Annotated in this window: 55 protein-coding genes; 39 read left to right on the top strand and 16 right to left on the bottom strand. The window is 75.2% G+C overall.

Annotated features, from left to right (window positions below; genetic code table 11):
• The coding region (locus ACI797_RS23105) for an MFS transporter (protein ID WP_456861809.1) at nucleotides 1-1,006 on the bottom strand (1,006 nt) is incomplete at its 3' end.
• 69 nt (nucleotides 1,007-1,075) lie between these two features.
• Between ACI797_RS23105 and ACI797_RS23100 the strand changes: the two genes are divergently transcribed.
• The 4 genes from ACI797_RS23100 (at nucleotide 1,076) to ACI797_RS23085 (ending at nucleotide 4,948) form a co-directional block, all read left to right on the top strand.
• A complete protein-coding gene (locus ACI797_RS23100; RefSeq protein ID WP_456861807.1) occupies nucleotides 1,076-1,603 on the top strand; it encodes an ArsR/SmtB family transcription factor in 528 nt (175 codons plus the stop codon).
• A gap of 76 nt (nucleotides 1,604-1,679) precedes the next feature.
• The gene (gene hflX, locus ACI797_RS23095) at nucleotides 1,680-3,095 is read left to right on the top strand and encodes a GTPase HflX (RefSeq protein ID WP_456861805.1); all 1,416 of its coding nucleotides are present in this window, start codon (nucleotides 1,680-1,682) and stop codon (nucleotides 3,093-3,095) included.
• A 67-nt stretch (nucleotides 3,096-3,162) separates the two neighbouring features.
• Nucleotides 3,163-3,906, top strand: coding sequence for a phosphatase PAP2 family protein (locus ACI797_RS23090; RefSeq protein ID WP_456861803.1), 744 nt, complete (start codon nucleotides 3,163-3,165; stop codon nucleotides 3,904-3,906).
• Nucleotides 3,907-3,910: 4 nt separating this feature from the next.
• Nucleotides 3,911-4,948, top strand: a complete 1,038-nt coding sequence (locus tag ACI797_RS23085; protein ID WP_456861801.1) for a hypothetical protein — start codon at nucleotides 3,911-3,913, stop codon at nucleotides 4,946-4,948.
• A 13-nt stretch (nucleotides 4,949-4,961) separates the two neighbouring features.
• Here the strand turns inward: ACI797_RS23085 and lexA are convergent, their stop codons facing one another.
• Nucleotides 4,962-5,771 (bottom strand): transcriptional repressor LexA, encoded by an 810-nt coding sequence (gene lexA / locus ACI797_RS23080; protein ID WP_456861799.1) that lies wholly within the window; start codon nucleotides 5,769-5,771, stop codon nucleotides 4,962-4,964.
• Nucleotides 5,772-5,990: 219 nt separating this feature from the next.
• On the opposite strand from lexA, the gene ACI797_RS23075 reads away from it, so the two are divergent.
• From ACI797_RS23075 to ACI797_RS23040, 8 genes are all read left to right on the top strand, one after another.
• Nucleotides 5,991-6,578, top strand: coding sequence for a LysM peptidoglycan-binding domain-containing protein (locus ACI797_RS23075; RefSeq protein ID WP_456861797.1), 588 nt, complete (start codon nucleotides 5,991-5,993; stop codon nucleotides 6,576-6,578).
• 137 nt (nucleotides 6,579-6,715) lie between these two features.
• Nucleotides 6,716-7,489, top strand: a complete 774-nt coding sequence (locus ACI797_RS23070) for a hypothetical protein (RefSeq protein WP_456861794.1) — start codon at nucleotides 6,716-6,718, stop codon at nucleotides 7,487-7,489.
• A 386-nt stretch (nucleotides 7,490-7,875) separates the two neighbouring features.
• On the top strand, nucleotides 7,876-8,394 hold the full coding sequence (nrdR, locus tag ACI797_RS23065; RefSeq protein ID WP_456861792.1) for a transcriptional regulator NrdR: 519 nt from the start codon (nucleotides 7,876-7,878) through the stop codon (nucleotides 8,392-8,394).
• A 146-nt stretch (nucleotides 8,395-8,540) separates the two neighbouring features.
• Nucleotides 8,541-11,402, top strand: a complete 2,862-nt coding sequence (locus ACI797_RS23060; RefSeq protein WP_456861790.1) for a vitamin B12-dependent ribonucleotide reductase — start codon at nucleotides 8,541-8,543, stop codon at nucleotides 11,400-11,402.
• A 258-nt stretch (nucleotides 11,403-11,660) separates the two neighbouring features.
• Entirely contained in the window at nucleotides 11,661-13,232 is a 1,572-nt protein-coding gene (locus ACI797_RS23055) for an MFS transporter (protein ID WP_456861788.1), read from the top strand.
• Nucleotides 13,233-13,452: 220 nt separating this feature from the next.
• Nucleotides 13,453-14,217, top strand: coding sequence for an ABC transporter ATP-binding protein (locus ACI797_RS23050; RefSeq protein WP_456861786.1), 765 nt, complete (start codon nucleotides 13,453-13,455; stop codon nucleotides 14,215-14,217).
• A 6-nt stretch (nucleotides 14,218-14,223) separates the two neighbouring features.
• The gene (locus ACI797_RS23045; RefSeq protein WP_456861784.1) at nucleotides 14,224-16,791 is read left to right on the top strand and encodes an ABC transporter permease; all 2,568 of its coding nucleotides are present in this window, start codon (nucleotides 14,224-14,226) and stop codon (nucleotides 16,789-16,791) included.
• Between the two features lie 87 nt (nucleotides 16,792-16,878).
• Complete coding sequence (locus ACI797_RS23040; RefSeq protein ID WP_456861782.1) at nucleotides 16,879-17,307, top strand: DUF1622 domain-containing protein; 429 nt, start codon at nucleotides 16,879-16,881, stop codon at nucleotides 17,305-17,307.
• Between the two features lie 7 nt (nucleotides 17,308-17,314).
• Here the strand turns inward: ACI797_RS23040 and ACI797_RS23035 are convergent, their stop codons facing one another.
• Both ACI797_RS23035 and ACI797_RS23030 read right to left on the bottom strand, forming a co-directional pair.
• Entirely contained in the window at nucleotides 17,315-19,177 is a 1,863-nt protein-coding gene (locus tag ACI797_RS23035; RefSeq protein WP_456861780.1) for a multicopper oxidase family protein, read from the bottom strand.
• Complete coding sequence (locus ACI797_RS23030; RefSeq protein WP_456861778.1) at nucleotides 19,174-19,626, bottom strand: DUF6220 domain-containing protein; 453 nt, start codon at nucleotides 19,624-19,626, stop codon at nucleotides 19,174-19,176. Before ACI797_RS23030 ends, ACI797_RS23035 begins: the two co-directional genes overlap by 4 nt.
• A 155-nt stretch (nucleotides 19,627-19,781) precedes the next feature.
• Here ACI797_RS23030 and ACI797_RS23025 point away from each other — a divergent pair, with 155 nt between their 5' ends.
• On the top strand, nucleotides 19,782-21,818 hold the full coding sequence (locus ACI797_RS23025; RefSeq protein WP_456861776.1) for a sensor histidine kinase: 2,037 nt from the start codon (nucleotides 19,782-19,784) through the stop codon (nucleotides 21,816-21,818).
• Nucleotides 21,811-22,533 carry a LuxR C-terminal-related transcriptional regulator gene (locus ACI797_RS23020; protein ID WP_456542498.1) on the top strand — a complete coding sequence of 241 codons (723 nt, stop codon included), beginning with the start codon at nucleotides 21,811-21,813 and terminating at the stop codon, nucleotides 22,531-22,533. The genes ACI797_RS23025 and ACI797_RS23020 overlap by 8 nt, the downstream gene beginning before the upstream one ends.
• On the opposite strand, the gene ACI797_RS23015 is transcribed toward ACI797_RS23020, so the two are convergent.
• The gene (locus tag ACI797_RS23015; protein WP_456861774.1) at nucleotides 22,512-23,471 is read right to left on the bottom strand and encodes an AraC family transcriptional regulator; all 960 of its coding nucleotides are present in this window, start codon (nucleotides 23,469-23,471) and stop codon (nucleotides 22,512-22,514) included. The genes ACI797_RS23020 and ACI797_RS23015 overlap by 22 nt on opposite strands.
• 150 nt (nucleotides 23,472-23,621) lie before the next feature.
• Between ACI797_RS23015 and ACI797_RS23010 the strand changes: the two genes are divergently transcribed.
• Nucleotides 23,622-24,296, top strand: a complete 675-nt coding sequence (locus tag ACI797_RS23010; protein ID WP_456861772.1) for an NAD(P)-dependent oxidoreductase — start codon at nucleotides 23,622-23,624, stop codon at nucleotides 24,294-24,296.
• Nucleotides 24,297-24,303: 7 nt separating this feature from the next.
• On the opposite strand, the gene ACI797_RS23005 is transcribed toward ACI797_RS23010, so the two are convergent.
• The 4 genes from ACI797_RS23005 to ACI797_RS22990 are packed head-to-tail and all read right to left on the bottom strand — an operon-like array spanning nucleotide 24,304 to nucleotide 26,162.
• Nucleotides 24,304-25,173 (bottom strand): DUF1206 domain-containing protein, encoded by an 870-nt coding sequence (locus ACI797_RS23005; protein ID WP_456542501.1) that lies wholly within the window; start codon nucleotides 25,171-25,173, stop codon nucleotides 24,304-24,306.
• A gap of 43 nt (nucleotides 25,174-25,216) precedes the next feature.
• Nucleotides 25,217-25,606: a hypothetical protein gene (locus tag ACI797_RS23000; RefSeq protein WP_456861770.1), complete on the bottom strand. Its 390-nt coding sequence runs from the start codon at nucleotides 25,604-25,606 to the stop codon at nucleotides 25,217-25,219.
• A 41-nt stretch (nucleotides 25,607-25,647) separates the two neighbouring features.
• A complete protein-coding gene (locus tag ACI797_RS22995; RefSeq protein WP_456861768.1) occupies nucleotides 25,648-26,010 on the bottom strand; it encodes an SDR family NAD(P)-dependent oxidoreductase in 363 nt (120 codons plus the stop codon).
• On the bottom strand, nucleotides 25,989-26,162 hold the full coding sequence (locus tag ACI797_RS22990) for a hypothetical protein (RefSeq protein WP_456861766.1): 174 nt from the start codon (nucleotides 26,160-26,162) through the stop codon (nucleotides 25,989-25,991). Before ACI797_RS22990 ends, ACI797_RS22995 begins: the two co-directional genes overlap by 22 nt.
• 106 nt (nucleotides 26,163-26,268) lie before the next feature.
• On the opposite strand from ACI797_RS22990, the gene ACI797_RS22985 reads away from it, so the two are divergent.
• The 7 genes from ACI797_RS22985 to ACI797_RS22955 all read left to right on the top strand — a co-directional run bounded on the left by ACI797_RS22985 (nucleotide 26,269) and on the right by ACI797_RS22955 (nucleotide 33,360).
• Nucleotides 26,269-27,351, top strand: a complete 1,083-nt coding sequence (locus tag ACI797_RS22985) for a DUF3616 domain-containing protein (protein WP_456861764.1) — start codon at nucleotides 26,269-26,271, stop codon at nucleotides 27,349-27,351.
• Nucleotides 27,352-27,388: 37 nt separating this feature from the next.
• Nucleotides 27,389-28,357 carry an NADPH:quinone oxidoreductase family protein gene (locus ACI797_RS22980; RefSeq protein ID WP_456861762.1) on the top strand — a complete coding sequence of 323 codons (969 nt, stop codon included), beginning with the start codon at nucleotides 27,389-27,391 and terminating at the stop codon, nucleotides 28,355-28,357.
• A gap of 84 nt (nucleotides 28,358-28,441) precedes the next feature.
• Nucleotides 28,442-29,977 carry an MFS transporter gene (locus tag ACI797_RS22975; RefSeq protein ID WP_456861760.1) on the top strand — a complete coding sequence of 512 codons (1,536 nt, stop codon included), beginning with the start codon at nucleotides 28,442-28,444 and terminating at the stop codon, nucleotides 29,975-29,977.
• Nucleotides 29,978-29,997: 20 nt separating this feature from the next.
• Nucleotides 29,998-30,375: a hypothetical protein gene (locus ACI797_RS22970; protein ID WP_456861758.1), complete on the top strand. Its 378-nt coding sequence runs from the start codon at nucleotides 29,998-30,000 to the stop codon at nucleotides 30,373-30,375.
• A gap of 183 nt (nucleotides 30,376-30,558) precedes the next feature.
• A complete protein-coding gene (locus tag ACI797_RS22965) occupies nucleotides 30,559-31,245 on the top strand; it encodes a class I SAM-dependent methyltransferase (protein ID WP_456861756.1) in 687 nt (228 codons plus the stop codon).
• Between the two features lie 32 nt (nucleotides 31,246-31,277).
• Nucleotides 31,278-32,318, top strand: a complete 1,041-nt coding sequence (gene mgrA, locus ACI797_RS22960; RefSeq protein ID WP_456861754.1) for an L-glyceraldehyde 3-phosphate reductase — start codon at nucleotides 31,278-31,280, stop codon at nucleotides 32,316-32,318.
• Between the two features lie 70 nt (nucleotides 32,319-32,388).
• Nucleotides 32,389-33,360: an aldo/keto reductase gene (locus tag ACI797_RS22955; protein ID WP_456861752.1), complete on the top strand. Its 972-nt coding sequence runs from the start codon at nucleotides 32,389-32,391 to the stop codon at nucleotides 33,358-33,360.
• A gap of 438 nt (nucleotides 33,361-33,798) precedes the next feature.
• Here ACI797_RS22955 and ACI797_RS22950 read toward each other — a convergent pair whose 3' ends face one another.
• Nucleotides 33,799-34,479: a hypothetical protein gene (locus ACI797_RS22950; protein WP_456861750.1), complete on the bottom strand. Its 681-nt coding sequence runs from the start codon at nucleotides 34,477-34,479 to the stop codon at nucleotides 33,799-33,801.
• A gap of 723 nt (nucleotides 34,480-35,202) precedes the next feature.
• Between ACI797_RS22950 and ACI797_RS22945 the strand changes: the two genes are divergently transcribed.
• Both ACI797_RS22945 and ACI797_RS22940 read left to right on the top strand, forming a co-directional pair.
• The gene (locus ACI797_RS22945) at nucleotides 35,203-36,153 is read left to right on the top strand and encodes a hypothetical protein (protein ID WP_456861748.1); all 951 of its coding nucleotides are present in this window, start codon (nucleotides 35,203-35,205) and stop codon (nucleotides 36,151-36,153) included.
• Between the two features lie 68 nt (nucleotides 36,154-36,221).
• Entirely contained in the window at nucleotides 36,222-36,530 is a 309-nt protein-coding gene (locus tag ACI797_RS22940; RefSeq protein ID WP_456861746.1) for a hypothetical protein, read from the top strand.
• 42 nt (nucleotides 36,531-36,572) lie between these two features.
• On the opposite strand, the gene ACI797_RS22935 is transcribed toward ACI797_RS22940, so the two are convergent.
• Entirely contained in the window at nucleotides 36,573-37,496 is a 924-nt protein-coding gene (locus tag ACI797_RS22935) for a LysR family transcriptional regulator (protein WP_456861744.1), read from the bottom strand.
• Nucleotides 37,497-37,612: 116 nt separating this feature from the next.
• Here ACI797_RS22935 and ACI797_RS22930 point away from each other — a divergent pair, with 116 nt between their 5' ends.
• The 7 genes from ACI797_RS22930 (at nucleotide 37,613) to ACI797_RS22900 (ending at nucleotide 44,633) form a co-directional block, all read left to right on the top strand.
• Nucleotides 37,613-38,497: an FAD binding domain-containing protein gene (locus ACI797_RS22930; RefSeq protein WP_456861742.1), complete on the top strand. Its 885-nt coding sequence runs from the start codon at nucleotides 37,613-37,615 to the stop codon at nucleotides 38,495-38,497.
• A gap of 26 nt (nucleotides 38,498-38,523) precedes the next feature.
• On the top strand, nucleotides 38,524-39,015 hold the full coding sequence (locus ACI797_RS22925) for a (2Fe-2S)-binding protein (protein ID WP_456861740.1): 492 nt from the start codon (nucleotides 38,524-38,526) through the stop codon (nucleotides 39,013-39,015).
• Nucleotides 39,012-41,426, top strand: a complete 2,415-nt coding sequence (locus tag ACI797_RS22920; RefSeq protein WP_456861738.1) for an aerobic carbon-monoxide dehydrogenase large subunit — start codon at nucleotides 39,012-39,014, stop codon at nucleotides 41,424-41,426. The genes ACI797_RS22925 and ACI797_RS22920 overlap by 4 nt, the downstream gene beginning before the upstream one ends.
• On the top strand, nucleotides 41,426-42,292 hold the full coding sequence (locus ACI797_RS22915; protein ID WP_456861736.1) for an XdhC family protein: 867 nt from the start codon (nucleotides 41,426-41,428) through the stop codon (nucleotides 42,290-42,292). The genes ACI797_RS22920 and ACI797_RS22915 overlap by 1 nt, the downstream gene beginning before the upstream one ends.
• The gene (locus tag ACI797_RS22910) at nucleotides 42,285-43,172 is read left to right on the top strand and encodes an AAA family ATPase (RefSeq protein WP_456861734.1); all 888 of its coding nucleotides are present in this window, start codon (nucleotides 42,285-42,287) and stop codon (nucleotides 43,170-43,172) included. The genes ACI797_RS22915 and ACI797_RS22910 overlap by 8 nt, the downstream gene beginning before the upstream one ends.
• On the top strand, nucleotides 43,165-44,346 hold the full coding sequence (locus ACI797_RS22905) for a vWA domain-containing protein (protein ID WP_456861732.1): 1,182 nt from the start codon (nucleotides 43,165-43,167) through the stop codon (nucleotides 44,344-44,346). The genes ACI797_RS22910 and ACI797_RS22905 overlap by 8 nt, the downstream gene beginning before the upstream one ends.
• Nucleotides 44,347-44,438: 92 nt before the next feature.
• Nucleotides 44,439-44,633: a hypothetical protein gene (locus ACI797_RS22900; protein WP_456861730.1), complete on the top strand. Its 195-nt coding sequence runs from the start codon at nucleotides 44,439-44,441 to the stop codon at nucleotides 44,631-44,633.
• Between the two features lie 291 nt (nucleotides 44,634-44,924).
• On the opposite strand, the gene ACI797_RS22895 is transcribed toward ACI797_RS22900, so the two are convergent.
• Entirely contained in the window at nucleotides 44,925-45,440 is a 516-nt protein-coding gene (locus tag ACI797_RS22895; protein WP_456861728.1) for a DinB family protein, read from the bottom strand.
• A gap of 93 nt (nucleotides 45,441-45,533) precedes the next feature.
• Between ACI797_RS22895 and ACI797_RS22890 the strand changes: the two genes are divergently transcribed.
• From ACI797_RS22890 to ACI797_RS22855, 8 genes are all read left to right on the top strand, one after another.
• On the top strand, nucleotides 45,534-46,517 hold the full coding sequence (locus tag ACI797_RS22890) for a helix-turn-helix transcriptional regulator (protein WP_456861726.1): 984 nt from the start codon (nucleotides 45,534-45,536) through the stop codon (nucleotides 46,515-46,517).
• Nucleotides 46,518-46,551: 34 nt separating this feature from the next.
• The gene (locus ACI797_RS22885) at nucleotides 46,552-46,734 is read left to right on the top strand and encodes a hypothetical protein (RefSeq protein WP_456542647.1); all 183 of its coding nucleotides are present in this window, start codon (nucleotides 46,552-46,554) and stop codon (nucleotides 46,732-46,734) included.
• 10 nt (nucleotides 46,735-46,744) lie between these two features.
• On the top strand, nucleotides 46,745-46,927 hold the full coding sequence (locus ACI797_RS22880; protein WP_456861723.1) for a hypothetical protein: 183 nt from the start codon (nucleotides 46,745-46,747) through the stop codon (nucleotides 46,925-46,927).
• 41 nt (nucleotides 46,928-46,968) lie between these two features.
• Nucleotides 46,969-47,766 carry an SDR family oxidoreductase gene (locus tag ACI797_RS22875; protein ID WP_456861721.1) on the top strand — a complete coding sequence of 266 codons (798 nt, stop codon included), beginning with the start codon at nucleotides 46,969-46,971 and terminating at the stop codon, nucleotides 47,764-47,766.
• A gap of 125 nt (nucleotides 47,767-47,891) precedes the next feature.
• Nucleotides 47,892-48,908: a BMP family protein gene (locus ACI797_RS22870; RefSeq protein WP_456861719.1), complete on the top strand. Its 1,017-nt coding sequence runs from the start codon at nucleotides 47,892-47,894 to the stop codon at nucleotides 48,906-48,908.
• The gene (locus ACI797_RS22865; RefSeq protein WP_456861717.1) at nucleotides 48,905-50,521 is read left to right on the top strand and encodes an ABC transporter ATP-binding protein; all 1,617 of its coding nucleotides are present in this window, start codon (nucleotides 48,905-48,907) and stop codon (nucleotides 50,519-50,521) included. The genes ACI797_RS22870 and ACI797_RS22865 overlap by 4 nt, the downstream gene beginning before the upstream one ends.
• Entirely contained in the window at nucleotides 50,518-51,603 is a 1,086-nt protein-coding gene (locus ACI797_RS22860; protein ID WP_456861715.1) for an ABC transporter permease, read from the top strand. The genes ACI797_RS22865 and ACI797_RS22860 overlap by 4 nt, the downstream gene beginning before the upstream one ends.
• Nucleotides 51,600-52,529: an ABC transporter permease gene (locus tag ACI797_RS22855; RefSeq protein WP_456542653.1), complete on the top strand. Its 930-nt coding sequence runs from the start codon at nucleotides 51,600-51,602 to the stop codon at nucleotides 52,527-52,529. The genes ACI797_RS22860 and ACI797_RS22855 overlap by 4 nt, the downstream gene beginning before the upstream one ends.
• Nucleotides 52,530-52,589: 60 nt before the next feature.
• On the opposite strand, the gene ACI797_RS22850 is transcribed toward ACI797_RS22855, so the two are convergent.
• The 4 genes from ACI797_RS22850 to ACI797_RS22835 all read right to left on the bottom strand — a co-directional run.
• Nucleotides 52,590-53,513, bottom strand: coding sequence for a GGDEF domain-containing protein (locus ACI797_RS22850; protein ID WP_456861714.1), 924 nt, complete (start codon nucleotides 53,511-53,513; stop codon nucleotides 52,590-52,592).
• 65 nt (nucleotides 53,514-53,578) lie between these two features.
• The gene (locus tag ACI797_RS22845) at nucleotides 53,579-54,508 is read right to left on the bottom strand and encodes a GNAT family N-acetyltransferase (RefSeq protein WP_456861712.1); all 930 of its coding nucleotides are present in this window, start codon (nucleotides 54,506-54,508) and stop codon (nucleotides 53,579-53,581) included.
• Nucleotides 54,509-54,571: 63 nt separating this feature from the next.
• On the bottom strand, nucleotides 54,572-55,045 hold the full coding sequence (locus ACI797_RS22840; RefSeq protein ID WP_456861710.1) for an SRPBCC family protein: 474 nt from the start codon (nucleotides 55,043-55,045) through the stop codon (nucleotides 54,572-54,574).
• Nucleotides 55,046-55,068: 23 nt separating this feature from the next.
• Nucleotides 55,069-55,811: S1C family serine protease (locus tag ACI797_RS22835; RefSeq protein ID WP_456861709.1), on the bottom strand; the 743-nt coding region annotated here is incomplete at its 5' end.

The raw sequence follows: 55,811 nt of genomic DNA, 5'->3' as shown, positions 1-55,811 counted from the left end.
TGTTGTGGGGGAGGCCCGCCCCCCCCCCCCCCCCCCCCCCCCCCCCCCCCCCCCCCCCCCCCCCCCCCCCCCCCCCCCCCCCCCCGGCCAGCGGGGTGAGCGCCGCGAAGGGCAGCAGCAGCAGCGAGGACAGCGGGATCGCCCGGCCCTCGCCCACCAGGCGGGCGAACCGGGCGCCGGTGAACGCCCCGAGCAGCCCGCCGACGGCCCCGGCGGAGAAGACGAACCCGAGCTCGCTCTCCTCCAGCCCGAGGGTCCGGATCGCGAAGAGGACCAGCAGCGCGGTGCTCATCGCCGAGAACAGGTTGGACGTGCCGGTGCAGGCCACGATCCGGCGCAGCAGCGGGTGGCCGACGACGAAGCGGAGCCCCTCGGCGATCTCGACCCGCAGCGGCCGGCGGGCGGCGCGGTCGGGAACCGTGTCGACGTGCCGGATCCGGCCGAGGAACAGCGCCGAGACCAGGAACGACACCGCGTCGACGAGGATCAGCACCGGGGCGCCGAGCACGCGGAGCAGCACGCCGGTGACGCCCGGGCCGGCCACGTGGGCGACGGCGCGGCTGCTCTCCAGCTTGCCGTTGCCGTCGACGATCTGGTCCGGCGCGACCAGCGTGGGCAGGTAGCTCTGGTAGGCGACGTCGAAGAAGACCGTCGCCACACCGGTGACCGCCGCGACGACGAACAGCTGCGCCAGGGACAGCACGTCGAGCCACCAGGCGAGCGGCAGGGTCGCCAGCGCGACCGCGCGGACCAGGTCGTTGACGACGAGCACCCGCTTGCGCCGCCACCGGTCCACCCAGGCGCCGGCCGGCAGGCCGATCACGAGGAACGCCGCCGTCTCCAGCGCGGTGAGCACCCCCATCTCCAGCGGGGTGGCGTCGAGGAGGGTGACGGCCAGGACCGGCAGCGCCACCAGCGTGATCTGGGTGCCGACCTGGCTGACCGTCTCCGCCGCCCACAGCCGGCGGAAGTCGCGGTGCCGCCACAGGCTCTCCGGGGTGCTCACGGCGAGCAGCCTGCGTCGACTGATTGGGAGAAGTCAATCAGTCAGCGGCGTGTCGCCTAGGCTCGGCCCGTGACCGAGCCCGGCCCACCCCTCATCCGCGGGGAGAAGCGGCGGGCCACCGACGCCGAGTACCGGGCCCTCGCCTCCGCCGTCCGGCTGCGCATCCTGCGGCTGTGCCGCGCCGAGGCGCTCACCAACAAGGAGATCGCCGAGCGCCTGGGCCGCAACCCGGCGACGGTGCTGCACCACGTGCGCACGCTGGTCGACACGGGCTTCCTCGCCGCGGAGCCCGTCCGCCGGGGCACCCGCGGCTCTCGGGAGGTGCCCTACCGGGCCACGGGCAAGAGCTGGCTCATGGACGTCGACGACCGGCCGCCCCCGGCGCACGACCCGATCCTCGCCGCCTTCCTCGAGGAGGTGGCCGAGGTGGGGGAGCAGCGGCTGCAGAGCAGCCGCCTCGGCCTGCGGCTGTCGGCCGAGGACCTCGCGCAGTTCCGCCGCCGGCTGCACGCCCTGCTCGACGAGTACGCCCGCCGGCCGGTCGACCCGGAGGGCGAGAAGTGGTCGCTGTACCTCGGGATGCACCCGGAGGCGTGATGCGTTGTACCCGGCGATGACATCTCCCGCACAAACTCAGGTGCCCGCGTCGGACCCCCGTGTCACGCTGGAACCGATGACGACCGCTTCCGAACTCCCCCTCGTCGACGAGCCGGACGACAGCGCCGGCTCCTACGCCCTCGAGGAGCGCAGCGCGCTCCGCCGCGTCGCCGGGCTGTCGACCGAGCTCACCGACGTCACCGAGGTCGAGTACCGCCGGCTGCGCCTCGAGCGCGTCGTGCTGGTCGGGGTCTGGACCGAGGGGACGGCGGCCGACGCCGACCGCTCCCTCGCCGAACTGGCCGCCCTGGCCGAGACCGCCGGCTCCCACGTGCTCGAGGCGGTCAGCCAGCGCCGCTCCACCCCCGACGCCGGCACCTACGTCGGCTCGGGCAAGGCCGCCGAGATCCGCGACATCGTCTCGGCCACCGGCGCCGACACCGTGATCTGCGACGGCGAGCTGACCCCCGGCCAGCTCAACGCCCTGGAGAAGATCCTCAAGGTCAAGGTGGTCGACCGGACCGCGCTGATCCTCGACATCTTCGCCCAGCACGCCACGAGCCGGGAGGGCAAGGCCCAGGTCGAGCTCGCGCAGATGCAGTACATGCTGCCGCGGCTGCGCGGCTGGGGTGAGTCGATGTCCCGGCAGGCCGGTGGCCGGGTCGCCGGCGGTGGCGGCATCGGTACCCGCGGCCCCGGCGAGACCAAGATCGAGACCGACCGGCGGCGGATCCGCGCGCGGATGAGCAAGCTGCGCCGCGAGATAGCCGGCATGTCGACCGCGCGCGCCACGCAGCGGGCCAACCGGGGCCGCAACGCCGTCCCCAGCGTCGCCATCGCGGGCTACACCAACGCCGGCAAGTCCAGCCTGCTCAACCGGCTGACCGGCGCCGGGGTGCTGGTCGAGAACGCGCTGTTCGCCACCCTCGACCCGACGGTCCGCCGGGCCGAGACCGCCGACGGCCGTGAGTACACGCTGACCGACACCGTCGGCTTCGTCCGCCACCTGCCGCACCAGCTCGTCGACGCCTTCCGCTCGACGCTGGAGGAGGTCGCGGCCGCCGACCTGCTCGTGCACGTGGTCGACGGCTCCGACCCCGACCCGCTGGGCCAGATCAACGCCGTGCACACCGTGCTGTCGGAGATCGACGCCTCCGCGGTGCCGGAGCTCATCGTGGTCAACAAGGTCGACGCGATGACCGAGGACGACGTCCTGGCCCTGCGCCAGGCGCTGCCCGGGGCCGTGTGGGTCTCCGCCCGGACCGGGGTGGGCCTCGACCGGCTCCGCGACGAGATCGCGGGGCGGCTGCCGCACCCGGACGTCGACGTCGAGGTGCTGGTGCCCTACGGCCGCGGCGACCTCGTGGCCCGGGTGCACCGCGACGGCGAGGTCCTGTCGGAGCAGCACGAGGCCGGCGGCACACGGCTGACCGCGCGGGTCGACGGCGCCCTCGCCGGCGTCCTCGAGGAGTTCGCGACGCCGATCGCCTGAGCGGCACACGGCACCCGTACGGGTCGATGCAGGTCACGAACGGATCACGGCCCGGTACCGTGAGGCCGTGACGAGCGGCGCGGTGCGGCGGAGGCCCGGGGACGTGTCCGCCGACCCCGGCTCGCCGCCGCAGCCCGTGCGGGTGGTCTCGGTCGGCCGGCCGCCGTGGTGGCTGCTCGGCGTCGCCGCCGTCGTGACGACGGCGGTGACGGTCGACCTGCTCAGCCGCGGCTGGCTGGAGTGGATGGACCTGCGGGTCTCCGAGGTCGTCAGCTCCTGGGGGCTGCGCGACTCCGCCGCCTACTGGCCGGTCTGGGCGGTGACGCAGCTCGGCGGCCGCGGCTTCATCCTGCTCATGCTCGCCGTGCTGGTCGGCTACACGTGCTGGACGCGGCGCACGCTGCTGCCGCTGCTGCGCGTGCTGGTCGCGCTCTTCCTGCTCACCGCGGTCGTCTACAGCTTCAAGTACGGCACCGGCCGGACCGCGCCGGCCTACCCGGGGTCGTTCTTCCACCGGGACGGCGAGTCGTACCCGTCCGGCCACGTGGCCAACGCCGTCCTCATGTGGGGCGTCGCCCGGTGGCAGGCCGTGGAGTTCGGCCTGCCGGCGCCCGTCCAGCGCGCGCTGCGGTGGCTCTCGGTCCTCGGACCGGTCGCCACCGCCGTGGCGATGGTGTCCCTGGACTTCCACTGGGTCACCGACGCCGTCGTCGGGGCGGCCGTGGGCATCCTGCTGCTGGGCGTGGTGCATGCACTCGACGCGACGGTTCTGTCACGCTGGGTTCGTGCCAGAGACGGCCGGCCCGCGTAGTGGCGTGCCCGCGCGCCTGCTGAGGGCCGGCGCGTTCGCCGGCGCGCTCGTGCTCGGCGCCGCCGTCCCGGCCGCGGCCGCCCCCGCCGAGACGCCGCAGGCGGCCACCGACACCGCCGCACCGCAGACGCTGTGCCAGGTGACCGACCCCCGGCTGGCCGAGCTCTCGGGCCTGGTGGTCGTGGGCGACCGCATGGTGGCCCTCGACGACGGCGGCCAGCAGCTCTCCGTCGTCGTCCTCGACACCGCCTGCGCGGTGGTGGAGGTCCGGACCGGTGCGGTGGACCCCTACGACCCCGAGGACCTCGCGGTCGGCGCCGACGGCACCGTCTGGGTGGCCGACATCGGCGACAACCGGCTGGAGCGGCCCTCCGTGGCCGTGCTGGCGCTGCGCCCGGACGGGACCACCGGCGTGTACCGGCTGACCTATCCCGACGGGCCGCACGACGCGGAGTCGCTGCTGCTCGCCCCGGACGGGACGCCGTACCTCGTCACCAAGGAGGTGCTCGGCGCCAGCGGGCTCTACCGGCCCACCGCGCCGCCGGCCGACGGCGGGACCGTGGCGCTGGAGCGGGTGGGCACCGTGACCTTCACGCTGACCGGCACCGAGGGCGGCCCGGTCGGCCGTGCCGGTCAGCTCATGGCGACCGGGGGAGCGGTGTCGCGGGACGGCCGCCTGCTGGCGCTGCGCACCTACACCGACGCCTACGTCTGGCCGCTGAGCGGGTCGGACGTGCCCGGCGCGCTGGCCGGGGAGCCGGTGCGCGTGCCGCTGCCGCCCGCGCCGCAGGGCGAGGCGATCAGCTTCAGCGCGGACGACCGCCAGCTCGTCGTCGCCGGTGAGGGCCTGCCGGGGGACGTGACCGTCGTGCCGACCACGGCCCAGCTCGAGCCGGTGGCCGCCGCGGCGTCGGCGGCGGTCACGGGCGACCCCGCCGGGGGGCCGCCCACGTTCACCGCCGCTCTGGTCGCCGCCGCGGTCGCCACGCTGGTGGTCGGCGTGGGCAGCCTGTTCCGGCGACTCCGGTGGAGCGGGGACTAGCCCCGCCGAGCGGTCAGACCCGGCGCAGGACGGTGACGACCCGGCCGAGGATCGTCGCGTCGTCACCCGGGATGGGCTCGTACGCCGGGTTGTGCGGCAGCAGCCACACGTGCCCGTCGCGGCGCTTGTAGGTCTTGACCGTGGCCTCGCCGTCGATCATGGCCGCGACGATCTCGCCGTTCTCGGCCGTGGGCTGCTGGCGCACGACGACCCAGTCGCCGTCGCAGATCGCGGCCTCGACCATGGAGTCACCGGCGACCTTGAGCATGAACAGCGTGCCGTCGCCGACGAGCTCGCGCGGCAGCGGGAAGACGTCCTCCACGGCCTGCTCGGCGAGCACCGGGCCGCCGGCGGCGATCCGGCCGACGAGGGGGACGTAGGTGGGTGCCGGCACGGCGGTGTCGTCGTTGCCGGTGGCCGCCGCGGCCGGCAGGGACTGCTCGCCGGGCAGCCGCACGTCGAGGGCGCGGGGGCGGTTGGGGTCGCGGCGCAGCCAGCCCTTCTTCTGCAGCACCGAGAGCTGGTGCGCCACGGAGGAGGCCGACGACAGCCCGACCGCCTCGCCGATCTCGCGCACCGAGGGCGGGTAGCCGCGCCGCTCGACGGAGTCGCGGATGACCTCCAGGACGCGGCGCTGCCGCTGGGTGAGCCCGTCGCCGGCCTCGCCGCGGTCGGGGAAGGCGCGCACGGCCGCGGTCCGCTCCTCCGTCGCGGTCCCGGTCGCCCCGGCCGGCTCGCCGGCGCCCGCGGCGCGGCGCCGGGTGCCCGTGCCGCCGTCGCCGGGTGCCCGGCGTCCGCCCGACGTCCCCCTCGTGCTCGCCACGTCTCCTCCTCGCCCGCCGGGCCGGTGCAGCCGTCCCGCGCGTCCGTCGTCGTCGGTAGCAGACGGTAGCGCTGTCGACGCGAACTATCAAACACACGTTCGAAGCCAGGCCGTGTCGGGTCGCTTCTGTCGGCGGCCTCCGGTAGACATCGCACGGACGTTCGATTCGAACACCTGTTCGGGAACGTCGGGGATCCGCAACATCCGGGAGGAGTGGCCGTGGGAAGCGTGCAGCAGGCCGTGCTGGAGTTCGACGAGTCGGTGCAGGCGCCCTGGCGCCCGTCGCTGCGCTCCGTCGCCTGCCCGCCCGAGGTGGCGCGGCCGGCCAGGGCGCCGCAGTCCGCGCCGCGTGCCGGGGCCGGGAGGGCGCCGGCCGCGACCCCGCCGGCCCCCCGGCCCCGCCGGCCCGCGCCGGGCGGGCAGGTCCCCGCCACGGGTCCGGCCGCCCCGGTGCGGCCCGTGCGGGGCGGTGGCTGCACCGCTCCCCCGCGGGCCGCTGCGACGCGCCCGGAGCCGGCCCCGCTCCGGTTGACCCGGCGCGCCCGGCGGATGGCGGTCGCGCTGGCCCTGGGTGCCGGGGTGGCGGTGGGCTCCTGGCTGGGTCCGCTGGTCACCGGCGGCGGCGAGGACGGGCTGCAGCTGGTGGGGGAGAGCCGGGTCGTGGTCCAGCCGGGGGACACGCTGTGGTCCATCGCCGGCGCGGTGGCCGGCGACGAGGACGTCCGCGCCGTCGTCGACGCGCTGCAGCGGGTCAACCACCTCGACGGCACCGAGCTGGTGCCGGGGCAGGTCCTCGAACTGCCGTGAGCGCCGACCGGCCGGGCGCCACCTCCGAGCCGAGCGGGTGCCGCAAGGACACCGACAAGATCGAGGTGCCGACTTCGTCAACCCTCAGTACCCGTAGCTTCACGCTGTGTACTGACTCCGGCGCATACGGTCGTCGCGTGCCAGGCGCCATCGAGAGTCGTGCAGCGGTGTTCACCAGTTCACCCCAGGCCGTCGAGGTCTACTCGGCGGGCGAGTGGCTGCCCGGTTCGCTGCTCGGCTGGCGCCACGACGCCGAGGGCGGGTGCCAGGTGTGGGTGCGGCTCGCCGTGGGCGGCGTCGAGGAGTCGGTGTGGACCGGCCTCGACTGCCTGCGCCTGCCGGAGCGCCACCTGACCGTGGCGCCCGCGCCGGCCGTGAACGCGGTCGCGACCGCCACCGAGGCCGTCGGGGAGGACATGGCCGCGACGCGCAGCATGCGCCTGACCGACGTCTCCGCCACCGGCCCCGCCCGTCGGGGCCGTCCCGCGGCGCCGGGCGCCGCGCGCGCCGGCGCCGTGTCCGACCTGGCCGCCACCCGCGGGTTCCCGGCGGTCCGGGACGACGCCGCCAGCCGGGCGAGCCACCCCGCCGGCCGGCGCCGTCGCGCCGACTCGCGCGTCGTGGGTGAGACGGCCGAGTTCCCGGCGGTCGGTGTGGCCGTGCCCGTCGGTCGGCACCGGGCGCCGGCTTCCCCGTCGGGGTCGGGCCGGCACCGCGCCGCGGACACCGGCGTGCTGGCCGCGGTGATCGAGGAGCCGGTGCGCGTGCCCGCTCCGCGGCTCCCCGAGGTGGTCCCCTCGCCCGAGCCGGACCTGTACACGCGGCCGATGCGCCTGGACGGCGTCGGGCGCGGCGGGTCCGCGCCACGGCCGCGTGCCGCGCACCGGGACGACACCCTCACCGGCGTCTGACGGGCCCGATCCGCGGTACCGGCGTCCCTCCGGGGTCCGCTCGGTGTGCCCCCGGGCCGCCCGTGGCGGGTCACGCAGGATGCGCCCCTACCGCACCGGGCACAACGCGGCGGGCGCGTCGCGCGGCGTGTCGTGTGACTCCTGCGCCGCGTTGTTGCGGCTGGTCACGGCCGAGTCTCGGTGGAACAGAACTCTCGCGGGTCGTCTTGCACATGTAGTGGAGCCCGGCCTAGGGTTCCCCCACATCTAGTAGTTACAGGTCTGTAAGACCGTCCACACCCGATCCTCAGGTTCTCCCCGGGACATCCACCGGATGTCCCCAGGAGAGTCCACAGGACCGGTCCGGGCGGAGGGCCTGGGCGAGCCGCGGGAGGGGGTCGATCACCGTGCGGTGCCCGTTCTGCCACAACCCCGACAGCCGGGTCATCGACTCGCGCGAGGCGGACGAGGGCGCGACCACCCGGCGCCGTCGTTCCTGCCCCGCCTGCGGGCGCCGGTTCACCACCGTCGAGGAGGCGGTGCTCGCCGTCGTCAAGCGCAGCGGGGTGAGCGAGCCGTTCAACCGCAGCAAGGTCGTCGCCGGCGTCCGCCGCGCCTGCCAGGGGCGGCCGGTCGACGAGGCGCAGCTGCAGCAGCTCGCCCAGCAGGTGGAGGACGCCATCCGGGCGACCGGCGCGGCCGAGGTGCCGAGCCAGGAGGTCGGCCTGGCGATCCTGCGCCCGCTGCGGGAGCTCGACGAGGTGGCCTACCTCCGCTTCGCCAGCGTCTACCGCGCGTTCGACTCCCTCGACGACTTCGAGAAGGAGATCACCGAGCTGCGGGCGCGCCACCTGCCCGGCGGCACCCCGCCGCTGCCGGGTCTGCCGCCCGAGGGGCCGCCGATCCGCCGCCGCGGGCGCACCTAGCCCCAGCCGGCGACCCTCCGGCACCGCCGCCGGAAACCGGCCACGACCAGCGAGAACTGTCAGCACCACCCGCTACACACCTGTCAGGGCACCACCGATCGCGGCGCTTCCCCAGCCGCAGCCGCACCAAGGGAGAGCTCCAAGCCATGACCGAGACCGACGACCGCCTGTCCTCCGCCCGCGTCCGCCGCGGGGGCAAGGCGCCTGCCCGGGGGAAGGGCCTGAAGGTCAAGCGGGTCTTCACCACCGCCGGCGTGCACCCCTACGACGAGGTGACGTGGGAACGCCGCGACGTCGTCATGACCAACTGGCGTGACGGCTCGATCAACTTCGAGCAGCGCGGCGTGGAGTTCCCCGCCGAGTGGAGCATCAACGCGACGAACATCGTCACGACGAAGTACTTCCGCGGCGCGGTGGGGACCCCGCAGCGGGAGAGCAGCCTGCGCCAGCTCATCGACCGCGTCGTCCTGACCTACGGCGCCGCCGGTCGCGAGCACGGCTACTTCGCCACCGAGGGCGACGCCGAGATCTTCGAGCACGAGCTGACCTGGATGCTGCTGCACCAGTACTTCAGCTTCAACAGCCCCGTCTGGTTCAACGTCGGCACGAGCGCCCCGCAGCAGGTCAGCGCCTGCTTCATCCTCGCCGTCGACGACACGATGGACTCGATCCTGAACTGGTACCGGGAGGAGGGGCTGATCTTCAAGGGCGGCTCGGGCGCCGGCCTGAACCTCTCCCGCATCCGCTCCTCCAAGGAGCTGCTCTCCTCCGGCGGCACCGCCTCCGGTCCGGTCAGCTTCATGCGCGGCGCCGACGCCTCCGCCGGGACCATCAAGTCCGGTGGCGCCACCCGCCGTGCGGCCAAGATGGTCGTCCTCGACATCGACCACCCCGACATCGAGGAGTTCATCGAGACCAAGGCGCGCGAGGAGGACAAGATCCGCGCGCTGCGCGACGCCGGGTACGACATGGACCTCGGCGGCAAGGACATCACCAGCGTCCAGTACCAGAACGCCAACAACTCCGTCCGCGTCTCCGACGAGTTCATGCGCGCGGTCGAGGAGGGCGCCGAGTTCGGGCTGCGCGGGCGCCTCGACGGCTCGGTCATCGAGACCGTCGACGCCAAGGCGCTGTTCCGCAAGGTCACCCAGGCCGCCTGGGAGTGCGCCGACCCGGGCATCCAGTACGACGACACGATCAACGACTGGCACACCAACCCCGAGACCGGCCGGATCAACGCGTCCAACCCGTGCTCGGAGTACATGAGCCTCGACAACAGCTCGTGCAACCTGGCGTCGCTGAACCTGATGAAGTTCCTGCAGGACGACGGGACCTTCGACAGCAAGCGCTTCGTCAAGGCCGTCGAGCTGGTCATCACGGCGATGGACATCTCCATCTGCTTCGCCGACTTCCCGACCGAGCCGATCGGTGAGACGACGCGGGCCTACCGCCAGCTGGGCATCGGCTACGCCAACCTCGGCGCGCTGCTCATGGCCACCGGCCACGCGTACGACTCGCGCGGTGGCCAGACCCTGGCCGCGGCGATCACCTCGCTGATGACCGGCACCGCCTACCGGCGCTCCGCCGAGCTGGCCGGCATCGTCGGCGCGTACGACGGCTACGCCCGCAACGCCGACGCGCACGCCCGGGTGATGCGCAAGCACGCCGCGGCCAACGACGCCATCCGCCCGGTCGGCGCCGACGACGCCGACGTGCTCAAGGCGGCCACCGCCGAGTGGCAGGAGTGCCTGGCGATCGGCGGCGAGAACGGCTGGCGCAACGCCCAGGCCTCGGTGCTCGCCCCCACCGGCACCATCGGCTTCATGATGGACTGCGACACGACCGGCATCGAGCCGGACTTCTCGCTGGTCAAGTTCAAGAAGCTGGTCGGCGGCGGCTCGATGCAGATCGTCAACCAGACCGTGCCGCGCGCGCTCAAGAGCCTGGGCTACCAGGAGGAGCAGATCGAGGCGATCGTCGAGTACATCGCCGAGCACGGCCACGTGGTCAACGCCCCGAGCCTGCGCCCGGAGCACTACGAGGTCTTCGACTGCGCCATGGGCGAGCGGGCCATCTCGCCGATGGGCCACGTGCGGATGATGGCGGCGGTCCAGCCGTTCATCTCCGGCGCCATCAGCAAGACGGTCAACATGCCGGAGTCGGCCACCGTCGAGGACGTCGAGAACATCTACTTCCAGGGCTGGAAGCTCGGCCTCAAGGCGCTGGCGATCTACCGCGACAACTGCAAGGTCGGCCAGCCGCTGTCCGACGCCAAGGCGAAGAAGGCCGAGACCGAGGTCAAGGTGGAGGCCGCCCCCACGGGGCTGGCGCACCCGGTGCGCAAGCGGCTGCCGAAGAAGCGGACGAGCATGACCACCTCGTTCAGCGTCGCCGGCGCCGAGGGCTACATGACCGCCGGGATGTACGAGGACGGCAGCCTCGGCGAGGTGTTCCTCAAGCTGGGCAAGCAGGGCTCGACCCTGGCCGGTGTCATGGACGCCTTCTCGATCGCGCTGTCCATCGCGCTGCAGCACGGTGTGCCGCTGGAGACCTACATCCAGAAGTTCACCAACATGCGCTTCGAGCCGGCCGGCATGACCGACGACCCGGACATCCGGATCGCCCAGTCGGTGATGGACTACATCTTCCGGCGCCTGGCGCTGGACCACCTGCCGGTCGAGACCCGCGCGACCCTCGGCATCTTCACCGCCGAGGAGCGGGCCGCCCAGGTGTCCGGCTACGGCACCTCCGCGTCGGCCGGCACGGTCGTCGAGGAGGAGGAGGTCGACGTCGAGGCGCTGCGCAGCTCGGTGCCGACCGACGAGCGCAAGCCGGAGCCCGCGAGCGAGAAGCCGGTCAAGGAGGCGCACTCCTCGGCCGAGCTGCTCGAGCTGGTCACCGGCACCGCCACCGACGCGCCGCTGTGCATGACCTGCGGCACGAAGATGCGCCCCGCCGGCAGCTGCTACGTCTGCGAGGGCTGCGGCTCCACCAGCGGCTGCAGCTGACGATGACGGAACCCGCCGGGGCGGCAGCGCGACCTGCCTGACGTCCCGGCGGGCTCGCCGTCCCGTCCGCGGACCCTTCGCCGGTCCGACGCGACACAGAGGTGGTTCCGGCCGCCGTCACGGAGTCCGTGGCGGCGGCCGGACCCTTGTCGGCCCGGCGTCGAGCCGTCAGGGCCGATCCGGCCGTGGCCCTGTCACGTTGCGCACCCGCAGCCGGGTCTGGCCGGGCGACTCATCCGGGGCCTACGTTGGTCCGTCGTGCACGGCCACGGGCGTCTGCACCCGGACCACCGGGAACCCGAGGGGACCTCGATCAGCCCCGGTCGACGATCGGTCGCGCTCGGGATCCTGTGCCTGTGCGCCCTGACCGCGGGCGTCGACCTGACGATCACCAACGTGGCCCTCCCCGCCATCGGCAGGGCCCTCGACGCCGGCACCGACGAGCTGCAGTGGACGGTCGACGCCTACAACATCGTGCTGGCCGGGATGCTCGTGCTCGGCGGTGCGGTGGCCGACCGGCACGGTCGTCGCCGCGTCTTCCTCGCCAGCTACACGCTGTTCGCCGTCGCGTCGCTGGCCGCGGCCGTCAGCCCGTCGACGGCCGCCCTCATCGCGTCACGGGCCGTGATGGGGCTCGGCGCCGCGGGCGTGACGGCACCCGCGCTGGCGATCGTCGCCTCGATGTACCCGCCCGACGAGCGCGGCCGCGCCATCGGGGCGTTCGTGGTGTTCGGCGCCACCGGGCTGGCCGTCGGACCGATCGCCGGCGGGCTGCTGCTCGACCACTTCTGGTGGGGCTCGGTCTTCCTGGTGAACGTGCCGATCGTCGCGGTGGGCGTCCTCGTCGGCGCGCGCACCATCCCCGAGTCACGTGCCCCGGTCGGGGCCGACGGCCGTCGGCCGCGCCTCGACGTCGTGGGGGCGGTGCTGTCGGTCGTCGGGCTCGGCGCTCTGCTCTTCGGCGTCATCGAAGGACCCGGCCGCGGCTGGGCGTCGCCCGTCGTGCCCCTCGCCCTCGGCGCCGGCGTGGCGGCACTCGCCGCGTTCGTGGGGTGGGAGCTCCGCACGAGCGCTCCGCTCTTCGACGTGCGCATCCTGCGGCGCCCGCCCGTCGTGACCGGTGCGGTCACCCTGCTCCTGGCCTACCTGCTGATGAGCTCGTTCCTCTTCCTGACCCCCCAGTACCTCCTGGACGTGCGGGGCGAGTCGATCGTCTCGGTCGGCCTGCTGTTCCTGCCGTTCGCGGTCGTGTTCGGGCTCTGCTCGCTGCAGGCACGGCGGGTCCTCCAGCGGCGGGGCGCCCGGGCCACGATCGCGCTGGGGCTGCTGGTGAGCGCCCTGGCGGTCGCCGTCCTCGCGGTCGGGGGCACCGGGCCGCTCTGGGTCGTGGTGGCCGGCTCCGTCGTCCTCGGCGCCGGCCTGTCGGTGCTCATCGCCCCGCCCTCCACCGTGGTGATGAACAGCCTCCCCGCGGCGCAGGCCGGTGACGGGTCGTCCCTCAACTTCCTCAGCCGGTTCGTGGGCGCGTCGGTCGGGGTGGCGCTCGTCGGGTCCGTCCTGGCGAGCGTCTACGTCCGAGTTCTCGACGCCGCCCTGCCGGCGCTCGCCCCGGCACAGGCGGACCAGGCCCGGGGATCGCTGCAGGGCGCGCTGGAGGTGGCCGGGACGCTGGCGCCGCGAGCCGGCGGTTCCCTGACGAGCGCGGCTCGAGACGCGTTCGACCGCGGCGCCGCCGTCGCCTACGCCGTCGTCGCCGTGCTGGCGGTGCTCGCCGCGGCGGTGGCCTGGTACGCCCTCGGCCGGTCCGGGCGCCACCAGCCATCGGGTTGAGGGACCGTCGCCGACCGCGGGGCGGCCCGCGCCGCGGCCCGCTAGGGACGAGCGCGGCGGGACGCGGGACGTTCGTCGGTGGTCCCGCCGGTCCGCCCCGGCCCACGCTCGCCGGGTCGGCCCCACCTCGAGACGACGGCCCGCGGGACGGCGGCGCACCCCGCCGTCGACCGGACGAGCCCGCACGGCTCACCCGCGGAGTCGCCGGAAGGGACTTCCCGTGGCCACTCCTGTCATCCCGGCCCCCCGCCGCGCCGAGGCCCGCACCGCCGCCCGCACCGTGGACGCGCACAAGATCTACGGCACGGGCACGACCGAGGTGCGTGCACTCGACGGGGTGACCGTCGAGTTCCCCACCGGCGTGTTCACCGCCATCATGGGCCCGTCCGGCTCGGGCAAGTCCACGCTGCTGCACTGCGTCGCCGGCCTGGACTCGCTGACCTCCGGCTCGGCGTTCATCGGCGACGAGGACCTCTCCACCCTCGACGACCACGACCTGACCGTGCTGCGCCGCGACCGGATCGGCTTCGTGTTCCAGTCCTTCAACCTGGTCCCGACCCTGAGCGCCCGCGACAACATCGACCTGCCGATGCGGCTGGCCGGGCGTCCCGGTGACCGCGCCTGGATCGACGAGGTCACCCGGACCCTGGGCATCGCCCACCGGCTCGACGCACGGCCGTCGCAGCTGTCCGGCGGGCAGCAGCAGCGCGTCGCGGTCGCCCGCGCGCTGGCCAACCGCCCCGACATCATCTTCGCCGACGAGCCGACCGGGAACCTGGACTCCAAGGCCGGTGCCGAGGTGCTGCACTTCCTCCGCCAGGCCGTCGACCAGCTCGGCCAGACCATCGTCATGGTCACCCACGACCCGACCGCGGCCAGCGCCGCCGACCGGATCCTGTTCCTCGCCGACGGCCGCGTCGTCGACGAGATGCACGACCCGACGCCGGAGCGGGTGCTCGAGCGGATGAAGCGCTTCGGGGAGTGACCGGCGATGCTGTGGATCACCCTCCGAGGGCTGTTCGCCCACCGGTTCCGGCTGTTCGCCACCGCCCTGGCGATCACCCTCGGCGTCGCGTTCACCGCCGGGACGCTCATCCTCACCGACACCGTCGCCCGCACCTTCGACAACGTGATGGGCGAGGTGTACTCCGGCGTCGACGCCGTCGTCCGCGGCGAGGAGCAGTTCGAGGGTCCGATGAACACGGGCGCGCAGCGCCCCCGCGTGGACGAGGCACTCGTCGACGAGGTGCGCCGGGTCGACGGCGTCCTCGCGGCCGAGGGCTCCGTGACGGGCTACGCGCGCCTCACCACCGCGACCGGCGAGGCCATCGGCGACCCGGCCGGCAGCGGCCCCGCGATCGGGCTCACCTGGTCCGACGACGAGCGCATCAACCCGCTCGTCGTCACCGGGGGCCGGGCGCCGAGGTCGGCCGACGAGATCGTCGTCGACGCCCCGAGCCTCGAGACGTCGGGGCTCGACCTCGGCGACCGCATGACCGTGCTCGTCCAGGCCGGTCCGGTGCAGAGGACCGTCGTCGGGACCATCGCCTTCGGCAACGCGGAGACCATCGGCGGCGCCACCATGGCGGCCTTCCACCCGAGCGCCGCGCAAGAGCTGCTGGCCGAACCCGGGAAGTGGGACGAGATCTCCGTCGTGGCCGAGGACGGCGTGTCGCAGGAGACCCTCACCGCGCGGCTGGCCGACGTCCTCCCGACCGGCGTGGAGGCGGTCACCGGCTCCACCGTCACCGAGGAGAACCAGCAGTTCGCCCGCGACGCGATGTCGTTCTTCACCTACTTCATGAACTTCTTCGCGGTCGTGGCGCTGCTGGTGGGCGCGTTCATGATCTTCAACACCTTCTCCATCACCGTGGCGCAGCGGACCCGGCAGAACGGCCTGCTGCGCGCGCTCGGCGCCACCAGCCGGCAGGTGCTGGGCATGGTGCTGATCGAGGCCCTGGTCGTCGGCGTGCTCGCGTCCGTGCTCGGCCTGCTTGCGGGCTTCGGCATCGCCACCGGCCTCAAGGCGCTGCTGGACGCCCTCGGCTTCGGCATCCCGGCCGGTGGGCTGGTGTTCGCGCCGCGCACCGTGCTCGTCTCGCTGGCGGCCGGCATCCTCGTGACGCTGTTCGCCGCGATCTCGCCGGCACGCAAGGCCGGCCGGGTGCCGCCCATCGCCGCGATGTCGTCGGAGACCGGGGGCAGCGCCGGGTACGGCTCCCTCTCCCGCGTCGTCGTCGGCGGCATCTCGCTGGCCGCCGGTCTCGCCGCGACGCTCACCGGGCTGTTCGCCGACGTCGGCAACCGGTGGCTGGTCATCGGTCTCGGCTGCGCCGGCGTCTTCCTCGGGGTGTACGTCCTGGGCCGGACCGTCTCGCTGCCGCTGAGCCGTGTCATCGGCGCGCCACTGCGGCGGGTGCGCGGCGTCCCCGGGGAGCTCGCCGGCGAGAACGCGATGCGCAACCCCAAGCGCACGGCGGCCGCCGGCACCGCGCTCATGCTCGGGGTCGGCATCGTGGTGATCATCAACATCTTCGTCGCCTCGACCAAGGCGACCGTGGACGACGGCATCGACCGCGCGTTCGCCGCCGACCTCGTGGTCGACTCCGGCGCGAGCCTCGACGGCGGCGTCGACCCGTCCCTGGCGGCGCGGCTGGGCGAGCTGCCCGAAGTGGCGGCGGTGACCGGGCTGCGGGTCGCGCCGGTCGAGCTGGACGGGGAGACAGCGCTGCTCGGAGCGGTCGACCCGGCCACCGCGTTCGGCCTGCTGGACCTGCAGCCGCAGCAGGGCACTCCCGAGGACCTGCTGGCGCCCGGCACCATCGCCGTCCTCGACGAGACGGCCCGGGAGGAGGGCCTGCGGATCGGCTCGACGGTGCCCGTGGTGTTCCCGGACACCGGTCCCCAGGAGCTGACCGTCGCGATGGTCTACGGCGAGGAGCTCGAGGCGAACGGGCCGATCGGGACCTACGTCATCGGCACCCCCACCCACGCCGCCAACGTGGCCGACGACGTCGACTGGAAGGTCGTCGTCAAGAAGGCCCCGGACGTCGGCCTGGCCGAGGCGCGGGCCGCGGTGGACGAGGTGGCCGCCACCTACCCGGGGGCCGAGGTGATGGACGAGTCGGAGTTCGCCGAGTCCATCTACGCGCCGCTGGACCCGTTGATGGCACTGGTCTACGCGCTGCTGGGCCTGGCGATCGTCATCGCGCTGCTGGGCATCGGCAACACGCTCGCGCTCTCGATCGTGGAGCGCACCCACGAGATCGGGCTGCTGCGGGCGGTCGGCATGACCCGCGGCCAGCTGCGTGCCACGATCCGGTGGGAGTCGGTCATCATCGCGGTCCAGGGGACGCTGGTCGGGCTGGTGCTGGGCCTGTTCCTCGGCTGGGCGCTGACGACCGCGCTGGCCGACGACGGCCTCGACGTCTTCGACGTCCCCTGGACGACGCTCGCGGCCGTGGTCGTGCTCGCCGGCCTGGCCGGCATGCTCGCCGCGGTGCTGCCGAGCCGGCGCGCCGCCAGCCTCGACATCCTGCGCGCCGTGCACGCGGAGTAGGGGCGCTCGCGCGGGAGAGAGGCGGCCCCGTGTCTCCTCTCCCGCGGGTGACGTGCGGACCCCGGCCGGGGGCCAGGCTGCTCGGGTATGTCGTTCTCCGAGGTGATGGAGCGCGTCGCCCAAGCGTTCGAGGCCCTCGGCGCGCTCGTGCTGCTCGGTGGGCTGGTCGTCGCCGTCGTGCTCGCCGGGCGGTCCTGGCGCCACGCCCACGACGGCCGGCGGGCCTACCGGGTGCTCCGGGAGTCGTTCGGCGCCGTCATCCTGCTCGGCCTGGAGATCCTGGTCGCGGCCGACCTGGTGCGCACCGTCGTCGTCGCGCCGACCGCGGAGAACGTCCTCGTCCTGGGCGCGATCGTGCTGATCCGGACGGTCCTCAGCTTCTCCCTCGAGATCGAGATCGAGGGCGTCGCCCCGTGGCGGCGTGCCTTGGTCAGCGGTGCCGGCCGGCTGCGCGCGACCGCGCGGCAGGCCACGGAGGAGGCGGCGGCCCGGGACGACGGGCTGCGGCCGGGTTGACCGGCGCTCACTCCGGGTGGTTCCCCCCGCCGACGGTGAAGGGGGAGTGGACGCCCTCGTAGGCCAGGTGCAGCACCATGCCGTTGGTCGCGTGGTCGAGGTCGTGGCAGTGCGCCAGCCAGATGCCCGGGTTGTCGGCCACCAGCAGCACCTCCCACACCTCTCCCGGTCGGACGTCGAAGGTGTCCAGCTCCAGGGGGCTGCCCCGCACCGGCACCCCGTCGCGGGCCAGCACCCGCACGTGGTGGCCGTGCGGGTGCATCGGGTGGGTCTCCGTGCCGCGGTTGACCACCGTCAGCCGCACCCGCTCGCCCTCCCGCACCGTCAGCGGCGCCACGTCGGGGTAGGCCGCGCCGTTCACCGTCCACGCGTAGCCGGGCAGGCCGTCGAGGAAGCGCAGCTGCCGGTCGAGGACGACGGTCAGCTCGCGGTCGGCCGCAGCCGGTGGCGGGCCCGGCGTCCCGTAGCCCAGCAGGTCCAGCTCCGGCCCGTCGGCGAACGGGGCGTCACCGCCGCCGTCGTCGCCCGGGGGCGTCAGCACCAGGCCGGTCGCCGGCGTCCCCTCGATGCCCAGCCGCACGGCGGCGCCCGGCATGGTGAGCGCGACGTCGTACCGGCTCCCGGCGGGGATCCGCAGCACCTCCCCGGTCACCTGCTCCGGCCCGGTCAGGTCGCGGCCGTCGACCGCGACCACCCGGAACGGCGCGCCCGCCAGCGACAGCCGGTGCGGCTCGCTGTCGGTGTTGAGCAGCCGCAGCCGCACCCGCTCACCGGGCGGCACCTCCCGGTGGTCGACCAGGTCGGTCGCCCCGAGGAGCACGACGCCGTCGATCGTGTGCACCGGCAGGGTGAGCTCGGTGCCGCCGTCCCCGCCCGGCGGCCGGACGACGAACGCCCCGTACAGGCCCCGCTGCACGCCGGCCGCCGACTCCTGGTGGGTGTGGTACCAGTACGTCCCCGGCTCGTCGGCCACGAAGCGGTAGGTCGTCGTCCCCCCGGGCGGCACCGCGTCCTGGGTGACCCCCGCGACGCCGTCCTCGCCGTTGGGCACGTCGTAGCCGTGCCAGTGCAGCGTCACCCCCGCCGCCACGTCGCGGTTGCGGAGCTCCACCTCCACGAGGTCCCCGACCTCCGCCTCCAGCAGGGGACCGGGCAGCGACCCGAAGGTCCACGCGTCGACGGTGCGGCCCGACGGCAGCTCGACCGCCTGCTGCCGCGCGGTGAGCACCGCCCGGCGCGGCGGCCCCGGAGCGTCGGCGGGGGTCCGCAGCCCGGCCACCGACACCCCACCGGCGCCGTGGCCGCCGTGGCCGCCGTGCCCGCCGTCGCCCGACCGGACCGCCGCGGCGGTGGCCGGCACCGCGACCACCAGCACGCCGACCGTCACGAGCGCACCCACGAGCAGCCCCCGCGCCCGGCCGCCGAGCACGACGCCCGCGACCGCGGTGGCCGTCGCCACCACGGCCACCACCGCGGCCGCGGTCCCGGCCCGGACCGGCACGCCCACCAGCGCCCACGCCGCCACGCCCGCGGCCGCCCCGAAACCCGTCGCGAGCAGCGCCACCCGGCCGGCGACCGGCACCGGCCGGCCGCGCAGCACCGCCGGGCCGGCGAGCGCCACCGCCGCCACCGCCGGCAGGCCGACGAGCGGCACGGTCAGCAGCACGTCCTCCTGCACGAACCACCAGCTCCGCGCGCCCAGCGCGACCACGACGGCGATCCGCGCGGCGACCAGCAGCACGCCCGCCACGAGCAGGGCCGGCAGGAGCGGCCGGCGCGCCCCGCCGACCAGGACTGCCGCCGCCAGCCAGACGACGGCGAGCAGGACGGCGAGCCCTAGGTCGAGGGCGAGCAGCGCGGTGGTGCTCACGACCGGGCGAGGGCGCGGGCGCGGCGCAGGAGCAGCAGCGTCACGGTGAGGATCGCCAGCCCGTTCACCGCGTGCAGGCCCAGCACGACCTGACCGGCCACGTTCGTCCGCTCCTGCGTGGACCCGGTCACCGCGGCCACGAGGAACAGCAGCGTCTGGCCGACCAGCAGCCCCAGCGGCAGGGCGCTGAACCCGACCAGCCGGCCGGGCGCCCGAGCGAGAGCCGCGGCGCCGATCACCAGCAGGCACAGCAGCGGTAGCACGGCGCGGCCGTTGACCAGGTGCAGCACGAACTGCGAGTCGTTCTCCGGCGCGGTGAAGACGGCGAACGCCGCGAAGTAGAACTGCGCGACCACGGCGACCGCGAGCAACCCCACCAGGACGACGAACGCCTTGCGGGCGCCGGGACGGGTGCGCGCAGCGGTCGGGCGGGTCTCGGTGTCGGTCATCGCGGCCTCCTCGGGATTCGGCTGGCCGGCGACGCTAGGTCGCCGTCCGGGCCGCCGGAACCCGGCCGGCCGGGGGTGGGCCCTGCGGCGGGCCGCCGTACCGCCCGGGGGCTGACCTCCTGGTCGGGCGTGCCCCGCGCCCCGACAATGGCGCGATGCGGGCCGTTCGCTGGACGCTCGTGCTGGTCGGCGGGGCCGCGCTCGTCGGGGCCCTCGTCTGGGACGTCGTGCGCGGCGACCCGGGCCACGTCGTCTGGTTGATGCTCGGCCCGGCGCCCTTCTTCCTCGTCGGACTGCTGGCCCTCCGCCCCGAGACCCGCGCGCTGCAGTGGCTGCTGGCCGCGGGCACCTTCTTCGCGCTCGACGTCCTCCTCGGCGACCTCGTCCTGCCCGCCGTCCACGGCACCGCCGCCGCACCGACGGTGGCGCTGGTGCGCGACCTGGTGGGGCTCGTCTCGGTGGGCGCGGCCGTCGGGATGGTCGCGCTGTACCCGAGCGGCCGCGTGGAGGGCCGGCTGGAGCGGTGGGTGCTGGGCGCCCTGCTCGCCGCCTCCGCGCTGGTGCCGCTCGCGACGGCGCTGAGCCGGCCGACCCTGCCCGTCGGCCTGTACGACGACCCGGGGACGCCGCCGGTGCCCAGCCCGCTGCACGTGCCGGCGCTGGCCCCGGCGGCGCCGGTGGTCGACGTGCTCCGCGCCACCTGGCTGGGCTGGGTGCTGGTCGCGGTCGTGCTGCTGGCCCGGCGGTACCACCACGCCGCGCCGCCGGTCCGCCGGCAGACCCGGCTGGTGCTCATCAGCTGGGCCGCGGCGTTCGGACTGGTCTGGCTGCCGTCGGTGGTGGTCCTCCGGTTCGCCCCGGAGGGCGTGCTGACGACCGTCGTGGTCGGAGTCCTGTGGTTCGGCACGCTCGTGCTGGCCCTCGGGGCGCAGGTGGTCCCGCTGGTCTCCGACGGTGTGCTGGGGATCGACGCTCCCGCCCGGCGGCGCGCCGTCCGCCGGGCGCTCGGTGCGCTGATCATGCTGACCCTCGCGGGGGTCGCCGTCGCCGCCGGGCTGGTGCTCGCCCGGGTCGCCGGCCCCGTCGCGGGGGTGGTCGGTGCGGTCGCGGTGGCGCTGGGCTGCCTGCCGCTGCGGCGCCGGGCCGAGGTCGCCGTCGACCGCTGGGTGCTCGGTTCCCGCCTCGACGGCTACACGTTGCTCAGCCGGTTCGGCGACGCGCTGGCCCGGGTCACCGGCCCCCAGCAGCTGCTCGACGAGCTGGCCACCACCGTCTGGCGGGGGCTGGACCTCACGTGGGTGACCGTGCGGCTCGAACCCGAGGGCACCGAGGCCGCCGCCGGGTTGCCGGCCGAGCGCCGCGGCGCGCCCGACGTCGTCGTCCCGATGCGGCTGGGTGCCGCGACGCTGGGCAGCATCAGCTGCGGGCCCCGCCGGGACGGGCCGCTGCTGCCCGAGGACCGCCGCTCGCTGGGCTACCTGGCCGGGCAGGCCGCCGCCGTCGTCCACGCGCTGCACCTCACCGCGCAGCTGTCCCGGCAGGCCGGCGAGCTGGCCGCCTCGCGGCACCGCGTGGTGGCCGGCCAGGACGCCGAGCGGCGCCGGATCCAGCGCGACCTGCACGACGGCGTGCAGCAGGAGGTCGTCGCCGTCTCGGCCAAGGTCAGCCTCGCCCGGCAGCGGCTGCAGCGGGGCGACCCCGGGGTGGAGGGCGTCCTCACCGAGCTCCAGCAGGACGTCGGGGCGCTGCTGCGGGAGGTCCGCGAGGTGGCGCACGCCATCCACCCGCCCGTGCTGGCAGACCAGGGACTGCTGGAGGCGGTCGAGGCGCAGGCCACCCGGCTGCCGCTCGCCGTCCGGGTGCGAGCCGACCCCGCGCTGCGCGCCGGCCGGCTGCCCGCGCAGGTGGAGACGACCGCCTGGTACGGCGTCGCCGAGGCGCTGTCCAACGTCGTCAAGTACGCCGACGCCGAGCAGGTGGTCGTCTCGCTGCAGCGCCCCGACGGCCACCTGCGGGTGGTGGTCGAGGACGACGGGCGCGGCTTCGCCCCCGACCGGCCGCGCGGGCTGGGCCTGGCCGGCCTGGCCGACCGCCTCGACGTCCTCGGCGGGACGCTCACCGTGCGCAGCGCCCCCGGGGCCGGGACGGCGGTGTGCATGGAGATCCCCGTGCCGGAGACCGCCGATGCCTGACCGGCTGCGGGTCGTGATGGCCGACGACAGCTACCTCGTCCGCGAGGGCGTGCGGCGCCTGCTCGAGGACTCCGGGGAGGTCGAGGTGCTGGCCGCGGTCGGCTCGGCGGTCGAGCTGCTCGACGCGGTGGAGCGCCTGGGGCCGCAGTCGGTGCTCAGCGACATCCGGATGCCCGCGCAGGGGCCGGGCGGCGCAGGGCGGGCGATGGAGGGCATCGACGCGGCGCACGCCATCAAGGCCGCGCACCCCGACGTCGGCGTCGTGATCCTGTCGCAGTACGCCGAGGAGGCCTACGCCTACGAGCTGTTCCGCGACGGCACCCACGGCCTGGCGTACCTGCTCAAGGACCGCATCGGCGACGTCGCCACCCTGCTCGGCACCCTGCGCGAGGTCGCCGCTGGCGGTTCGGTGGTGGACCCGCTGGTGGTCGAGGCGCTGGTCACCCGCCGGGCGCGGCTGCGCGACTCGGCGCTGCGCCGCCTCACCCCCCGCGAGCTGGACGTGCTGCGCGAGATGGCCCAGGGCCAGGGCAACGCCGGCATCGCCACCGCCCTCGGCGTCTCGGAGTCCTCCGTCGAGAAGCACGTGAACGCGATCTTCGCCAAGCTCGGGCTCGCCACCGAGCCGCTGCGGCACCGGCGGGTCACCGCCGTGCTGACCTTCCTGCGGGAGTCGGGTGCGGCCCGCAGCGGTCAGGACGACGGGGCGGGGTAGCCGGCCCGGGCCGCGCCGGGGGTCGCCCCGGCCACCCGCTTGTAGGCGCGGGCGAAGGCGGTCTCGGACTCGTACCCGAGGTGCCGCGCCAGCTCGCCCACCCGTGCTCCGCGGGCGAGGGCGGTGGCCGCGACGTGCATGCGCCAGCGCGTCACGTACCGCATCGCCGGCTCGCCGGCGAGCTCGGTGAACCGGGCGGCGAACGCCGACCGGGACATCCGGGCCTCGCGGGCCAGCCGGTCGAGCGTCCAGTCGGCGCCCGGGTCCTGGTGGACCAGCGCGACCACCCGCCCGATCTGCGGGTCGCGCAGCGCCCGCAGCCAGCCCGGGCCAGTGCCGCCGGTCTCCAGCCACGCCCGGATGGCCTGGATGACGACGACGTCGGCCAGCCGGGTGACGACGGCCTCCGCGCCCGGGCGGTCGTGGCGCACCTCGTCGGCGAGCAGCCCGAGCACCACCGGCAGCCAGCCGGAGTGGGCGGCGTCGCGGCCGGAGAGGACGAGCACCGGCGGCAGCAGGTCCAGCACGTGCGCCGCCCCCGGCCGGTCGATCTCGAGCACGCCGCAGAACATCCCGGTGGCCGAGCCGCCGCCGTCGAGCCGCAACACCGAGTAGTGCTCGGCGAGGAAGTCCTGCGGCAGCAGATCGGCGCGGCCGGCGATCGGCGCCCCGGGTCCGCTGCGCAGCAGGTGCCCCCGGCCGTGCGGCACCAGCGCGAGGTCACCGGCGGCGAGGGTGTGCGCGGCGTCCCCGACCTCCAGCCGGCAGGTGCCCTCGGTGATCACGTGGAAGCTCAGGCACCCGTCGAGGGCCGGCATCTCCACGCCCCAGGGCGCCGTCCCCTCGGCCCGGCAGTAGAACGTGCCGCGCATGCGCAGGTCGGCGAGCACCCCGCCGAGGGGGTCGTTCGCGCGCCAGGGCGCCTCCGCAGCGGTCACCGCCCCACTGTCCCGCCGCGGTCCGCCGTCCGTCCAGACCGCCTGGACGAACGGCGTGGGAATCCGGACGGCCACGCCTACCCTGCCCCGCCGATCGTCCGCAGGCTGGGGACAGTCGGCGACAGGCGCCGGCGGTGGAGGGGAGAGGTCATGCGAGTTCTGGTCGTGGGAGCCACCGGCGGATCCGGCCGGGCGGCGGTCGAGGCGCTGGTCGCGCAGGGGCACGAGGTGACGGCCCTCGTGCGGCGGGCGGCGGAGTTCCCGGCCGGCGTCCGCACCCTGACCGGCGACGTCACGGTCGCCGCGGACGTCGACCGCGCGGTGCGGGGGCAGGACGCCGTCCTGGTGACCCTGGGGATCGCCGAGAACGCGCTGCGGGTGCGGCTGCGCGGCAGCGCGGGGACGCCGATGGACGTCCGGTCGCGCGGCACCGGGGTGGTCGTGGCCGCGATGCGGGCGCACGGGGTCCGCCGGCTGGTCGTGCAGTCGTCCTACGGCGTGGGACCGACGCGCGACCGGCTGCCGCTGTCGGACCGGCTGGCGTTCGCCCTGCTGCTGCGCCCCCAGATCGACGACACCGAGCGGCAGGAGCGCCTGGTCCGCGACAGCGGGCTGGACTGGACGCTGGTGCAGCCGGTCCACCTGACCGACGGCGACCAGGCCGCGACCTGGTCGACCGACGCCGGTCCCGAGCCCCTGGCGATCGAGGGCATGAAGGTGTCCCGGCGCGCGATCGGCGGGGTCCTGGCCGACGTCCTGGCGGACACCGGGCTCGCCGGCCGCACGGTGGCGGTCTCGGGAGCGCCGGTCCCCGTCCCCGCCTGAGACCAGCTCAGGACGACGGGTCGCGGTCGGGGTAGCGGGCGCGGGCCAGGGCGTACACACCGAAGGCGGCGAACCCGGCCGCCACCCCGGTGAGCAGCCACGGTCCGCCCCGCACCCCGGCGATCACCGTCATCGCGCCGTCCAGGCCGGTCGCGGTGGAGACGTCGGCCGACGCGGCCGCCTGCCACAGCAGCACCCCGACCAGCCCGAACGCCAGTCCCTTGGCGACGTAGCCGACCCGGCCGATCGTCTCGATCCACGGCTCGAGGCGGTCGGGCGCGGCGGGCAGGTCGATGTCCTTCATGAAGCCGCCGGTGAACCCCCGCACCAGGGTGTACAGCCCGACGGCGACCACGAGGACGGCGACGGCGATCACCACCACCGCCCCGCCCGGGACGTCGAGCGTCTCGTCGGTGAGCTCGCGCAGCCGCTCGTCGGCCTCGTACTCCGCGCCGACGGCGAACAGCAGCGCGGTGACCCCGAGGACGGCGTAGACGGCGGCCTTGGCCAGGCACTTGGCGCAGACGAAGGCGGTCCGCCCCCGGTGGGCCGGGTCGAGCAGGCCGCGCCACCACAGCAGCACCTCGCCGGCCTGCCACAGCGCCAGCGCGAGCATGCCGAGGCCGATCAGCCACAGCAGGACCAGCCCGCCGGGGGAGCCCGCGACCGTCTGCAGGGCTCCGGTCTGGTCGGCGTCGGTGCGGTCGGTGCCGAACGCCAGCTGCACCGCCAGCCACCCGATCAGCAGGTGCATGACGCCGTAGGCGACCAGGCCCACCCGGGCGACCGCCTCCAGCACGGGGTGGTCGGTGACCTCGCGGGCGTGCTCGACCAGCCGGTGCACCCGGTCGAGCAGCGAGCGCGCGGCGGAGGTCACCGCGCCGATGGTGGGGGAGCCGCCGCCCGGCCGCCAGGCGGGTTCAGCGGACGGCGCGCCGCTCGCGGCGGGCCTGCACCGCGCGGACGACGCGCAGCACGGCGACCACCGCCGCGGGCACCGCGATCAGCAGCCAGCCGTGGTCGCCGACGAAGTACGCGATCGCGCACAGCGCCACCCCGAGCGCCACGGCCTGGCCGAGGGTCCACAGCCGCTCCCGCCGCTCGGGCCCGGTGTGGCCGGCGAGGATCCGCCGCGCGAACAGCAGGGGAAGGACGACGAGGACGATCCCGAGCGCCCAGCTGACCAGCACCACCGTGCCCTTGACGAACAGCAGCAGCAGCCAGCCGACCAGGCCGACGGCGGCGACGAGCGCCGCGCCGACCAGCAGCGACGTCATCAGGGGGCGGTTGGTGCGGACCGCGGTGGTCATGGCTGCACCGTAGTCCCGCCGGCTGGGAACGGACCCCCGTCTCACGGCAGGATCGCGTCGACGTACCCGCCGTCCACCCGCACCGCACCGCCGGTGGTCGCCGACGCCGGCGGCGAGGCGAGGTAGACGCACATGTGGGCGATCTCGTCGGGCTCGATCAGCCGCTGCAGCAGCGACTGCGGCCGGTGCTGCCGCATGAACTCCCGCTGCGCCTCGTCCCACGGCAGGTCGGCGCCGACCAGGGAGTGCACGAAGTCCTCGACCCCGCCGGTGCGGGTCGGCCCGGCGATCACCGAGTTCACCGTGACCCCCGAGCCGGCGGCCTCCTTGGCGAACCCGCGCGAGACGGCCGGCAGCGCCGTCTTCGTCATCCCGTAGTGGATCATCTCGGCCGGGATCGCCACGGCCGAGTCGCTGGGCGGCGCCATTCGTCGTCGGAGATCTCCAGCGCCGGGCGCGCGCCGAAGACGCCGAGATTGTTCACCAGCACGTCGGCGTCCGGGACGGCGGCGAGCAGCTGCGCCGTCCCCTCGTCGGTGGTGAGATCGCCGGCCACGGTGGTCACCTCGCCGTCGATGCCGGCGGCAGGCCGATGCCCTGCGAGGACCCCAGGAGCAAGGCACGCGGCCGACCTGCCGTTCCGCCGTGGCAGGGTGGGCGGCGTGACCGTGGAACGGACCGTCCGCCTGCACTTCGAGGACTCCGCGCGCACGGCGGGCACGCACACCAACCTGTCCGCGGTCCGCAGCGACGGCCCGGTCCTGTGGCTCGCCGGCGACGAGACCGCGACGGTCGAGCGGCTGGTCGCCGACGACCCCGAGGACCCGCAGGTCTACGGCCGGCAGGCCAGCTACCGCCTCGCCGACCTCGTGCCGCTGCCCGGGGACGGCGAGGACCGGGAGAGCGAGGCCGACATCGAGGGCATCGCCCGCTCGGGCGACTTCCTCTGGGCCGTGGGGTCGCACAGCCTGCGCCGCAAGCAGATCAAGGCCCGGCACGACGGCGACAAGGCGCTGCGCCGGCTGGCGAAGGTCACCGGCCAGCCCAACCGGCAGGTCCTGGTGCGCCTGCCGGTCCGCATGGACGGCGCCCTGCCCACCGTCGTCCGCGAGCTCGAGCGGGACGGCGTCCGGGTCCGGGCCGCCTCGTTCGGGGCGCGCGGCCCCGACCTGCGCGAGCTGCTCGCCGACGACGAGCACCTCGGACCGTTCCTGCCGCTGCCGGGCAAGGACAACGGCCTCGACGTCGAGGGCATCGCCGTCGCCGGCCCGCGGGTCTACCTCGGCCTGCGCGGCCCGGTGCTGCGCGGCTGGGCCGTGGTGCTGGAGCTCCGGCCGGAGACCGACCCCGACGCACCCGACCGGCTGGTGCTCACCCCGTTCGACGACGGCCGCCCCTACCGCACGCACGTGCTGCGCATGCAGGGGCTGGGGGTCCGCGACCTCTGCCCGCACGGCGACGACCTGCTCGTGCTGGCCGGCCCGACCATGGCGCTCGACGGGCCGGTGCACGTGTTCCGCTGGCACGACGCGCTGCGGGCGGAGACGCCGCAGGTCGTCCGCGGCGACCAGCTCACCCGCGACCTCGTCCTCGGCTACGGCGAGGACTGCGACCACGCCGAGGGCATCGGCCTGATCGGCCCGGCCGACCGGCCGCGCCTGCTCGTGGTCTACGACAGCCCGTCCCCGGAACGGCTCGGCGCCGACGGCAGCGTCCTCGCCGACGTGGTCCGCCTGCCGGGGTGACATGCTCGGCGGCGTCCCGTCCCGAGCAGGAGGTCTCGTGCGCGCAGTCCAGATCGCCACCCTCGACGGCCCGCGAGCGGCGCAGCTCGCCGACGTCCCCGAGCCCACCGACGAGGACAAGGTCCTCATCGACGTGGCCGTCGCCGGGGTGACGTTCCCCGAGGTGCTGCTCAGCCGCGGCGAGTACCAGGTCAAGCCCCCGCTGCCGTTCGTCCCCGGCAGCGAGGTCGCCGGCACCGTCCGGCGCGCTCCGGAGGGCAGCGGCTTCACCGAGGGCCAGCGGGTGGCGGCCTTCCCCGGCTTCGGCGGCTTCGCCGAGGTGGCGGCCGCCGACCCGCAGTTCGTCTTCCCGCTGCCCGACGGGACGTCGTTCGAGCAGGGCGCGGCGCTGCCCATGAACTACCTGACCATGCACTTCGCGCTGACCCGCCGCGGCGGCCTGCGCAGCGGCGAGAGCGTGCTGGTGCACGGCGCGGCCGGGGGGCTGGGGACGGCGGCGATCCAGCTGGCCAAGGCCTACGGGGCGCACGTGCTGGCGGTGGTGTCCACCGAGGAGAAGGGCGCGGTGGCGCGGACGGCCGGCGCCGACGACGTCGTGCTCGCCGACGGCTTCCGCGACCGGGTCAAGGAGCTGACCGGCGGGCGGGGCGTCGACGTCGTCGTCGACCCGGTGGGCGGCGACCGCTTCACCGACTCGCTGCGCAGCCTGGCCCGGGAGGGGCGGCTGCTCGTCCTCGGCTTCACCGGCGGGGAGATCCCCACCGTCAAGGTGAACCGGCTGCTGCTGAACAACATCTCCGTGCTCGGCGTCGGCTGGGGCGCCTTCTGGCTGGGGGACCCGGGGTACGTGGCCGAGCAGTGGCGCGACCTGCTGCCGCTGCTGGAGCGGGGCGCGCTGCAGCCGGTGCTGGGCTCCACCCACGACCTCGCCGACGCCGCGGCCGCGATCGCCGAGCTCGACGAGCGCCGCGCGACCGGCAAGGTCCTGCTGCGCGTCCGCACCTGACGGGAGCACCGCGCAACCGGTGGACGCCGACCCCACCAGGGGTCGAAGCTGACCGGCGGACGGGGCGGCGGAGGGACGGCGGACATGGACCCTGAGGGACCCGGGCCCGTCGTCGGGCAGCACGGCCTGCGCATGGGGACGCCGCGGGCGCGGTGGGTGCTGCTCACCACGGTGCTGGGGTCCAGCCTGGCCCTGCTCGACGCGACCGTGGTGAACGTGGCGCTGGAGCGGATCGGCGCCGACCTGGGGGCCGGGTTCGCCGGTCTGCAGTGGACGGTCAACGCCTACACCCTGACCCTGGCGGCGCTGATCCTGCTCGGCGGCTCGCTCAGCGACCGGTACGGCCGGCGGCGGATCTTCGTCATCGGCACCTGCTGGTTCGCCGTCGCGTCGCTGCTGTGCGGGCTGGCGCCGAACATCGAGACGCTCGTCGCCGCCCGCGCGCTGCAGGGGGTCGGCGGCGCGCTGCTCACCCCGGGCAGCCTGGCGATCATCTCCGCCACGTTCGCCCAGAGCGACCGGGCCGCCGCGGTCGGCGCCTGGTCGGGGCTCGGCGGCGTGGCCGGCGCGATCGGGCCGTTCCTGGGCGGCTGGCTCGTGGACTGGAACTGGCGGGCGGTGTTCCTGCTCAACCTGCCGCTCGCCGTCCTCGTCGTGTGGGTGGCCGTGCGGCACGTCCCCGAGACCCGGGACCCGGCCGCGGCCCCGCACCTCGACATCGCGGGCACCGTGCTCGTGGTCGTCGGCCTCGGCGCGCTGACCTACTCGCTCACGGCGGCCGGCGAGAGCGGGGCCGGTGCCGTGGTGGTGGGGACCGGCGTCGTTGGGCTGCTCGCCCTCGCGCTCTTCGTCCGGGTGGAGCTCCGCTCGCCGCACCCGCTGGTGCCCCCGGTCCTCTTCCGCAACCGCCAGTTCACGGCGGCGAACCTGGTGACGCTGCTGGTCTACGCGGCGCTGGGCGCCCTGTTCGTGGTGCTGGTCCTGCAGCTGCAGGTCGTCTCCGGCTTCAGCCCCCTGCTGGCCGGCACGGCGCTGCTGCCGGTCACGGTGCTCATGCTGCTGTTCTCGGCCCGGGTCGGCGCCCTGGCGCAGCGCATCGGACCGCGGCCCCTGCTGACCGTGGGCCCGCTGGTCTGCGCGGCCGGGGTGCTGCTGATGCTGCGGATCGGCCCGGACGCCTCCTACGTCGCCGACGTGCTGCCGGCCACGGTGGTCTTCGGCGCCGGGCTGACCCTGCTCGTCGCGCCGCTGACGGCCACGGTGCTCGCCTCGGCCGCGGACCGGTTCGCCGGCGTGGCCTCGGGCGTGAACAACGCGGTCGCCCGCGCGGCGGGGCTGCTGGCGGTCGCGGTCGTCCCGGTGGCGGCGGGCATCGGCGGCGACGACTACGCCGATCCGGCGGCCTTCGACGCGGGGTTCCGGACCGCCGTGCTCATCCTCGCCGCGATGCTCGTCACCGGAGGCGTGATCGCGGCGGTGATGGTCCGCCGGCCGCTGGCGGCCGCCGCGGAACCGGTCCCCGGGGAACCGGCTCGTCTGCGGGTCGAGGAGTGCGTCCACTGCGGCGTCGCCGGCCCCCAGCTCCACCCGTCGCAGCCGGCGGGCCGCTCGGCCGGCTGACCCGGCGGTAGGAAGGACCCGTGGCCGAACCGGATCTGGACGTGCTCCTCGCCCGCCTGACCCCCGAGGTGGCCGACCTCGTGCGGGCGGTCGACGCGCTGGTGCACGAGGTGGACCCGGCCGTCGTCCGGGTCGTCTGGCCGCACCAGCGCACCGTCGGCTACGGCGTCGGCCCGAAGAAGATGACCGAGCACTACGCCTACGTCGCGGCGTTCGACCGGCACCTGAACCTGGGCTTCAACCGCGGCGCGGACCTCCCCGACGACGGGCTGCTGGAGGGCAGCGGGAAGTCCTTCCGCAAGCTGACCGTGCGGACCGCGGACGACCTCGCCGACCCGCGGCTGGCGCCCCTGCTGCGCACCGCCCGGCACGAACGCCTGGACGCGCTCGGCCGATGAGCTGGCGCCGTCGCGCCGGTCGGACCCGCGTGACGACACCGCAGCCCCTCGACGCCACCTTCACCGAGCCGATCCGCACCGACGGCGCCTTCCCGACCTACCTCGAGCTGACCGGCTCCGCCGAGGTGCTCGGCACCCGCCGGCCGAGCGCCTCAGCTGACCGGCGCCCGGCAGACTGCGCGGGTGGCCGGCTACGACGACGAGCTCGCCGACTGGTTCGCCGCGCACGCGACCGGCAGCGCCTTCAACGCCCACTACGACCGGCCGGCGGTGCTCGACCTGCTCGGCGGCGTCGCCGGCCGCCGGGTGCTCGACGCCGGGTGCGGCGCCGGGCACCTCACGGCGGAGCTGGTCGCCCGCGGTGCGGACGTCGTCGGCGTCGACGGGTCGGCGCGGCTGCTCCGGCATGCCCGCGCGCGGCTCGGGCCGGGCGTCCCGCTGGTCCGGCACGACCTCGAGCGCCCCCTGGGCATCGCCGACGGGTCGTTCGACGACGCCGTCCTGGCGCTGGTGCTGCACCACGTCGACGACCGAGCGCAGCTGCTGCGCGAGCTCGCCCGGGTGGTCCGGCCCGGCGGGCGGCTCGTCGTCTCCACACCCCACCCGACGGCCGACTGGCTGCACGGAGGCGGCTCGTACTTCACCACCGAGCGGACGACGGTCCGCTTCGGCGGGCGCTGGCGGGTTCCGGCCTGGCGGATGCCGCTGCAGGACCTGCTCGCCGAGCTCACCGCGCCGGGCTTCGCGCTCGACCGCCTGGTCGAGCCGCGGCCGCAGCCGGCGATGGCCGACGTCGACCCGGAGACCCACCGACGGCTGCTCACCGAGCCCGCCTTCCTGGCGCTGCGCCTGCGGCGCGACCCCGGCTGACCGCCGCGCGCGGGCGCGACCAGGATGGGGCCATGGCCTACACCGCTGCCGAGGACCGCTACGACTCCATGACCTACCGGCGCTGCGGCCGCAGCGGCCTGGACCTGCCGGCGATCAGCCTGGGCCTCTGGCACAACTTCGGCGACGACGTGCCGCTCGACCGCCAGCGCTCGATCCTGCGCCGCGCGTTCGACCTCGGGATCACCCACTTCGACCTGGCCAACAACTACGGCCCGCCCTACGGGAGCGCGGAGTCCAACTTCGGCCGGCACCTGCGGGAGGACCTCGCCGCCTACCGCGACGAGCTGGTCGTCTCGACCAAGGCCGGCTGGGACATGTGGCCGGGCCCGTACGGCCAGGGCGGCGGCTCGCGCAAGTACGTGCTGGCCAGCCTCGACCAGTCGCTGCGGCGGATGGGGCTGGACTACGTCGACATCTTCTACTCGCACCGGCCCGACCCGACGACGCCGCTCGAGGAGACGATGGGCGCGCTCGACACCGCCGTCCGCTCGGGCCGGGCCCTCTACGCCGGCATCTCCTCCTACTCGCCGGAGGACACCGCCCGGGCCGCCGAGATCCTGGCCGACCTCGGCACGCCGCTGCTGATCCACCAGCCCTCGTACTCGATGCTCAACCGCTGGATCGAGACCGAGGGGCTGCTCGACGTCCTGGCCGACAAGGGGGTCGGCTGCATCGCGTTCTCGCCGCTGGCGCAGGGCATGCTCACGAACCGGTACCTGAACGGCGTCCCGGAGGGGTCGCGGGCCAGCCAGGACAAGTCGCTGTCCGCCGACCTGCTCTCGGAGGAGGCGCTGGGCCGGGTGCGCGCCCTGAACGACATCGCCGCCGGCCGCGGGCAGTCGCTGGCGCAGATGGCGCTGGCCTGGGCGCTGCGCGACGAGCGGGTGACCACCGTGCTCATCGGCGCCAGCAGCGTGCGGCAGCTGGAGGACAACGTCGGCGCGCTGCAGCGGCTGGGTTTCACCGCCGACGAGCTGGCCGAGATCGACCGGCACGCGGCCGACTCGGGGGTCGACCTCTGGCAGGGCGCCCGCGAGAAGACCCTGTCGTAAGGGCCCTGCGAGCCGAAGCGGAGGCGCCTACGGTTGAGGGGTCACCTCATCCGCTCGCGAAGGGTTCCTCATGCGGCACGTCTCCCTCGGCTCGCTCGACGTCCCCCGGCTCGGTCTCGGCTGCATGGGGATGTCGGCGTTCTACACCGGCGCCGGCAGCGACGACGCCGAGTCGATCCGCACCATCCACCGCGCCCTCGACCTCGGCGTGACCTTCCTGGACACCGCCGAGATCTACGGCCCGTACACCAACGAGGAGCTGGTCGGCCGGGCGATCTCGGGCCGCCGCGACGAGGTCGTGCTGGCCACGAAGTTCGGCAACATCTCGCACGTCGCGGGTGGCGCGCGCCGGTACGACAGCAGCCCGGCGAACATCCGCGGCGCGGTCGAGGGCTCGCTGCGGCGGCTGGGCACCGACGTCATCGACCTCTACTACCAGCATCGGGTCGACCCGGGGACCCCGATCGAGGACACCGTCGGTGCCCTCGCCGAGCTGATCGCCGAGGGGAAGATCCGCGCCATCGGGTTGTCGGAGGCTGGACCGGAGACGATCCGGCGGGCGCACGCCGTCCACCCGGTCACCGCGCTGCAGACGGAGTACTCGCTGTGGACCCGCGATCCGGAGGCGGAGATCCTGCCGCTGGTGCGCGAGCTCGGCATCGGCTTCGTCGCCTACTCGCCGCTGGGCCGCGGGTTCCTGACCGGGCAGATCCGCTCGGTGTCGGACATGGACGACTCGGACTTCCGCACGGCCAACCCCCGGTTCGCCGAGGAGGCGCTGCGGCAGAACCTGCGCATCGTCGAGGAGGTCGAGGCGGTCGCCCGCGAGGCCGGCGCGACCCCGGGGCAGGTGGCGCTGGCCTGGCTGCTGGCGCAGGGCGACGACGTCGTCCCGATCCCGGGCACGAAGCGGGTCGCCCGGCTGGAGGAGAACGCCGCGGCCGACGACCTGCGGCTGACCGACGAGCAGCTGGCCCGGCTCGGCGCGATCGCGCCCCCGGTCGGCGACCGCTACGCCGACATGACTCCGCTCGGGCGCTGATCGCGCGGGGGCACATGTCGGCTCGTCGACTTCTCGGCAGGCCGACATGTGTCTCGGTCGATCAAAACGGTGGTGGGTCGTCGCCGGGTCCGGCCGGCGGTGGCTCGGGCCGGGGTGGTGGTCGTCGGCGCATGCCCGGCGGGTGGGTGATCCGGGTGATGCCGGTCGGGGTGGTGACGTGCAGGGTGCCGTCGGCATCCAGGACGAAGGTCCAGCCCTGGGCGAAGGTCTTCAGCCGGTGGTGGGACCGGCACAGGCAGCACAAGTTATCGGACGGGGTGTCACGAGAGGTGCGCCGCCCGACGACACTGTGAGTCATCAGCGACTCCCCCAGGCGGGGTCGACAGGGCACCCGGTCGTGTCTATGGCAGACCCGCAGTGCGGTGGAACGGTGCTGGCATGGCGGAGTGCACGAAGCGGCGCTACACGGACCTGACATCAGCCAGACTGGCGTTGAAGGCCATCCGCAAGCGGAACTCCGGCGGAGCCGCGAAGGCGCCGAGGACCGTGTATCCATGCGCCGCATGTCACAGCTGGCACCTGACGTCCAGGCCGCCGTCCAAGAAGGATCGGTGGGGCGAGCCCAAGCGTCGTGCCGGCCGCGAGGGTGGCTGACGGGTGCGGCGACCATCCAGCCGTTTGCGCCTGCATCGGTGGCAGCGGTGAGGGGTGTGCTGACAGATGGAGCACCAGGCGCCGCAGCTCGGCGGCGGTGACCGTACCGAGCAGCCGGCCGGCCGCGTCGGTCAGCGCGAACGCCAGCTTCCCGCCCTCGGGGGTGCTCAGCCCGAGGGCGCCCGTGCGGCGGAGCAGCTCGGCCAGGTGCGCCGGGGTGATCGCCTGCCCGTTCACCTGGCTCGGTGCGGTGCTGCTGCCCTCCAGCGTCTCGAGGGAGGCGGTGATCAGCAGGCGGGCGCGGGCGCCGAGCAGGCCGGCGGCCGCACCGCGGGCCAGGAGGGAGTAAATCTCGGCGCGGAGCTGCCCGATCGGCCGCGCGTCCCCGTCGGCCTTGGCCGCGGCGGCGAGGGCGCCGATGAGGTCGAGGGCCTCGGCGGCCTCGTCGGCGGGCAGCCGCGCGCCGAGGGTGACCATGCCGTCCCCGGCCGGCTCGGCGAACACGTCGGCGTCGCGCTGCGCCTGCGCCCGGTTCTCGTCCGCGGCCTGCGGGTCCAGTTCCAGCGCGACCGCAGCCCGGCGAAGGTGAGCTCGCCGGCCTCGGGCAGCACGACCGCCTCCACCCGGCGGGCCAGGGCGGGGGCGGTGTGCACCAGGGTGTCGGCCAGGACCTGCCCGCGCCGCTCGTCGAGTTCACCTCGCGATAGCGCGGCCAGGGTCGACGGGAGGCTGTCGCGCCAGGTGACCGCCCGCCGCATCCGGTGCGCCGCCGTGCCCGGGCTGACGTTCACCACCGCGCCCAGGTGGGAGGGGGCGAACTCGCTCACCCCCGCAAACTCCTGCTCCGACACCCGCCACAACCGCGACCGCGCGCCGGGGGTGCCCGGTGCCGGGTCGTCGCCGTCGGGTTCGTGCTCGGCGCACCGGGCGATCAGCGCCGCCTCCCGGGCGGCGGCCCGGGCCCGGTCGCGGTCGATCCGCTGCAGCTCCGCGGCGACCTGCTCCTGGGTCATCCACTCCACCGGCACCCGCGCGAGAGGAGCCGGCTGGTCGACCAACCAGTGCTACGGAGCAGGTACGACACCTTCGGCCGTCGAGCAGGGGTTTTCCGGTCGGCGGGGGTGCCGTGCACGTCACCCTCCAGGGGCGTGACGGGTCGCGAGGTCTGCCTGGTGGGCGTCGGCCGTGGCAGGGTCGCTGCGGCCGCACACCGGACGGGAGGACGACGTGGACTTCGACGAGGTCGCCGACGAGCTGTACGGCATCCCGCCGGAGGAGTTCACCGCGACCCGCCGCGCCCGCGAGGAGGAGGCCCGCGCCGAGGGCGACCGCGTCCTGGCGAAGTCCGTCTCCCAGCTGCCCAAGCCGTCGCTGGCCGCCTGGGCGACGAACGTGCTGGTCCGCCACCACCGAGATGAGCTCGAGTCGCTGGTCGAGCTGGGCGGGCTGCTGCGCGAGGCGCAGGAGAGCCTCGCCGGCGACCAGCTGCGGGCCCTCTCGGTGCAGCGCAACCAGCTGCTGGCCGCGCTCAGCCGGCAGGTCGTGGGGCTGGCCCGGCAGCTCGGCCACCCCATCAGCAGCGGTGTGGCCGGTCAGGTGGAGGAGACGCTGCGCGCCGCCATGGCCGACCCGGAGGCCGGTGAGGCGGTGCTCTCGGGGCGGCTGACCTCGCCGTTGTCCTACAGCGGGCTCGGCACCGGGCAGCGGCCCGACCTGCGCGTCGTCCGGACGCCGGTGCGCACCGCCGAGCCGGAGCCGCGGAAGCGCGCCGCGAAGGCCCCCGCGCGGACGACGGCGGACGAGCGGCGCCGCGCCGCCGAGGAGAAGCGGCGGCAGGCCGAGGAGGAGGCCCGGCGCGCCGCCGAGGAGCGCCGGCGTCAGGAGTTCGCGGAGGCGCAGGAGGCCGCCGACGACGCGACCGAGGAAGCGGAGGACGCCGCCGCGGCCGCCGAGCGCGAGCAGGCGCGGTCCGACGAGCTGGCCGGCCGCAAGGAGGAGCTCGAGGCGCGGGTCGAGGAGCTGATGGACGAGCTCGCCCGCACCCGCGAGGAGTGCAACTCGGTCACCGCGCAGCTCTCCCGCGCCCAGCGCCGGTCGCAGTCCGCCCGCCGTCGCGCCGGGGAGGCGGCGGCCGCCCGCGACCGCGCGCTCGCCCGGCTGGCGGAGCTGCAGGGCTGACCTTGCCGCCGCGTGCGGCCCGGTCCACACTCGGCGGCCATCCGGCCCGACGACGTGCGGAGACCCCCATGAGCGACCCCCAGGACGACCCGATCGCCGACACCTCGCCCGACGACTCCCGCAGCGGCGCCGACATCGCCGAGGCCATCGAGGTCGCCGAGGCCGGCAGCCGGGTCGCGCAGGTCCACGACCGCGGGCAGTTCGACAAGACCGGCGAGGCGCCGGTGGAGCAGGTCCGCGACGACCCCGAGATGACGCAGGGCCAGGTCGTCCACGGCTCCGGCTCCGAGGAGGGGACGGCGGAGGGCGGCACCGAGGGCGTCAGCTCGGGTGCCGCGCAGTCGGTCCGCGGCGCCCGCCCCGTCGACCGCACCTGAGCGGAGTGGATCCGCGCGGGTGACCTGCACGGATCCACTCCATCAGCTCCAGAGCTCGACGCGGACCGTGGGTGCCGGGCGGCGGGCGGTGCGCGGCGGGCGGGCGAGCAGCGCGGTCGTCGCGTCGGGCGTGGTGAGGAACCGCTGCAGGGCCCGGGCCGGCCCGGTGGCCGTCGCGGTGGCGATCGTCGCCCACCACATGCCGGTCACCGGGGTGCCCTCCACCGGCACCCGCACGAGCGTGCCGCGGCGCAGGTCGTCGGCGACCAGGTGGGCCAGCGCCAGGACGACGCCGTCGCCGGCCCGCGCGGCGGCCAGCGCCTCGGCCTCGCTGTCGAGCCGCTCGACGAGACCGGCGGGGTCGAGCTCCTCGACGCCCGCCGGACCGGCCAGCCACCGCGAGCCGGCCAGCGCGGACACCGGCACCGCCCCCCGCCGCGGCACCGGTAGGGACGGCGCCGCCACCACCACCCGCGACCAGCGCAGGAACGGCACGCTCTCCAGCAGCTGCCCGGGCAGCGGCGCCGGCCGGCCGCCGAGGGCGATGTCGGCAGTGTCCTCGGCCAGCGCGTGCGCCGCGCCCTCGGCGGGGCCCGCGCAGATCTGCACGCCGTGCCCGGAGAACCGGCGGGTGAAGGCCGCGACCACCGGCTCGGCGGCGTGCTCGGCGCAGGCCGGGGTGGCGTGCACCCGCAGCCGGCCCTCCGACGTCGCCTCGACGACGTCGCGGCGGGTGCGGTCGGCCAGCCGCACCAGCTCCCGCGCCCGCCCGGCCAGCGCCCGGCCGCCGGGGGTGAGCGCGATGCCGGTGCCGGTGCGCACGAAGAGGGCGTCGCCGAGGTCGTTGCGCAGGGCGGTCAGCGCCGCGGAGACGGCCGGCTCGCTCACCCCCAGGGCGGCCGCGGCGGCGCGGAGGGACCCGAGCTCGGCCACGAGGGCGAACGTCCTGAGCTGGGTGAACGTCACGGCCACCGCCCTCTTAAGGGGTTGCTTATCGGGATGTTGACACCGCCCGCGGGGGCGGACAAGGTTCGCCGCCACCAGGGCTCCAGCGTGGGGGCCCGCGGTCAGGGGGTGCGCCCGTGCAGACACCTGCTCCGTTCGACTACGCCCGGGCCGGCAGCGTCGCCGAGGCGCTCGACCTGCTCGAGCGCCACGGCCCCGAGGCCCGCGTCATCGCCGGCGGGCACAGCCTGCTGCCGATGATGAAGCTGCGGCTGGCCCGGCCCGACTGGGTCATCGACATCAACGGCCTCGCCGAGCTCGACCACATCACCGAGACCCCCGACCACCTCCTGGTCGGCGCCCTCACCCGGCACGCCACCCTGCTGGCGTCGCCGCTGGTCGGGCGGCTGTTCCCGATCGTCCACGACGCCGAGCGGGTGATCGCCGACCCGGTGGTGCGCAACCGCGGCACGATCGGCGGCTCCCTCGGCCAGGCCGACCCGGCCGAGGACCTCACCACCGTCTGCGACGTCCTCGACGCCGAGATCGTCATCACCGGGAAGACCGGGCAGCGGATCGTCGGCATCGCCGACCTGCACCGCGGCCCGTACGAGACCGCCTGCGAGCAGCACGAGCTGATCACCGAGGTCCGCTTCCCGATCCGCGCCCGCCAGGGCAGCGCCTACGAGAAGGTCGAGCGGCGGGTCGGCGACTGGGCGGTCGCCGCCGCCGGCGCCGCCGTCGTCCTCGAGGACGACGGCCGGATCTGCGACGTCACGGTCGGCCTCACCGCGCTCGGCGTCGAGGGCTGCGTGCCCGGCCTGCTCGAGGCGCTCTGCGAGCAGCAGCCCTCCGAGGAGCTGTTCGCCGAGGCCGGGCGGATCGCGGCCGAGGCCAGCTCGCCGGTCGAGGACCAGCGCGGCCCGGTCGACTACAAGCGGCACCTCGCCGACGAGCTCACCCGCCGCGTGCTGCGCCGCGCCGTCGCGCGCGCCTCGTCCCTCGTCGCGGCACAGCCCTGACCCCCGCCTGAGCAGAGAGGCACCCCGTGCAGATCACCACGAACGTCAACGGCACCGAGATCACGAAGGACGTCGAGCCGCGGCTGCTGCTCGTGCACTACCTCCGCGACACGCTCGGGCTCACCGGCACCCACTGGGGGTGCGACACCAGCAACTGCGGCACCTGCGTCGTCCTCATGGACGGCGAACCGGTGAAGTCCTGCACCGTGCTCGCGGCGATGACCGAGGGGCACGAGATCCGCACCGTGGAGGGCATGGCGGCGGGCGGCACCCTCGACCCGGTGCAGCAGGGCTTCATGGAGGAGCACGGCCTGCAGTGCGGGTTCTGCACCCCCGGGATGATGCTGACCGCCCGCGCGCTGCTCGACCGCAACCCCGACCCGGACGAGGGCGAGATCCGCGAGGCCATCTCCGGCCAGATCTGCCGGTGCACCGGCTACGCCACCATCGTGCGCTCGGTGCAGTGGGCCGCCGCCCACCCCGCCGCCGCCCCCACCGACCAGGAGGTGACGGCGTGACCACCGTGGTCGAGCGCTCCGCGATGCCGCAGGAGCGCGAGCCGAACCCCGCCATGAGCTCGCCCGAGCGGCCGATCGGCTTCGGGCGGGTGCAGCGCAAGGAGGACCCGCGGTTCGTCCGCGGCAAGGGCCGCTACCTGGACGACGTCGTCCTGCCCGGGATGCTGCACGGCGCGATCCTGCGCTCGCCGCTGGCGCACGCGCGGATCGTCTCCATCGACACCACCGAGGCCCTGGCCCACCCGAAGGTGCACGCCGTCATCACCGGCAAGGACCTCGAGGGGCTCAACCTCGCGTGGGCGCCGACGCTGTCGGCCGACGTCATGGCGATCCTGGCCACCGACAAGGTGCGCTTCCAGGGCCAGGAGGTCGCCTTCGTCGTCGCCGAGGACCGCTACTCGGCCCGGGACGCGCTCGAGCTCATCGACGTCGAGTACGAGGACCTGCCGCCGGTCATCGACGCCCGCCGCGCGATGGACCCCGGCGCCCCGGTGATCCGCGACGACCTCGAGGGGCGCACCGACAACCACATCTTCGACTGGGAGGCCGGCGACGCCGCGGCGACCGCCGCCGTCTTCGCCCGCGCCGACGTCGTCGTCAGCCGGGAGGTCGTCTACCCGCGGGTGCACCCGGCGCCCATGGAGACCTGCGGCGCGATCGCCGACTACGACCCGATCGACGGCAAGCTCACCCTCTACGAGACCACCCAGGCGCCGCACGCCCACCGCACCCTCTACGCGATGGTGGCCGGCATCCCCGAGCACAAGATCCGGATCATCGCCGGTGACATCGGCGGCGGGTTCGGCAACAAGGTCGGCATCTACCCGGGCTACGTCTGCGCCGTGGTGGGCTCGATCGTCACCGGCAAGCCGGTGAAGTGGGTCGAGGACCGCTCCGAGAACCTGATGAGCACCTCGTTCGCCCGCGACTACATCATGCAGGGCGAGGTGGCGGCGACCCGCGAGGGCAGGATCCTCGCCGTCCGCACCAAGGTGCTGGCCGACCACGGCGCGTTCAACGCGACCGCCCAGCCGACCAAGTACCCGGCCGGGTTCTTCTCGATCTTCACCGGCAGCTACGACCTCGAGGCCGCGCACTGCTCGGTCACCGGCGTCTACACCAACAAGGCGCCCGGCGGGGTGGCCTACGCCTGCTCGTTCCGGGTGACCGAGGCCGTGTACCTGGTGGAGCGGATGGTCGACGTCCTGGCCAAGGAGCTGCGGATGGACCCGGCCGAGCTGCGGCTGAAGAACTTCATCCGCCCCGAGCAGTTCCCGTACAAGAACAAGACCGGCTGGGAGTACGACTCCGGCGACTACGAGCCGGCGCTGCGCATGGCGATGGAGCAGATCGGCTACGAGGACCTGCGCCGCGAGCAGGCCGAGAAGCGGGCCCGCGGGGAGCTGATGGGCATCGGCGTCTCGTTCTTCACCGAGACCGTCGGCGCCGGCCCGCGCAAGCACATGGACATCGTCGGGCTGGGCATGGCCGACGGCGCCGAGGTGCGGGTGCACCCCACCGGCAAGGCCGTCGTCCGCCTGTCGGTGCAGACCCAGGGCCAGGGGCACGAGACGACGTTCGCGCAGATCGTCGCCGAGGAGCTCGGCATCCCGCCCGAGGACATCGAGGTGGTGCACGGCGACACCGACCAGACGCCGTTCGGCCTGGGCACGTACGGCAGCCGCTCGACGCCGGTGAGCGGGGGAGCGGTGGCGCTGGCCGCGCGCAAGGTGCGCGACAAGGCCAAGGCGATCGCCGCGGCGATGCTCGAGACCCGGCCCGAGGACCTCGAGTGGGAGAAGGGCCGCTTCTCGGTGAAAGGCGACCCGTCGGCGGCGAAGACGATCCAGGAGGTCGCGCTCGGCGCGCACGGCACGGTGGCGCTGCCGGACGGCGTCGACGGCAACCTCGACGCCGAGGTCACCTACGACCCGCCCAACCTCACCTTCCCGTTCGGCGCCTACATCTGCGTCGTGGACGTCGACCCCGGCACCGGCAAGGTGCACGTGCGGCGGTTCGTCGCCGTCGACGACTGCGGCACCCGGATCAACCCGATGATCGTCGAGGGGCAGATCCACGGCGGGCTGGCCGACGGCGTCGGCATGGCGCTCATGGAGTTCATCGGCTTCGACGAGCAGGGCAACTGCCTCGGCGGGTCGTTCATGGACTACCTGATCCCCACGGCCATGGAGGTGCCGGACTGGGAGACCGGCTACACGGTCACCCCGTCGCCGCACCACCCGATCGGCGCGAAGGGGATCGGCGAGTCGGCGACGGTCGGCTCCCCGCCGGCCGTGGTGAACGCCGTCGTCGACGCCCTGGCGCCGTTCGACGTCGTCCACGTCGACATGCCGTGCACCCCGGCCCGGGTGTGGGCGGCCATGCAGGGCCGGCCCACCCCGCCGATCTGATGTCGGTGCTGGAGACGGCCGACGCACTCGCGCGGGCGCGGGTGCCGTTCGTGCAGGCGACCGTCGTCCGCGCCTCGCGGCCGACGAGCGCGCACGCCGGCGACACCGCGCTGGTGCGCGCCGACGGGGTGATCGACGGCTTCGTCGGCGGGCAGTGCGCCGAGGCGTCGGTGCGCGAGTACGGGCTCAAGGTGCTCTCGGGCGGCGAGCCGCTGCTGCTGCGGATCGTGCCGGACGGCGTCGGCACCGCTGCGGACGAGGAGGGCGCGGTCACCGTGGCCAACCCGTGCCTCTCCGGCGGCTCGGTGGAGATCTTCCTCGAGCCGCGGGTGCCGCCGCCGCTGGTCGTGGTGGTGGGCGGCTCGCCGATCGCCGAGGCGCTGGCCGAGCTGGGCCGGCCGCTCGGCTTCGCCGTCGAGCGGGGGGACGACGTCGCGCTCGAGGGCGCCGAGGCGGTGGTCGTCGCCTCGCACGGGCGCGGGGAGGAGCCGGCGCTGGCGGCGGCGCTGCGGCTCGGCGTGCCGTACGTCGGGCTGGTCGCCAGCCGTCGGCGCGGGGCCGCCGTGCTGGCGTCGCTCGACCTGCCGGCGGAGCTCACGGAGCGGGTGCGCACGCCGGCCGGGCTGGACATCGGCGCCCGGACGGCGGCGGAGATCGCGCTGTCGGTGCTGGCCGAGATCGTGGCGTCGCGCCGGTCGGCGGCCGAGCCGGCTCCCCGGCCGGTCACCGCGGTCGACCCGGTGTGCGGCATGACCGTGGCCGCGGTGGAGTCCTCGCCGCACGCCGACGTCGACGGCGTCCGCACCTGGTTCTGCGGCGAGGGCTGCCGCCGTGCCTTCCTCGCCGACCCGGCGGCCCATGCCTGAGGTCGCGGACCTGGTCCCGGACGTCGCCGCGCTCGCCGCCGCCCTCGACGACGTCGACTACCTCGCCGACCCGGGGCTGGCCACGGCGCTGTTCCTCGCCGTCCGCCTGCCCCAGCCGCTGCTGCTGGAGGGCGAGCCGGGGGTCGGCAAGACCGAGGCGGCCAAGGCGCTGGCCCGCGTGCTGGACACCCCGCTGTTCCGGCTGCAGTGCTACGAGGGCATCGACGCCGCCGAGGCGCTGTACGAGTGGAACCACCCGCGGCAGCTGCTGGCCATCCGGCTGGCCGAGGCCCGGGAGGCGGAGCTCGCCGAGGACGACCTGTTCGGCGAGCGGTACCTGCTGCGCCGGCCGCTGCTGCAGGCGATCGCCCACCCCGGGCCGCGGCCGGCGGTGCTGCTGCTCGACGAGGTCGACCGCGCCGACGCGGAGTTCGAGGCGTTCACCTTCGAGGTGCTCGCCGAGGCGGCGGTGACCGTGCCGGAGCTGGGGACCGTGCGCGCCGCCCACCCGCCGATCGTCGTCCTCACCTCGAACCGGACCCGCGACCTGCACGACGCGCTGACCCGCCGCTGCCTGTACCACTGGATCGACTACCCGTCGCCCGAGCGGGTCGCCGAGATCGTGCGCCGGCGGGTGCCCGGCAGCGCCGAGCCGCTCGCCCTCGACGCCGCCGCCGCGGTGACCCGGCTGCGCGGGCTGGACATGACCAAGCCGCCGGGGATCGCCGAGGCGGTCGACTGGGTCGCCGCGCTGAGCCTGCTGGGGGTCTCGCGGCTCGACGCGGGCTCGGTGGAGGCGACGTGGGGGGCAGTGCTGAAGAACCGCGACGACCTGGAGCTGGCGCAGGCCCGTGGTGCGGGGTGGCTGGCCGGTGCCTGAGGTCGCCCCCGGCCCGCTCGCCGTCGGGCTGACGACCGCGCTGCACCGGGCCGGGCTGCCCGCCCCGCCGGAGCGCTCGGTCGGCCTGGCGCGGGCGCTGCTGCTGGTGCCGCCCACCGACCGCGAGGCGCTGTACTGGACCTGCCGGGTCGCGCTGGTCACCGACCGCGCCCAGCTGCCCACCTTCGACGCCGTCTTCTCCGCCGTCTTCGACGGCCTGCTGGACCCCGCCGACAGCCGCGGCGACCCGACCGCGCCGCCGGCGATCGGCTCGGAGCCGCGGACCCGGCCGGCGCCGCACGAGCCGTCGCTGGAGCGCCCGCCGGGGACCGGGTCGGGCGAGGCCGACGTGTCGCTGCCCGGCAGCGAGGGGGAGGGCGGGGACGCCGGGCGGGAGGTGCTGCTCGCCGCCGCCTCGGCCGAGGAGCGGCTGCGGCACACCTCGTTCGCCGAGCTGTCCGCCGAGGAGCTGCTCGGCGTCCGGCGGGTGGTGCGCACGCTGGTGCTGGTCACACCGCACCGGCGCAGCCGGCGGGTCCGGCCCACCCGGCGGCGGGGTGAGCGGCTGGACCTGCGGCGCACCGTGCGCGGCGCCCAGCGCACCGGCGGCGACCCGGTGCGGCTGGTCGGTGCGCAGCGGCGGACGCAGCCCCGCCGGCTGGTGCTGCTCTGCGACGTCTCCGGGTCGATGGAGCCCTACACCCGCGTGTACCTGTCGCTGCTGCAGGGCGCGGTGGCCGGGGCGCGGGCCGAGGCGTTCGTGTTCGCCACCGGGCTGACCCGCCTCACCCGGCAGCTGTCGGTGCGCGACCCCGACGCGGCGCTGGCCCGCGCGGGGGCGGCGTCGTCGGACTGGGCCGGCGGCACCCGGCTGGCCGCGAGCATCGGCCGGTTCGTCGCCGACCACGGACGCCGCGGGCTGGCGCGGGGTGCGGTCGTCGTCGTCCTCTCCGACGGGTGGGCGCTCGACGAGCCGGACGACGTCGCCGCGGCGATGGCGCGGCTGCGCCGGCTGGCGCACCGCATCGTGTGGGTCAACCCGCGCAAGGCGGCGGAGGGCTACGCGCCCCTGGTCGGCGGGATGGCCGCCGCGCTGCCGCACGTCGACGCGTTCGTCAGCGGGCACAGCCTGGCGGCGCTGGAGGAGGTGGTGGCGGCTGTGGCGGAAGGGTGACCGATGGTGCACGACGGTGACTTCCGCGTCGCCGATCCGTCACATCAGGCACCTAGCGTTCGCCGCACCGAAACGGTCGTCAGGAGGTCGCCATGATCCCCACCGCCGCCAGCACCGACGAGCTCGACCTCGAGATCTCGGTCGCCTGGATCGCCCTCGGCAGCGCCCGCGGCCGGTTCTCCCGGTGCCCGAGCGCCGAGAACGAGCTGATGGTCACCGAGGCCGAGGACGACCTCAACCTGCTGCTCGACCGCCGCTCCGCCGTCACGGCGCACCGCGCGGCGTGAGGCCCGCGGCGGCCCGAGCCGACCCGCCGTCCGTTGAGCCGCGCCGTGACGCGGCTCCAGGGGCGGGGAAGCGGCTTGAGCCGCGTCGCGACTCCGTCCGCGTGGGCCCGCCCGCACGAGTTCTTCGCGGGCCGGGAATGCCCCGAGTTCGCAGCACTCGCCCCTCGCCCGCGGCCGGAGGAGCGGGTCGACCCGCACCGCGCGGCGTGATCATCGAGTTGTCGCCGCTGACACGCGGGGACACGCTGCGCGGAGCGGCGACAACTCGATGATCACCGGTCGGAGCCGGCCTCAACCCAGCGTCTTCTGGCCGTCGATCGTCTCCCGCAGGATGTCGGCGTGGCCGGCGTGCTGCGCGGTCTCGGCGATGACGTGCAGGAAGACCCGCCGCGCCGACCACACCGCGCCCGGCTCGAACCACGGCGCCTCGGGCAGCGGGTGGCCGGCGTCGAGGTCGAGGGTCGCCACCAGCTCGTCGGTGCGCCGGGCGACCTCCTCGTAGCCGTCGAGCACGCTCGCCAGCGTCTCGCCGTCCTGCAGCTGCCACTGGGCCATCCAGGCCTCGATGCCGCCCTCGCCCATGTCGAACGCGGCCGGGCCCCGCTCGGCGAAGTCCGCCCACTGCCGCTCGGTGTTCGCCACGTGCTTCACCAGGCCGGCGAGGGTCAGCTCGCTCGCGGTCGGCCGCGACGTCGCCTGCTCGTCGGTGAGCCCGCGGACGGTGTGCCGGAAGAACGCGCGGTGCTTGTCCAGGGTCTGCACCAGGTCGGCCCGCTCGCCGGTCAGGGTGGTCTCGGTGCTGGTCATGGGGTGCCCCCTCGTCGTCGTCCCTGCTGGTGAGGACCACGTTAGGGACGGCAAGGGCCAGTTCCTGTCCGCAATGCGGACATACTTCGGGACATGGCCGCCACCGGTTCCCGCACCCTCCGGCTGCTGTCGCTGCTGCAGGCCCGGCGCCACTGGGCCGGCAGCGACCTCGCCGGCCGGCTCGGCGTCTCGGTGCGCACCCTGCGGCGCGACGTCGACCGGCTGCGCGAGCTCGGCTACCCGGTGGAGGCGCGCCGCGGCGTCGACGGCGGGTACGCCCTCGCCCCCGGTGCCGCGCTGCCGCCGCTGGTCCTGGACGACGACGAGGCGGTCGCGCTCGCCGTGGGGCTGCAGGCCGCGGCCACCGCGGACATCGAAGGCGTGGCCGAGACGTCGGTGCGCGCGCTGGCCAAGGTCGTGCAGGTGATGCCGGCCCGGCTGCGCAAGCGGGTGGACGCGCTGCGGGCGGTCACCGTGCCGGCGGCGTGGGGCGGTGCGCCGGCGCAGGGCGGCGGGGTCGAGCCCGGCGTCCTCACCTCCCTCGCGCTGGCCTGCCGCGACGCCGAGCGGGTCGAGTTCGGCTACACCGCCGCCCGCGGCGAGCGCACCGAGCGGACGGTGGAGCCCTTCCGCCTGGTCTCGCTCGGCCGGCGCTGGTACCTCGTCGGCTACGACCTCGACCGCGGCGACTGGCGCAGCTTCCGGGTCGACCGGATCTCCGGCCCGCGCGGCACCGGGGCCCGCTTCGGGCCGCGCCGGTTCCCGGCCGAGGACGCGGCCGGCTTCGTCCGCGACCGGATCGTCGAGCTGCCGGTCCGCCGCGCGGCCGAGGCGGTGGTCGAGGCACCGGCGGAGGAGGTGCGCGCGCGGATCGGCCGCTGGGCGACGGTGGAGGCCGACGGCCCCGACCGCTGCCGGGTGCACCTCGACTCCGACGACCTCACCTGGGCGGCCGCCGGCCTGGCGCTCACGGGGGCGCGGTTCACCGCGGTGTCCCCACCCGAGCTGCGCGACCACCTGCTGGAGCTCGCGCGCAGGTTCACCGAGGCGGCCGGAAACGTCGTACCCCGGGCCTAGCGTGCGGGGCAGCAGCACACCTCGGGAGGTCGTCATGAGCCCGGTCGTCACCAGCATCGACACGCTCGACCACGAGATCGCGGTCGCCTACATCGCGCTCGGCGTGGCCCGCAGCGCCTGGAGCCACTGCCCGTCGGGCGAGAACGAGCGGCTGGTCGCCGACGCCGAGGCCGCGGTCGACCGGCTACTCGACGAGCGCCTCGCCGCCCGCGGCTGAGGCGGTCGCCGTGCGCACGGTGGAGCGCGAGCTGGCGCTCATCGACGCCCAGCTGGCCATCTCCACCCACCTGCTCGCCGGCGCCCGCCGCCGGTTCGCCGCCGAGCCGAGCACCGCGAACGCCCGCCTGGTCGAGCGGGCGCGGGAGGAGGTCGACCTGCTCCTCGACCAGCGGCTGCTCACCCGCCGCTAGCCACCCTGCGGGGTGCGCCGGGCGCCCCTAGCGTCGGGTGCATGCCACCGCGCGTCGCCGTCGTCACCGGGTCCGAGTCGGGCATCGGCCGGGCCACCGCCGTCGCCCTCGCCGAGCAGGGCTGCGACCTCGGCATCACCTGGTACCGCGAGCGGGAGGCCGCCGAGGCCACCGCCGAGGAGGTGCGCGCGCTCGGCCGGCGGGCCGAGGTGCGCCCGCTCGACCTCACGCAGCTGCCGGGCGCCGCCGACGTCGTCGACGAGCTCGCCGACGCCCTCGGCGGGATCGACGTCCTGGTCAACGACGCCGGGACCGGCCACATGACACCCCTGCTCGAGCTCGACCTCGCGACCTGGCGCGAGGTGCTGGCCACCGACCTCGACGGCGCCTTCCTGTGCCTGCAGCGGGCCGCCCGGCGGATGGTCGACGCCGGCCGCGGCGGGCGGATCGTGAACATCACCAGCGTGCACGAGCACCAGCCGCGGGTCGGCGCGGCCGCCTACTGCGCGGCCAAGGGTGGTCTCGGCCTGCTCACCCGGGTGGCCGCGATCGAGCTGGCCGAGCACGGCATCACGGTGAACGCCGTGGCGCCGGGGGAGATCGCGACGGCGATGACCGGCCAGGAGGACGAGGACCCGACCGCACCCGGGCACGAGCGGCCGGGGGTGCCGCTGCGCCGTCCCGGCGACGCCCGGGAGGTCGCCGCGGTGGTCGCTTTCCTGGCCTCCCCGGAGGCGGGCTACGTGACCGGCGCGTCGTACACCGTGGACGGCGGGATGCTGCAGATGGGCCCCATGGCCGGCTCGCACCTGGGCAGCGACGAGTGGCGCCGCGGCTGAATTTGCGGAACTCGCGGCGCCGTATCTCATTTGGGTCTCGGTCTCGGTCTGTTAACTGGGACACCCCTTAGCGCTGAGGTAAATCTGGGCGCACTTTCCGGCCGACCCACAGGATGGTGCCGCCCATGCGATCCGCCCGACTCAGCGCGACCGCTCTGGCCGCCACGACGCTGCTCGCCCTCACCGCCTGCGGTGGCGACGGGGACGGCGGCGGTGGTGGGGAGGGCGGCGGCGGCGACGCGCCCCGCATCGCCGCCGTCTTCTCCGGCACCACCACCGACGCCGACTACACCTTCCTCGGGCTCGAGGCGCTCGAGGCGGCCGAGGCCGACCACGGCGCCGAGATCACCTACTCGGAGAGCGTGCAGGTGCCCGACGCCGAGCGCGTGCTGCGCGAGTACGTCGCCGACGGCTACACCGTCATCTGGACCCACGGCAGCCAGTTCTACGACGCCACCGTGGCCGTCGCCCAGGAGGCACCGGACGTCGTCTTCATCGCCGAGCAGGACACCGAGCCGGCCGACGTCCCGGAGAACGTCTGGGTCCTGGACCGCAACTTCCACCTGGCCTTCTACCCGCTGGGCGTGCTCGCCGCCGAGGCGAGCCAGAGCGGGCAGATCGCGTACCTGGGCGGCGTGACCCTGCCCTTCTCCTACTCGGAGGTGCACGCGGTCGAGCAGGCGCTGGCGGACACCGGCTCCGACGCCACCCTGACCCCGGTCTGGACCGGTGACTTCAACGACCCGACCCGCGCGCAGCAGTTCACCAGCCAGCTGCTCGCCGACGGCAACGACGTCATCCTGACCTCGCTGAACCTCGGCGCGGTCGGCGCGTTCGAGGGCGTGGCCGACGCCCCCGACGGCGTGCTCATGACGGCCAAGTACACCGACAAGTCCAACCTGTCGCCGGACCACTACCTGACCTCGGTGCTCTACGACTTCTCGGTGATGCTCGACGAGATCCTGACCTCGGTGGAGGACGGCGAGACCGGCGGCTACCTCGGGATGGACTACGAGCAGGGCATCTCGCTGCAGACCCCGACCAACGTCGACCAGGCCGTCACCGACCGGGTCGACGAGGTGGTGGAGCAGCTGCGCTCCGGCGAGATCGAGGTCGAGCGCGACGTCACCCCGGTCGAATGAGCACAGCGGCACCCGCCGGGCCGGCCGGGGGCGGCAGCGCCCCCGGCTCGGCCCCGCCGCTGGTGATGAGCGGGGTCAGCAAGTCGTTCGGGCCGGTCCGGGCCCTGGACGACGCCGACTTCGAGCTCGGCGCCGGTGAGGTCCACGGCCTGGTCGGCGGCAACGGGGCCGGCAAGACGACCCTGATGAACGTCCTCTACGGGCTCTACCGGCCCGACACGGGGGACGTCCGCGTCGACGGGCGCGAGGTGTCCATTCGCTCGCCCCGCGACGCCATCGAGCTCGGCATCGGCATGGTGCACCAGCACCTGCTGCAGGTGTCGACGTACTCGGTGGTCGAGAACGTCGTCCTCGGCACGGGCACGGGGTCCGGCGGGCTGCGCGGTGCCGCCCGCCGGATCAGCGAGCTCTCCGACCGGTTCGGCCTGGCCGTGGACCCGCGCGCCCGGACCGACCGGCTGTCGGTGGGTGCCCGTCAGCGGGTGGAGATCCTCAAGGTCCTCTACCGCGGGGCGCGCATCCTCATCCTCGACGAGCCGACCACCAACCTGACCCCGCAGGAGGTCGACGCGCTGTTCGCCTCGCTGCGCGAGATCGTCGCCGAGGGCACCAGCGTCGTCTTCATCTCGCACAAGGCGCGCGAGGTCCTGGCGATCTGCGACCGGATCTCGGTCATGCGCGACGGACGGCGGATCGCCACGGTGCCGCGGTCGGCCACCGACGCGACCGGGCTGGCCTCGCTGATGGTCGGCGAGCTGGCCGGGGAGCAGAGCACCGAGGTGGCCGCCGCGCTCGGCGTGGCGCCCGTGGAGGAGATCGCCGCGGCCGAGGCGCCGGCACCCGAGGTGGCCGGCGCGGCGGTGCGCCTCGCCGTCTCCGGCCTGGTCGCCCACAACGACCACGGCGTCCCCGCGCTGCACGGCCTGGACCTCGAGGTCCGGGCCGGTGAGGTGCTCGGCGTCGCCGGGGTGGCCGGCAACGGGCAGGTCGAGCTGGCCGAGGTGCTCGCCGGCGTGCGCGACGTGCGGTCGGGCAGCGTCACCGTGGACGGCGTCGCGCTGGCCGGCGCGGCCACGCGGCGCTGGCTGTCGGCCGGCGTGGCCTACGTGCCCGAGGACCGGCACCGCGACGGCATCCTCGGTGCCGCCACGGTCACCGACAACCTGCTGCTCGGTGCGCAGCGCAGCAGCGCCTACCGCAAGGCCGGCCTGATCGACTGGCGGCGGGTGCGCGCCCACGCGCGGGACACCATCGACCGCTACTCGATCAAGACGCCGGGCCCCGACGCCCCGGCCGGCAACCTCTCGGGCGGCAACATCCAGCGCCTCGTGCTGGCCCGCGCCTTCGACCGCGAGCCGGCGGTGCTGGTGCTGCAGAACCCCACGCGCGGGCTGGACCTGCGCTCGACCCGCTTCGTCTACGACCGCGTGCACGAGGCCCGCGACCGCGGCTGCGCCGTCGTCCTCATCTCTGAGGACCTCGACGAGCTCAGCCTGCTCGCCGACCGCATGGTCGTCCTCTACTCCGGGGAGATCGTCGGCGAGCGCGCCCGCGGCGGCTACGACGTCTACGAGCTCGGCCGGCTCATGGCCGGCGTCCGGGAGACCGCATGAGCGCCCCCGTCCTGACCGAACCCGAGGCGGCCGCCCCGGCGACGTCCTCGACCGGCGCCCGCCTGCTGCGCGGCGTCGTCCCGTACGCGCTGGCGCTGGTGCTGGCCTTCGTCGTCTCCGGCATCGTCATCGTGGCCCTCGGCTACGACGTGCTGGAGGCGTACCGGACGATCTTCACCACGTCGTTCCGGACCAGCTTCGGCTTCACAGAGACCCTCACCAAGTGGGTCCCGCTCACCCTGCTGGCCCTCGGCTTCACGATCCCGCTGGCCGTCGGCCGGTTCAACATCGGCGGCGAGGGCCAGCTGCTGGTCGGCGCCACCGCGGCGGCCGGCGTCGGCATCGTCTACGCCGACCTGCCCGCGGCCGTGCTGCTGCCGCTGGTGATCGTCGCCGGCGTGCTCTCCGGCGCCGTCTGGGCCGGCATCGCCGCACTGCTGATGGGCCGGTTCCGGGTCAACGAGATCCTCAGCACCGTCCTGCTGAACTTCGTCTCCTTCCAGGTCCTCGACTACGCGGCCACCGAGGTGTGGTCGGACCCGGCGGCCGGCGTCGCGGCCACCCAGCGAGTGGGGGAGGGGGCCCAGCTGCCCGAGCTCGGCGGCCCGCCCGGGGTGCACGCGGGGATCCTGCTCGCCGTCCTCGTCTCCCTGGCGACGATCCTCGTCACCCGCCGGACCGCAGCGGGCTTCGAGCTGCGCGCCGCGGGCACCAACCCGCGCGCGGCGAGCATCAACGGCATCCGCGTCGAGAAGGTCGCCGTCCTGGCCCTGATCGTCGGCGGCGCGCTCGGCGGGCTGGCCGGCGCGCTGGAGGTCAGCGGCGTGCACGCCCGGGCCATCGAGGGCATGCAGTCCAACTTCCTGCTGCTGGGCATCATCATCGGCCTGATCGCCCGGGGCAGCGCCCTCTGGGTGCCGGTGGTGGCGTTCGGCATCGCGATCCTCGAGGTCGGCGCGAGCTCGATGCAGCGCACCGTCGGCGTCCCCGCCGAGATGGTGCTGATCATCGAGGCGCTGATCCTGATCTTCCTGCTGCTCTCCGACGTGATCGCGGGGCGGCTGGCGCGGAGGGCGTCATGACGGAGTTCGCGGCCCTGGCCCAGCTCACGGTGATCGCGATGGTCCCGTACCTGCTGGCCTCGCTCGGCACGATGCTCGGCGGGTTGGCCGGCGTCTTCAGCGTGTCCCAGGAGGGGGTCATGCTGCTCGGCGCCTCGGTCGGCTTCCTCATCAGCTACAGCACGGGCAGCAGCACGCTGGGCATCCTGCTCGCCGCCGGCGTCGGCGCCGTCTTCGGCTTCGCGCTGGGCTGGGCGACGACGGCCCTGCGGCTGGACCAGTTCGTCGTCGGCCTGGCGCTGTTCTTCGCCGCCACCGGCCTGGCCGGGCTGCTCTACCGGATCGTCATCGGGCAGGCCGCGACGACGCCGCGGGTGGACACGCTGCCCCGGATCGAGATCCCGCTGCTCAAGGACATCCCGGTGCTGGGGACGGCGCTGTTCTCGCACAACGTGCTCGTCTACCTCGCCGCGCTGCTCACCGTGGGCCTGTGGTTCTACCTCTACCGCACGCGGTCGGGGCTGAACCTGCGGTCGGTGGGGGAGAACCCGAAGGCGGCCGACAGCCTCGGCATCCCGGTGGTGCGCAACCGGCTGTGGACGACGACGGTCGGCGGTGCGCTGATGGCCGTGGCGGGCGCCTTCCTGCCGCTGGTCTACACCGGCACCTACACCGACACGATCGTCGGCGGCCGCGGCTGGCTGGCGATCGCGCTGACGTTCTTCGGCGGGTGGCGGCCGCAGTTCATCGCCGCCGGCGCGCTGTTCTTCGCCGCCATGGACGTCGTCGCGCTGCGGGCCGAGGTCTCGGGGATCGACATCCCGAGCCAGGTCCTGCTGGTCATCCCGTACGTCGCCACGCTGCTGGTGATGATCTTCGCCTTCCGGTGGGCGAAGGTGCCGCAGTTCCTCGGCCGCAACTACGACCGCGAGTCCCGCACCGCCTGAGCCATCCGCTTTCGGCGCCGAAAGCGGTCCCGCTTCCGGCGCCGAAAGCGGAGGGGGCCGTCAGCGGTGGCTGCGCTTGTGGCGGTAGAGGTCGGCGTCGGCGCGGGCGAGCACGCTGCCCAGGGTGTCCCCGGGGCGGGCGCCGGCCACCCCGACCGACCAGCCGAAGTCGTGGCTGGCGTCGAGCCGCTCGAGGATCTCGGTGGCGCCGGCGGTGTCGGTGCCCGGCAGGCACAGCACGAACTCGTCACCGCCGTAGCGGCCGAGCAGGTCGGCGCGGCGCAGCTGCCCGCTCCACCGGTGCGCCAGGTCGCGCAGCAGCGCGTCCCCGGCGCCGTGGCCCTCGGTGTCGTTGACCTCCTTGAAGGCGTCGAGGTCGAGGATCGCGACGGTGAGCGGCTCGCCGGTGCGGCTGGCGTGGGCCAGGTTGCGCTCGGCCTCCAGCTCCCAGGCGCGCCGGTTGGCCACGCCGGTGAGCGGGTCGGTGGTCGCGGCGGAGCGCAGCGAGGCGGCCAGCCGGGCCAGCACCTCGGTGAGCACGAGGGTGGCGACCACGACCGGCACCCAGGCCGAGGCGAACCCGCCGGGCCGGGCGGCGACCGCGCCGGCGGTCGCGGCCGCGACGACCAGCAGCACGTGCGCGCGGGCGGGGCCCAGCCGGAAGAACCAGGCGGCGTACGTGCCGAGGGCGATGAGCACGGGACCGAGGCCGACGATGCCCACGGCGGTCGCCGAGCGCCAGGCCAGCAGCCCGATGAGCACGGCCATGCCGGCCGCCAGCACGTGCTGCGCGGCGGGTCCGACACGCCGGCCGGCCAGCCACACCGCCGTCCCGGTCCCGAGCCCGACCGCGCCGAGCACCCACAGGAGGGTCACCGGGGTGCGCGCGTCCATCGGCCGCGCCGCGCCCGCCAGGCACAGCGCACCGCTGAGCGCGTACAGCAGCGACAGCATCCGCGTCGCCGCCGGTCGACCGGCGTGCATGGCATCCCTCCCTCGCCGCGACCATCGGCACGCGGAGGGGGGCGGGTGCAGGACGGCGGCGCCCATCACCCCCGGGAGGGGGAGACCGGCCGCTCCCACCCGCGGGTGGTGCGGGTCAGCACGCGGAAGCCGGCGTGCTCGAGGAAGGCGCGGTAGGCCGCCTCCTCGGGGGCGCAGTAGTCGAGCAGCCGGTCGACGTGGCCCAGCCGCAGCCACTCCGCGGCCTCGCCCAGCAGCCAGGTGGCCAGCCCCCGGCGGCGGTGGGCCTCGGCGACGTGCAGGTTGCCGACGTCGGCCCAGCCGCGCTGCTGCACGATCCGGCCGGTGTCGCCGCCGCGGTCCTCCACCTCCACGTAGCCGACCTCCGCGCCGTCGAGCAGCCCGGTGAAGCGGGTGCCGTTGACCCCGAGCGTGCGGCGGGTGGTCAGGCCGGGGAGCGGGGGCGCCGGGCGGGGGAGGACGGCGACGTCGGCCAGGTACACGTCCTCGGTGCGGGAGCCGGGCCGGAACCCGGCGTCGCGCAGGATGCGCTGCACGTGCGGCCACTGCTCCGGCAGCCCGTAGACGCCCGGTGCCGGGAGGGCGCCGTCGGCGTACTGCCGCCGGACCCCGGACCGGGTCAGCCACGCGACCGCGGCGGCCGCCAGCGCGTCCCCGGCCCGCGCCGCGTCGGGCCAGAAGGGCGCCTCCGGCCAGCACACCAGCCAGCGGACCTCCCCGGCGTCGCGGTACCCCTCGCCCACGCCGGCGGTGCCGGCGTAGCGCACCAGGTGCGCGGCGGCGACGACCCGCCCGCGCTGCTCGGCGACGAGGGTGTGCCGCTCGGCGACCCACGGGTCGACGACGAACTCGCCGGGCTCCGACTCGAGCCGGCTGAGCAGGGTGTTGACCGGGACGGCGACGCCCGGCACCACCGCCGCGACGTGGGCGTTCACGAGGTCTGCCAGTTGATCGCGGTCGGCGCGCCGGAAGGGCCGCACCTCGACGGACGTCATGACCAGCCTCCGGAGGGCATGGGGAACCGGGGGAGGCCGCTACCGGTGCGGAACGCCCGGACCCTACTGCGCCGCGGCGCCCTCCGCGATCCGCTTGATCGCGGCGAGCGTCGCCGGGATGCCCTCGTGCGCGGCCCGGGTGCGGTCGGCGACCTGGGCGTCGGCGTCGGCCCCGTAGCGCTCGGCGAACAGCGCGAGCCCGGCCGGCAGGAACTCCCACGACTCGGTCAGCTCGGTGCCGCCCTCGACCGGCCGGAAGGTGTAGCGCCACCGCACCAGGGAGCCGCCGACGACGAAGGCGAACTCGCGGCCGCGGTCGGCGGCCACCACCCGGCTGCGCGTCTCCCAGGTGCGCGCCGGCGTCTCGTTGCGGCCGGTGAACCAGTCGCCGACCCGTCCCGAGGCGCCGTCGTCCCACCAGCACGCGACGCAGACCGGGCTCCACTCGCCGGTGCGGGTCACGTCCGCGACGAGGTCGTAGAGCTCCTCCGGCGGGACGGCGACGACGGTCGACCCCTGGTGCGTCGGGCTGGGCACGCCCGCAGTCTGGCAGGCGCCGCTCAGCCGCCGGTCAGCTCGGTGGGCACGGTGATGACGTCGACCATCGCCCCGCGCCGGTAGACGGTCACCGGCAGCGGCTGCCCGATCGCGTCGGCGAACAGCAGCCGCTGCAGGCTCTGCGCCTCGGCCACGGGCCGCCGTGCGGCCTCGAGCACCAGGTCGCCGGACTTCAGCCCCGCCCGGTCGGCCGGCGAGCCGGCCACGACGTCGACGATCCGCAGGCCCAGCCGCCGGCCGGTGCGCTCGGCCAGCTGCGCGGGCAGCGGCGCCGGCGTGCTGACCAGGCCCAGGTACGCCCGGCGCACCCGCCCGTCGGTGATCAGCGAGCCGACGATCCGCCGGGTGGTGTCGTTGATCGGCACCGCCAGGCCCAGTCCCCACCCGGCGACGGCGGTGTTGATGCCGACGACGCGACTGGCGGAGTCGGCCAGCGCGCCGCCCGAGTTGCCCGGGTTGAGCGCGGCGTCGGTCTGGATGACGTCCTCGACCACGCGGGCGGTGCGGCCGTCGCGGGTGGGCAGCGACCGGCCCAGGCCGCTCACCACGCCCGCGGTCACCGACCCGGCCAGCCCCAGCGGGTTGCCGACGGCGACCACCAGCTGGCCCACCCGCAGGGAGCCCGCGTCGGGGGGGGGGGGGGGGGGGGGGGGGGGGGGGGGGGGGGGGGGGGGGGGGGGGGGGGGGGGGGGGGGGGGGGGGGGGGGGGGGGGGGGGGGGGGGGGGGGGGGGGGGGGGCGGGGGG

This window comes from Geodermatophilus sp. SYSU D00691, assembly GCF_054050275.1.
Note: the sequence above shows the minus strand (reverse complement) of the source record. Positions and strands in the feature narration are given on the sequence as shown.

Excerpts from the sequence above, each read along its gene's own strand:
- hflX (WP_456861805.1), top strand. The coding sequence starts at position 1,680 with ATGACGACCGCTTCCGAACTCCCCCTCGTCGACGAGCCGGACGACAGC.
- ACI797_RS23060 (WP_456861790.1), top strand. The coding sequence starts at position 8,541 with ATGACCGAGACCGACGACCGCCTGTCCTCCGCCCGCGTCCGCCGCGGG.
- ACI797_RS23045 (WP_456861784.1), top strand. The coding sequence starts at position 14,224 with ATGCTGTGGATCACCCTCCGAGGGCTGTTCGCCCACCGGTTCCGGCTG.
- ACI797_RS23040 (WP_456861782.1), top strand. The coding sequence starts at position 16,879 with ATGTCGTTCTCCGAGGTGATGGAGCGCGTCGCCCAAGCGTTCGAGGCC.
- ACI797_RS23030 (WP_456861778.1), bottom strand. The coding sequence starts at position 19,626 with ATGACCGACACCGAGACCCGCCCGACCGCTGCGCGCACCCGTCCCGGC.
- ACI797_RS23025 (WP_456861776.1), top strand. The coding sequence starts at position 19,782 with ATGCGGGCCGTTCGCTGGACGCTCGTGCTGGTCGGCGGGGCCGCGCTC.
- ACI797_RS23020 (WP_456542498.1), top strand. The coding sequence starts at position 21,811 with ATGCCTGACCGGCTGCGGGTCGTGATGGCCGACGACAGCTACCTCGTC.
- ACI797_RS23010 (WP_456861772.1), top strand. The coding sequence starts at position 23,622 with ATGCGAGTTCTGGTCGTGGGAGCCACCGGCGGATCCGGCCGGGCGGCG.
- ACI797_RS23000 (WP_456861770.1), bottom strand. The coding sequence starts at position 25,606 with ATGACCACCGCGGTCCGCACCAACCGCCCCCTGATGACGTCGCTGCTG.
- ACI797_RS22975 (WP_456861760.1), top strand. The coding sequence starts at position 28,442 with ATGGACCCTGAGGGACCCGGGCCCGTCGTCGGGCAGCACGGCCTGCGC.
- mgrA (WP_456861754.1), top strand. The coding sequence starts at position 31,278 with ATGGCCTACACCGCTGCCGAGGACCGCTACGACTCCATGACCTACCGG.
- ACI797_RS22955 (WP_456861752.1), top strand. The coding sequence starts at position 32,389 with ATGCGGCACGTCTCCCTCGGCTCGCTCGACGTCCCCCGGCTCGGTCTC.
- ACI797_RS22940 (WP_456861746.1), top strand. The coding sequence starts at position 36,222 with ATGAGCGACCCCCAGGACGACCCGATCGCCGACACCTCGCCCGACGAC.
- ACI797_RS22915 (WP_456861736.1), top strand. The coding sequence starts at position 41,426 with ATGTCGGTGCTGGAGACGGCCGACGCACTCGCGCGGGCGCGGGTGCCG.
- ACI797_RS22910 (WP_456861734.1), top strand. The coding sequence starts at position 42,285 with ATGCCTGAGGTCGCGGACCTGGTCCCGGACGTCGCCGCGCTCGCCGCC.
- ACI797_RS22900 (WP_456861730.1), top strand. The coding sequence starts at position 44,439 with ATGATCCCCACCGCCGCCAGCACCGACGAGCTCGACCTCGAGATCTCG.
- ACI797_RS22895 (WP_456861728.1), bottom strand. The coding sequence starts at position 45,440 with ATGACCAGCACCGAGACCACCCTGACCGGCGAGCGGGCCGACCTGGTG.
- ACI797_RS22890 (WP_456861726.1), top strand. The coding sequence starts at position 45,534 with ATGGCCGCCACCGGTTCCCGCACCCTCCGGCTGCTGTCGCTGCTGCAG.
- ACI797_RS22885 (WP_456542647.1), top strand. The coding sequence starts at position 46,552 with ATGAGCCCGGTCGTCACCAGCATCGACACGCTCGACCACGAGATCGCG.
- ACI797_RS22875 (WP_456861721.1), top strand. The coding sequence starts at position 46,969 with ATGCCACCGCGCGTCGCCGTCGTCACCGGGTCCGAGTCGGGCATCGGC.
- ACI797_RS22870 (WP_456861719.1), top strand. The coding sequence starts at position 47,892 with ATGCGATCCGCCCGACTCAGCGCGACCGCTCTGGCCGCCACGACGCTG.
- ACI797_RS22865 (WP_456861717.1), top strand. The coding sequence starts at position 48,905 with ATGAGCACAGCGGCACCCGCCGGGCCGGCCGGGGGCGGCAGCGCCCCC.
- ACI797_RS22860 (WP_456861715.1), top strand. The coding sequence starts at position 50,518 with ATGAGCGCCCCCGTCCTGACCGAACCCGAGGCGGCCGCCCCGGCGACG.
- ACI797_RS22855 (WP_456542653.1), top strand. The coding sequence starts at position 51,600 with ATGACGGAGTTCGCGGCCCTGGCCCAGCTCACGGTGATCGCGATGGTC.
- ACI797_RS22850 (WP_456861714.1), bottom strand. The coding sequence starts at position 53,513 with ATGCACGCCGGTCGACCGGCGGCGACGCGGATGCTGTCGCTGCTGTAC.
- ACI797_RS22845 (WP_456861712.1), bottom strand. The coding sequence starts at position 54,508 with ATGACGTCCGTCGAGGTGCGGCCCTTCCGGCGCGCCGACCGCGATCAA.